Source organism: Stenotrophomonas rhizophila (genome assembly GCF_000661955.1).
GTDB classification, from domain to species: Bacteria; Pseudomonadota; Gammaproteobacteria; order Xanthomonadales; family Xanthomonadaceae; genus Stenotrophomonas; species Stenotrophomonas rhizophila.
The window spans coordinates 1256181-1313851 of sequence record NZ_CP007597.1 but is presented as its reverse complement, the minus strand read 5'-3'; the positions used below and the strand labels follow the sequence as shown (position 1 = coordinate 1313851).

The following is a 57671-nucleotide window of genomic DNA, read 5'->3' as shown; positions in this document are numbered from 1 at the left end:
TCGAGGCGGAACCGTCGGCGGCGATCACCAGATCGTACGGCCCATGCCACTGGCCACGCGCATCACGCACGCGCCCCTGCACGGCGTCCACCTCCACGATGGTGGTGTCGGCCTGCAGGTTGCCCGGATGCGCCCATGCCTGCGCCAACAGGGTGAACAACGCGCCGCGCTGCATGCCGACGCCGTGCAGGCGTGCATCCAGACCCGCATAGCCCATTTCCATCACAGTGCGCCCGCAGGGCGTGTCGCCATACAACCGGCGTACCGCTGCGCCGTGCGCAAGCACGTCCGGCAGCAGGCCCATCTGCCACAACACGTCCAGGCCAGTGGGCTGCAGCAGGAAACCGGCGCCCACCGGACCGGGCGCAGCGGCCCGTTCGAAGACGTGCACGTCGTGATGGTCGCGTGAAAGAAGAACGGCCAATGCCTGGCCGGCGGTGCCGTAACCGACAATGGCGATGGTGCGTCGTTGCGGGTGCATGCATGTCCTTATAGCGTGATGGGCATCACGTGGTGCGCGGAACGCGCGAACCTGAGCGCTGACGTGCGCCGCTGGCAAACCGGGTGGTACCCAAAAAAAACCCCGCCGAAGCGGGGTTTTTCAATGCGCAGCGCGAGAGTTACTCAGCCGGCACGATGTTCGAGGCTTGGGCGCCCTTCGGGCCCTGGGTCACGTCATAGGTGACCTTCTGGCCTTCCTGCAGACTGCGGAAGCCCTTGGAGTTGATCGCGGAGAAGTGCGCGAAGACGTCGGCGCTGCCGTCCTCCGGCGAGATAAAGCCAAATCCCTTGGCGTCGTTGAACCACTTGACGGTACCGTTCGGCATGGTGATGCGAGACCTTCTTCTATGAATGGGTGGTGTACGCTCAACCAGCGCACTGGCGGAGTATGCAAAGCTTGCTCCGCAATGACAATCACCCCCGCGCCAATTCGCCGATCAGTTCCGGCAATCCGGCCGATGCGGCATCCACGTTGGCCAGTACTTCGGCCATCGTGATTTCATCGCCATCGCCACAGCCGGCGGCCCAGTTGGCCACGATTGCCAGGCAGGCATAGTCCAACCCCAGCTCGCGTGCGAGGCTGGCCTCGGGCATGCCGGTCATGCCGACCAGATCGCACCCATCACGGCGCATCCGCGCAATTTCCGCGTTGGTTTCCAGCCGCGGACCCTGCGTGGCGCCGTAGCAGCCGCCGTCGTGCACACGCACGCCGGTGACTTTGGCCGCCGCCAGCACTTTGCTGCGCAGCAGCGTCGTGTAGGGGTGGCCAAAATCCACATGCAGCACCTCGCTGCCGGGTTCTTCACTCAGGGTCGAAATACGGCCCCAGGTGTAGTCGATCAGCTGGTCCGGGCAGGCCAGAACGCGCGGGCCGCACTGTTCAGTGATGCCGCCGACCGTATTGAGCGCCAACACACGCGTCGCCCCGATCTGCTGCAATGCGGCAAGGTTTGCGCGGTAATTGATCTTGTGCGGCGGCAGCGAATGCCCCTCGCCGTGCCGCGCCAGGAAGGCCACGCGCTGGCCCAGCAGCGTGCCGACCCGGATCGGGCCGGATGGCGTGCCGTAGCGCGTTTCCACTTGGTGGCTGCTGACGTCGTCGAGCTGGGCCAGTTTGTAGACGCCGGTGCCGCCAATGACGGCCAGTGCGATGTGTTCCATCATTCCTTCATCGCGTAGATGGCCGGCACGCAGCGCAGCGTTTCATTGACGTCCATGCCGAAGCCGAACACATAGCGGTCGGGCAGATCGATACCGGCGTAGTCGGCCTTGACGTCCGGCAGCGCGCGGTCGTGCTGCTTGACCGTCAGCGCGGCGATGCGCACGTCGGTGGCGCCCTGCTCCAGGCACCAGGTGCGCACGCCCTGCAGGGTGAAGCCTTCATCGAGGATGTCATCGACCAGCAGCACGCGGCGGCCGAACAGCGACGTGGCCGGCTTGTGCTTCCACACCAGCTCGCCGCCGGTGGTTTCGCCGCGGTAGCGGGTGGCATGCAGGTAATCGAACTGCACGTCCTGGCCGCGTGCGCCCAGTTCCAGCGCGAGCTGGCCGGCGAACGGCAGCGCGCCGTGCATGATCGACAGGAACAACGGCACTTCGCCCTTGTAATCGCGCGCGATGGCGTCGGCGATGGTGGCGATGGCCGTGTCGATGGTGGGACGGTCGACCAGCAGGTCGGCCTGGGCCAGGGCCTGGGAAATGGTGAGGTTGGGCATCAGACAGTTCTTCCAAGGGTGTCAAGCAAACGGGATTGGGTAGTGCCATGGCGGGCATCGGCCAGCAGGCCATCCCAGCCAAGCGCGCCGCGGCCGATCAGGCCGAGCAGCGCAGCAGTATTGAGGGTGCGCGGTTCCACCGCACGCAGCGATTCGTCGACCAGCTCGGGGTGGCAGACCAGCACCACGTCGCAGCCGGCATCCAGGTGCGCATCCACGCGCGCCTTGACCCCGCCGGCCGAGAACGACGCGGCCATGCCGATGTCGTCGGAGAACACCACGCCGCGGAAGCCCATCTGGTCGCGCAGGATCTGCTGGATCCAGCGCGGCGAGTAGCCGGCCGGCTCGGGTGCCACCTGCGGGTAGACCACGTGGGCCATCATCACCGCATCGGCACCGGCGTCGATGCCGGCCGCGAACGGAATCAGGTCCAGCGCGCGCAGTTCGTCCAGCGAGCGCGGATCGGAGGCGTCGTTGAAATGGGTGTCCTCACGCACCGTGCCGTGGCCGGGGAAGTGCTTGAGGGTGGCGGCCATGCCCACGCTGTGCATGCCGCGCACGTAGGCCGCGGTGAAGGCCGCCACCACCTGCGGGTCGGCGCTGAAGGCACGGTCGCCGATGGCGAGGTTGCCACGGCCCAGGTCCACCACCGGGGCAAAGCTCAGGTCCACGCCACTGGCGCGCACTTCGCTGGCCATCAGCCAGGCATGTTGTTCGGCCAGCGCCAGCGCGGCCTGCGGGTCCTGCCGGTAGAGGGCATCGAAGCCCTGCAACGGCGGCAACGCGCTGTAGCCCTCACGGAAACGCTGGACGCGACCGCCCTCCTGGTCCACGCAGATCAGCTGCGGGCGCGGCGCGGCGGCGCGGATCGCCGCCGACAGCTCGGTCACCTGCTCGCGCGAGGCGAAGTTGCGCTTGAACAGGATGACCCCGGCCACCGCATCGTGCTGCAGCCAGTCGCGTTCCTGGGCGGTAAGTTCGGTCCCGGCAACGCCGATCACGAGCATGGTCGATCTCCAATACGGGGCGCCATGATGGCGCACCGCCGCATTGTCGCAGAAGCCGCGTGTACTGGGCCACGACCTGCGCCGTGGCCGGCCTTCTTACGGGCAGCCGTCCACGTCGCACTGGCCACCCTGCGCCGCCGCAGGTGCCTCGGGCATGTCCGCGGCGATCTGGCGCAGGGCCTGGGCGAACGCCTCCGGCGGCTGCGCCCCCTGGATGGCATAGCGGTCATTGACCACGAAGGTGGGCACCGACTGGATGCCCAGCGCCTGGGCCTGGGAAAGCTGGGCCTGGATCTCTGGCAGCCCCTCGTCGCCGGCCAGCAGCGCGGTGACCCGCTCGGCGGGGATGCCACCGGCGGCCGCCGCGGCGATCAGGGTCTGCGTATCGGCCAGGTTGCGGCCCTCGACGAAATGGGCCCGGAACAGCGCCTCGCCCACCGCCGCCTGCACGCCTTCACGCCCGGCCAGCCACAGCAGCCGGTGCGCTGGCAGGGTGGTGACCCGCACCTGCCCCTGGTCGAAGTCCATCGGCAGGCCCTCGGCGCGCGCGGTGGTCTGGGTCTGGGACAGGATCTGCGCGGTGCGCTCGGCGCTGCCGAACTTGGCCACGTAGGCCTCGCGCAGCGGTACCGGGGTGGTGCCGGCGTCGGGGTCGAGCAGGAAAGGATGCCAGTGCACCTCGATGTCGGGCGCGTCATCGCCCAGCAGGGCCACGCCCTGCTGGAAACGATGCTTGCCGATCCAGCACCAGGGGCACACCACGTCGGACCAGATATCGATTTTCATCTGACCAGACTGTGGGCCGGGGGCGGCCAAAACAAGGGGCGTCGCATTTGCGTGGCACGCCTACGTACCCACCAACGGTGGGTACCTACCGGCCCCGTTCAACGGCTGACCAGCGCGCGTAGGGATGCGCGGCCAGGGCCAGGTTGTAGTAGCGCACCTGGTCGGTCACTTCGGTGCCGGCCCAGTCGGGCAGTTCGATGGCCTGGTCGGCGTGCTCCAGCTCCACCTCGGCCACCACCAGCCCGGCGTTGTCGCCCAGGAATTCGTCCACCTCCCAGACCAGACCGGCATGGCGCACCAGGTGGCGTCGCTTGTCGATCAGGCCGCCGACGCACAAGGCCAGCAGCGCGCGCGCGTCGTCGACCGGGATCGGGTAGTCGAACTCCTGCCGGGTATGACCGATCTCGCGCGATTTGAAGTTGAGGAAGGCCTGCTCGCCCTGGATGCGCACGCGCACCGAGGCCTTCTGCGCGCCGCTGTCGAGTGCGGCTGAGTCGTTGATGTAGCCCTGCGCCATCGGGATCACCGCGTGGGCGGCACTGCGCCAGCCATCACCGGTTACGAGGTATTTGCGTTCGATTTCAATGCCCATGCCCGCATTATGGCGCGCACCGCCTACACTGCGCGCCCTTTCCAAGGACCCGGTTCCCCCATGACCCGTCGCACCCGTTTTCTGCTCCTGTCCACCCTGCCCGCCCTGCTGCTGGCGCTGCCTGTCGCGCATGCCGCCGTCTCCGATCCCACCTTGGCGCAGGCCCAGGCCGCAATGGATCGCCTGTTCGATGAGGCCATCGCCGATCGCCCGGCCAACGACAGCAGCCGTCTGGTGGCCGAGGCCTTCCGTCCGCGCCTGCAGGCCGTGTCCGGCTGCCTGCCGGTAACCGACGCGGGCCCGCCCAGCGTGGACTGCATCGTCACCGCGCAGGATGGCGGGGACGCGGTGCACCGCCTGCTGCGCTTCAGCCAGGTGGACGGCAGCTGGGCGCTGCTGCACACACAGCAGCAGCGTCAGCGGCCGGCACCGGTGCCGCCCACGGCGCGCGTGCAGGTGCTGCTGCGCGAGGGGTTTGCTGCGCGGCTGGCCCGCGAGCAGGATGCGGGCGCGCGTGCGGATCTGACCTTGGCCATGAACAGTGCCGAGGTGTTGGACGTGCGCGACTGCGCGGTCGGCGACGATGCGCCGGTGATCGAGTGCACGGTCCGCGCCGGTGCCGGCAGCGAGCGCGGCGAGCAGACCATGGCGTTTGCCTGGCGGGACGGCCAGTGGGTCAACGCCCCACAGCCGTAAGCGGCCGCCCCGGTCGGGCGCCGATGCGATGCATCGGCCGCCCGGGCGGTGGCGCCGGCCTCAGCGCTTCTCGAAGACCGCGATGCTCTCCACGTGCGCGGTGTGCGGGAACATGTCCATCGCACCCGCACTGACCAGGGTGAAGCCCTGTTCGTTGACCAGGTAGCCGGCATCGCGCGCCAGCGAACCCGGGTGGCAGCTCACATAGACGATGCGCTTGAACTGCTTCAGCGGCAGCTGCTGCAGCACTTCGATCGCGCCCGAACGCGGCGGGTCCAGCAGCAGCTTGTCGAAGCCCTGGCGCATCCACGGGGCGTTGCGCTGGTCCTGGGTGAGATCCGCGGCATGGAACTGCGCGTTGGCCAGGCCATTGCGCTCGGCATTTTCCCTGGCCCGGGCGACCAGGCCCGCATCGCCTTCCACGCCCACCACGTCACGCACGGTACGCGCCAGCGGCAGGGTGAAGTTGCCCAGCCCGCAGAACAGGTCCAGCACGCGCTCGTCCGGACCGGCCTCCAGCAGCTCCAGCGCCAGCGCGATCATCTTCACGTTGAGCGAGGCATTGACCTGGATGAAGTCCAGCGGGCGGAAGGCCAGCTCCACGTCCCACGGCGCCAGCTTGAACGACAGCGGCACCTCGGCCGGCCACAACGGCTGTACCGACTCCACCCCGCCCGGCTGCAGCGAGATCGCAAAGCCATGTTCCTGCCCGAAGGCGGTCCAGGCGGCGCGGTCGGCCTCGGTCAGCGGCTGCATGTGGCGGATGGTCAGCATGATCGCCTCGTCACCGGCGATGAACTCGATCTGCGGAATGTCGCGCTTGCCGTCGAGGGTTTCGATGAACGTCGCCATCGCCCCGACCTTGCTGCCGATCTCCGGAATGACGGTCAGGCACTGGCTCAGGTCCGCCACGAAACGCGGGTCCTGCTCGCGGAAACCCACCAGGGTCTTGTCCTTCTTTTCCACCCGGCGCACCGAGAAGCGGCCTTTGCGGCGGTAGCCCCAGCTGTCGCCCACCAGCGGCGGCAACACCGTGCCGGGGGTGACGTGGCCGATCCGGGTCAGATTGTCCGTAAGGACCCGTTGCTTGGCCACGATCTGCTGCGACTCCTCCAGATGCTGCAGCACGCACCCGGCACAGACGCCGAAATGCGGGCAGCGCGGGGTGACCCGCTGCGGCGACGGCTGCAGCACCTCCAGGGTGCGCGCCTCGTCGAAATGGCGGTTGCGCGCGGTCGGTTCAGCGCTCACCACTTCGCCGGGCAGTGCGCCGGTGATGAAGGTGACCTTGGCACCCTCGCCTTCACGGCGGGCAACGCCGCGGCCATCATGGCTGAGGTCGAGGATGTCGGTCTGGAAAGGGGTACGGTCGAGGCGGGAGCGGGATCGGGCCACGTGGCAACAGGCTGCGGGCAAAAAGGGTGCGTATTGTCGCAGATACGTGGGTCGGGCTGCCGATGGGCCCGTTGGAAACGCTTGCAGAGCGCGTTGTCGTGTTTAATATGGGCATAGCTGACATGGAGGCAGCCCCAATGCAGATGACCCCTCGGGATCCAATGCCCCGATTCCTGCTCGTCGAGGACGACACCATCAGCCGCGGCTTTTTCAAGGCCGCGCTGGAGACCCTGCCGGCGCAGGTGGATACCGCCGATTCGCTGGCCACGGCCATGGACACCGGCCGCAGCGGCCAGTACGACCTGTGGCTGATCGACGTCAACCTGCCCGACGGCAATGGCACCCAGCTGCTGCATGCGCTGCGCCGTTCACGGCCGGACACGCCCGCGCTGGCGCATACCGCCGATGGCGACACCAGCATCCATGCGCGGCTGCGCGATGCCGGCTTCAGCGACACCCTGGTCAAGCCGCTTACCGGCGAACAGCTGCTCAAGGCCGTGCGCCGGGCGCTGGTCAACAGCCCCGGCACCGCCCCGCCCGCCGTGGGCGCGAGCCTGGATGGCGAGCGTGAAGACTGGGACGAGATCACCGCGCTGGCCGCCCTGAACGGGCAGCGTCACCATCTCATCGCGCTGCGCGAACTGTTCCTGGCCGAGCTGCCGAGCGTGCGCGATGCGGTGGCCCAGGCCTTGCTGAAGCAGGACCTGCGTGCCCTGCAGGGCCAGTTGCACCGGCTGCAGGCCAGTTGCGGCTTCGTCGGCGCAGCGCGGCTGGCACGCGCGGTACGCCAGCTGCACCAGGCCCCGGAGTCCAGCGGCGCGCACACCCAGTTCCAGGCGGCGGTGGAATCCCTGCTGCATTGAGGCCCCGTAGCGCCGGGCTCTGCCCGGCTGCCGGGAACATTGCCTCATTCGCGCACCTCGTAGCGCCGGGCTCTGCGCGGCCACCGGGAAAGTGCCTCATTCGCGCACCGCGTAGCGCCGGGCTCTGCCCGGCCACCGGGAAAGTGCCTCGTTCGCGCACCTCGTAGCGCCGGGCTCTGCCCGGCTGGCGGGGAAACTGATGGGGTCGCGCACCCAAAGCAGCCGGGTAGAACCCGGCTCTACTGCGGCTCCATACGCCCGGCGCTACCTGCGCCTGGCCAGGTCTTCCAGCATTTCCCACGACTTCAGCCCGCGCCCGCCCAGGTGGTGCAGCAGCACCGCGCGCATGGCCCGGCGCAGGCTGGCCAGGTCGTCGGGGTCGGGCTGGCGGTCGTCGGCCAGTGCCAGCAGGGCGCTGCCCGTGGCGGTGCCGCGGCGGGGGTCGGTGCCGCGTTCGCTGAGCAGCCGGCGCGGCCCCTCCTGCGGGTCCAGATCGTAGCGGGCGGCCGGGTCCACTGGCTCGCCGTCGCTGCCATGGGCCAGGTCGAACCCGAACCCCAGCGCTTCCAGCAGGTCGCGCTCGAACCGGCGCAACGTCCAGGCCAACGGCTCGCCGTCGCGCAGACGCTGGCGGACCAGGCCGTAATGGTCATACAACTCGGGCAGCGGATCCTGGCGCGGGGCCAGCCGCATCAGCAGCTCATTGATATAGAACCCGGCCAGCATCGCCTCGCCGCCCAGCCGCGGTGCGGCATCGAGGGCTTCGGCGCCGCGCAGCTGGGCCAGTTCACCGCGCTGCACGGCACTGAAACGGATCCATTGCAGCGGCTGCAGTGCCGCCCGCAAGGCCTGGCTGCGCGGGCTGCTGACACCCCGCGCCAACAGGCCGATACGGCCGTGCTGCTCGGTCAGCACCTCCACCAGCAGGCTGGTTTCGCGCCACGACCGGGCATGCAGCACGAAGGCGGGTTCGTCATCGATGCGCATGGCGCAGCCGTCAGCGACCCGGCTTACTCGTAGCCGAACGCCTTCAGCGCGGCTTCGTCGTCGGACCAGCCTTCACGCACGCGCACCCAGGTCTCCAGGAAGACCTTGGCGCCGAACAGGCGCTCCATCTGCATGCGCGACTTGGCGCCGATGTCCTTCAGGCGGGTGCCGCCCTTGCCGATCACGATGGCCTTCTGGCCTTCGCGCTCGACCCAGATCACCGCGCCGATGCGCAGCAGGTTGCCGTCTTCGACGAACCGCTCGATTTCCACCGTGGTGGCGTACGGCAGTTCTTCACCCAGCTGGCGCATAAGCTGCTCACGCACCAGTTCGCCAGCCAGGAAGCGCTGGCTGCGGTCGGTGATTTCGTCCTCGCCGAACATCGGCGGGGCTTCCGGCAGCAGCTTGAGCAGGTCGCGCACCAGCGCTTCCAGGCCGTTGCGCTTCTGCGCCGAAATCGGGTGGACGGCGGCAAAGGTGCGGCCCTCGGTGACCTGCTGCAGGAACGGCAGCAGCGCGGCCTTGTCCTTGAGCCGGTCGACCTTGTTGACCACCAGCACCACCGGAATGCCCGAGTCGCTGAGCACGTTGAAGGCCAGGGTGTCTTCCTCGTCCCAGCGGCCGGCTTCGATCACCAGCATGCCGGCGTCCACGCCCTCCAGCGAACCGCGCGCGGCGCGGTTCATGACGCGGTTCATGGCGCGCTTCTGCACGCGGTGCAGGCCGGGGGTGTCCACCAGCACCAGCTGCCCTTCCGGGTAGCTGGCAATGCCCAGCAACCGGTGCCGCGTGGTCTGCGGGCGGTTGGACACGATGCTGACCTTGGCGCCCACCAGGGCGTTGGTCAGGGTGGATTTGCCGACGTTGGGGCGGCCGATGACGGCCACGCTGCCGCAATGATGGGGAATTGCTTCGCTCACTTGGAATCCAGTTGCTCGAGGGCGGCCGCGGCCGCCTGTTGTTCGGCCAGCCGTCGCGAGGCACCTTCGCCTTCGGTGCTGACAGCGGGATCGGCTACGCCACAGCGTACCCGGAAGGTCTTGGCGTGATCGTCACCCGCTTCTGACACCAGCTCATACTGCGGCAGCGTCTTCTGGCGGGCCTGCAACCATTCCTGCAGGCGGGTCTTGGGATCTTTTTCGGGCTTGCCGGTGGCCGGCAGTGCCTCCATCGAGGCGCTGAACCACGGCAGCACCACGGTGCGGCAGGCCTCGAACCCGGCATCCAGGTAGATGGCGGCCACGACCGCCTCCAGGGCATCGGCCAGGATGGAGTCGCGGCGGTGGCCGCCGGTCTTCATCTCGCCCGGGCCCAGGATCAGCCGGTCGCCCAGTTCGAGGGTGCGGGCGATGACCGCCAGCGCACCTTCACGCACCAGTTCGGCACGGGCGCGGGTGAGCGCGCCTTCGTCGGCCTTGGGCCAGCGCTGGTACAGCGCCTGGGCCACCATCATGTTGACGATGCTGTCGCCGAGGAATTCCAGCCGCTCGTTGTTGGGCGTACCGGCACTGCGATGCGTCAGGGCCTGCTGGAGCAGGCCCGGATCTGCGAAGGGGTGGCCGATGCGGTCACCACGTTGGAAAGTCTTAGTCGACACCGGCGAGGGTCAGTTCCTGGTTCGAATCGAATTTGCCCACCACGTCGAGGTTGCCGATCAGTTCACGGCGCACTTCGTAGTTGACCTTCATGTTCCAGCCGCCGTCGATGCGATCGAACTTGACGTTGGCCGGCTTCACGTTTTCCGAGTAGTTGATGTACAGCCGCTTGAAGAACAGGTCCTGCACGCGGGCCGGCTCCATGTTGCCCACGCCCGGCTCCTTGGCCAGGCTCTTCATCGCCGAGCGCACCGAGTAGTACTCCTGGTACATCGGGAACAGCTTCATGCCCACATACAGGCCGAACGCCACCACGATCAGTACCGCCAGGAACGAGGTGAGGGTCATGCCGCGCTGCGTGTTCATCGTCTTCATTGCGTTCTCCCCAGATACGCGAGTGTGATGGATCAATTGATGCTCGAGCCGATCCGCGACGGCTCGAAGCCGTCCTTGCAGAACCACCCCGAGCAGTTCAGCCAGATCAGGAACGCCTTGCCGCGCAGGTTCTCTTCCGGGAGCAGGCCCCAGAAGCGACCATCATCGCTGTTGTCGCGGTTGTCGCCCATCACCAGGTACTTGCCGGCCGGCACCGTCCACTGGCCTGCGCCACGCGGGTAGTCGGTTTCCAGCACGGTGTGGGTGCGGCCCGGCAGGTGCTCGACCAGCAGCGAGCTGCCCTCGCCCTGGCCGCGATGGCCGGCGTACAGGCCCTTGTTGTCGTACTTGACCGGCTCGCCGTTGAGGATCAGCCCGTCACCTTCGAAGACGATCTGGTCACCGGGGATGCCGATCACGCGCTTGATGAAATTCTCGCCCTTGGCCGGATCGTTGTCCGAATGGCCCGGGAAGTGGAACACCACCACGTCGCCGCGCTTGGGTTCGCCCAGCGGGACGACCTTGGCATTGTTCAGCGGCAGGCGCAGGCCATAGGAGAACTTGTTGACCAGGATGAAATCGCCGATCAGCAGGTTGGGCATCATCGAGCTGGACGGGATCTTGTACGGCTCGGCGATGAAGCTGCGCACCACCAGCACGATCGCCAGCACCGGGAAGAACGCCCGGGCGTAGTCGACCGCGACCGGTTCGGAATCCAGCAGGCCGGCGCGCGCGGCACGGCGCTTGGCGAAATACAGCTTGTCGGCCAGCAGGATCAAACCCGAGGCCAGCGTCAGTACGACCAGGAGGATCTCAAACAATTTCATGCGGTGTCCTTGGGCAACGGGTGCAGCGGTGCGGGTGCAGCGGCTACGGGGCCATCCCTGCGCGCCCGGCGGCACCTGGCGGGTGCCGCGCGGTGGCCGGGCGACCTGCCGGCCTTACTTGTCCATCTGCAGCACGGCAAGGAAGGCTTCCTGCGGGATTTCCACGCGGCCAACCTGCTTCATGCGCTTCTTGCCTTCCTTCTGCTTTTCCAACAGCTTCTTCTTGCGCGAAACGTCGCCACCATAGCACTTGGCCAGCACGTTCTTGCGCATCGCCTTGACCGTGGTGCGGGAGATGATCTGCGAGCCGACGGCGGCCTGGATGGCCACGTCGAACTGCTGGCGCGGGATCAGTTCCTTCATCTTCTCGCAGAGCTCGCGGCCCCGGCGGTCGGCATGGCTGCGGTGCACGATCAGCGACAGGGCATCGACCTTGTCGCCGTTGATCAGCACGTCCACGCGGACGAACGGGCCGGCATCGAACCGCACGAAGTGGTAGTCCAGCGAGGCATAGCCGCGGCTGACCGACTTGAGCTTGTCGAAGAAGTCCAGCACCACTTCGGCCATCGGCAGCTCGTAGCTGATCTGTACCTGGCTGCCCAGGTAGTTGATGCCGATCTGGCTGCCGCGCTTTTCTTCGCACAGCTTGATGATGTTGCCGATGTACTCCTCGGGGGTGAGCACGTTGGCGCGGATGATCGGCTCGCGGATCTCATCGACCATGTTCACCGGCGGCAGCTTGGCCGGGTTGTCCATGTTGATGATCGTGCCGTCGGTCTTGAGCACTTCATAGACCACGGTCGGCGCGGTGCTGATCAGGTCCAGGTTGTACTCGCGCTCCAGGCGCTCCTGCACGATTTCCATGTGCAGCATGCCCAGGAAGCCGCAGCGGAAGCCGAAGCCCATGGCTTCGGAGCTTTCCGGCTCGAAGCGCAGCGCGGCATCGTTCAGGCGCAGCTTGTCCAGCGCTTCGCGCAGGTCCGGGTAGTCTTCGGCGTCGACCGGGAACAGGCCGGCGAACACGCGCGGCTGCATTTCCTGGAAGCCCGGCAGCGGCTTGGAGGCCGGGTCGGCGGCCAGGGTCAGGGTGTCGCCAACCGGCGCGCCGTGCACGTCCTTGATGCTGGCCGTGACCCAGCCCACTTCACCGGCCCGCAGCGCCGGCAGCACCTTGCGCTTGGGGGTGAACACGCCGACGTTGTCGACCTGGTGGGTACGGCCGGTGGACATCACCTGCAGCTTGTCGCCGGCCTTGATCTGGCCCTGCATCACGCGCACCAGCGAGACCACGCCCAGGTAGTTGTCGAACCACGAGTCGATGATCAGCGCCTGCAGCTTGTCGGTATCGCGCGGCACCGGCGGCGGAATGCGATGCACGATCGCCTCCAGCACGTCGACCACGTTCAGGCCGGTCTTGGCACTGACGGGCACCGCGTCGGTGGCGTCGATGCCGATGACGGCCTCGATTTCGGCCTTGGCGCGCTCGATGTCGGCGGTGGGCAGGTCGATCTTGTTGATCACCGGCACCACTTCCAGGCCCTGCTCGACAGCGGTGTAGCAGTTGGCCACCGACTGCGCTTCCACGCCCTGGGCCGCATCGACCACCAGCAGCGCGCCTTCGCAGGCGGCCAGCGAGCGGCTGACTTCATAGGAGAAGTCGACGTGCCCGGGGGTGTCGATGAAGTTCAAGTGGTAGGTCTGGCCGTCTTTTGCCACATAGGGCAAGGAGACCGACTGGGCCTTGATGGTGATGCCGCGCTCGCGCTCGATCGGGTTCGAGTCGAGCACCTGCGCCTCCATTTCGCGGGCCTGGAGGCCGCCGCAAAGTTGGATGATGCGATCGGCCAGCGTGGACTTGCCGTGGTCGACGTGGGCAATGATGGAGAAGTTGCGGATGAATCGCATCGAATCAGAAGACATAGGTGGCGGCGGCGCGTCGCGTCGTCAGGATGACTGCGGATTATCGCATGGCCGGCCCGGTCCCGCGTGCGGCCGCCCGCGATTGGCGTGATCGGCCCGCCAGAAACGACCGGGCCCGCCGAAGCGGGCCCGGAAACGTAGCGCTGGCGGGGGCTTTACTGCCCGGCCTTGATCGCCACGAAGGCGCTGTTGCCGGTGGCCCGGACCAGCAGCATGACCACATCGCCCTTCTTGTAGGTGGCCAGCGCCTTGTCCAGCCCGGCCACGCTGCCAACCGGGGTACGCCCGACCTGCAGCACCACCATGCCGGGCGAAACGCCGGCGTCACGCGCGGAGGCGCCATTGACGCGGGTCACCCGCACGCCCTCGCCCGCCCCCAGGCCCAGCTGCTTGCGCTGGGCGGCGGTCAGGTCGGCCACCTCCAGCCCCAGCAGGGCGTTGGAGCCGGTCTGCGGCGCGGCGGCCTCGGCGGTGGGCCGGGTCGTGCCGCGTTCGGCATCGTCGGCCAACTCGGTCAGGGTGGCGCTGATTTCACGCTCCTTGCCGTCCCGGACCACGCCCAGGCGGACCTTGCTGCCCGGCGGCAGCGCGCCGATCAGCGGCGGCAGGTCGCTGAAGGTATTGATCGGGCTGCCGTTCACCGAGCGGATCACGTCGCCCGGTTCCACCCCGGCCTTCAGCGCGGCACTGCCCGGCACCACTTCATTGACCAGGGCGCCGCGGCTGTCGGACAGGCCCAGGCCCTGCGCCTTGAGCCCGTCGATCGGCCCCACGGCGGCGCCCAGCTGCCCGCGGCTGACCCGGCCGGTCTTCTTGATCTGCTCGACCGCGCCCATCGCCAGGTCGATCGGGATCGCGAAGCTGATGCCCATGTAGCCGCCGGAGGCGGAGAAGATCTGCGAGTTGATGCCGACCACCTCACCGCGGGTATTGAGCAGCGGGCCGCCCGAATTGCCCTGGTTGATGGCCACGTCGGTCTGGATGAACGGCACGTAGCGCTGGTCGGCGCCGCCGGTGCTGCGGCCCACGGCGCTGACCACGCCGGCGGTGACCGAGTGGTCCAGGCCGAACGGCGAGCCGATCGCCACCACCCACTGGCCCGGCTTGAGCGTGTTGGAATCGCCCACGCGCACGGTCGGCAGGTTCTTGCCGTCGATCTTGAGCAGGGCCACGTCGTACTGCTGGTCGCTGCCGATCACCTTGGCGGTGAATTCGCGGCGGTCGCCCAGCTTGACCTTCACTTCGCTGGCGTCGGCGACCACGTGGTAGTTGGTCAGCACGTAGCCGTCGGCGGAGATGATGAAGCCCGAGCCCATGCCGCGGCCCTGGATGCGCGGGCTGTCGTCCTGGCCACCGGGGCCCTGCCCCGGCATCTGGAAGTCCGGGCCGAAGAAGCGCCGGAAGAATTCGGGCATCTCATCGTCGCCGCCCGGGCCCATGCCGCGGGCCTGGCGGTTGCTGCGCACGATGGTGGTTTCCACGTTGACCACGCCAGGGCCGACCTGTTCGACCAGGTTGGTGAAGTCCGGCAGGCCGCTGACCAGCTGCGGGGCGGGCGCGCGGGGCGCCGCGGCGGGGGCCGGGGCGGCGGGAGCGGCAGGGGCCGGCGCCTGGGCGCAGGCCATCAACGGCAGGGTCAGGGCCAGCAGGGTCATGGCCTGGCTACGCATGCGGGGAGTCATCGGACGTCAGCCTCCGGATCGGGACGTGGGGAAAAGCGGGGGCGTTCCGGCCACAAGGCTGGACGCAGGGTGTGCTGGAGCGGGTGCGACGACAGGGTCAGTCGCGATGCCGGCGCGGCGCGGGGGCGGCCGGGTCGACCTCCTGCAGGCGCGGCTCGAACGGGTAGAACGCGGCCTGCGGCTCCTGCGTGGAGAAGCTGGCGTTCAGCGCCCCGCCAGCCGCCGGGGCCAGGGTCGAGCGCGGCCACGGCTTGGCCTGCAGCGCGGCGACATCGCCGAACGGCAACGCACGGGCATTGGCGGCCGGCACCACCGGCACCGGCACGGCCTGGCTGGCCACGGCACGCTGCGGCTCGACGCTGCGTTCGCCGGCGCTGCGCGCGGCCTGCTGGGTACGGGTGGCACTGGCGCGGCGCACGGCGGCCACGTCCTGGCGACGGCTGGCGGCAGCGACGGCCGCAGCCGGCACGGCGGCCACGGCGACCGCCGCATCCACTGCCGCAGGCGAGACCGCCGGAGGGCTGGGCGGCAACTGGGCCTGGCTGGCAATGATGGTGGTGGCGGGCGCGTCGAGCGGCGTCTCGCTGGGCAGCTGTTCGCGGGTCATGAACATCGCCACGGCGGCGACCGAGGCGGCCAGCGCGGCGCCACCGCCCCAACGACGCCAGCCAGTGCGACGTTCGCGACTGCGTTCGACCGGGGTCACTGGGGCCAGCGGAGCCGGTTCGGCGGCGACCGCACCGCGTACTCGCGCGGCGAAGTCCACCGGGGCCGGTGCGCAGGCCTGGCCGCGCAGCACGTCGCCCAGCAACTGCCAGCGCTCGTGGCAACCGGCCAGCGCTTCATCGTGCTCCAGGCGGCGCAGCATGAAGCGCGCCTCGTCGGGCGACAGTGCGCCATCGACCAGCGCCGACAGCTGCTGGCGGTTGTGGATGTCGATCTTGTCCGGCGTGGTACCGGCGGTTCCAGGGATTGGCATGTGTTCGCTCATACGCGGCTCTTCTCGCGGGTGGCACTGCCGATATCCAGCAGCGGCCGAAGTTCAGTGTCGATCGCCTCGCGGGCGCGGAAGATCCGCGACCGCACGGTGCCGATCGGGCACCCCATCTTCTGCGCGATATCTTCGTAACTCAGCCCGTCCACCTCGCGCAGGGTGATGGCCGATCGCAGTTCTTCCGGCAATGCCGCCACCGCCTTCATCACCGTCTGCTCCAACTCCTGGCGCATCAACTCGCGCTCGGGGGTGTCGGTGTCGCGCAGGCGGGTGCCGCTGTCGAACTGCTCGGCGTCACCGATGTCGATGTCATCGGTGGGCGGGCGGCGGTTGTGGGCGGCAAGGTGGTTCTTGGCAGTATTCACGGCTATCCGGTGCAACCAGGTATAGAACTGGGCGTCGCCCCGGAAACTGCCGATCGCGCGGTACGCGCGGACGAACGTGTCCTGTGCGACGTCCTGACATTCACTCCAGTCGGCGATGTAGCGCCCGATCAGCGCCACGATCCGATGCTGGTACTTGCGCACCAGGACATCGAACGCCGCACTCTCGCCGCGCTGCACGCGCCGGACCAGCTCCAGGTCCAGCTCCTGTGGTGTTTCAACCTCGGCCATGTGGGGCCGCACTCCTGTCAGCCCGACCAACGTCGAGCAATGAGACTGCCAATCCCGGGAAAAGTTCAGCGACCGATCACACGACGCCGCACCAGCTTTTAACCACCGTTCCGTTAAGGTTCCCGCTCACGGCACTGAACCGGGCCCGCCCATCCCCCAGCTATTGGGATTTGACGGGGAGGAAACAACCTCTGGATCATAGCCCCCTTCTCCATACACAACCGGATGGAACGTTCCCATGCTCTCAGGCTTCGATGGGCTCCGCTTCGCACATTGGCACCCGCAGATCCGTGATGATGGTGTGGTGGTGCTCAGCCTCGACCGCCACGACAGCAGCGTCAACGCGATGTCCCAGGACGTGCTGCTGGAACTGGGCGACCTGATCGAACGCATCGCCATGGACCCGCCCAAGGCGGTGGTGATCCAGTCGATCAAGCCGGCCGGCTTCATTGCCGGCGCAGACTTGAAGGAGTTTCAGGAATTCGACCGCCGCGGCACCGTCAACGACGCCATCCGCCGCGGCCAGAGCACCTACCAGAAGCTGGCCGAGCTGCCCTGCCCGACCGTGGCCGCCATTCACGGCCATTGCCTGGGCGGCGGCACCGAGCTGGCGCTGGCCTGCCGCTACCGCGTGGCCTCCAATGATCCGTCCACCCGGATCGGCCTGCCGGAAACCCAGCTGGGCATCTTCCCCGGCTGGGGCGGCAGTTCGCGCCTGCCGCAACTGGTGGGTGCACCGGCGGCGATGGACATGATGCTGACCGGTCGCAATCTGTCGGCATCGGCCGCGCGCAGCATCGGTCTGGTCGACAAGGTCGTGGCCCCGGCGGTGCTGCTGGATACCGCGGTGGCACTGGGGCTGTCGGGCACCACCCGCCCGTTCAAGCAGCGCGCGACCGCCTGGGCCACCAACACCTGGCTGGCGCGCAAGCTGCTGGCCCCGCAGATGGCCAAGCAGGTGGCGCGCAAGGCCAAGAAGGACCACTACCCGGCGCCGTACGCGCTGATCAATACATGGGCGCGCACCGGCGGCAGCCCGATCCAGACCCGTCTGGACGCCGAACGCCGTGCGGTGGTGAAGCTGGCCGGCACCCCGACCGCGCGCAACCTGATCCGCATCTTCTTCCTGACCGAACGCCTGAAGGCGCTGGGTGGCAAGGACCATGGCATCAGCCACGTGCACGTGGTGGGCGCCGGCGTGATGGGCGGCGATATTGCGGCGTGGTCGGCCTACAAGGGCTTCAACGTGACGCTGCAGGACCGTGAGCAGCGTTTCATCGACCCGGCCATGGAGCGCGCGCAGGCGCTGTTCGCCAAGAAGGTGAAGGACGAGAGCAAGCGCCCGGCCGTGGCCGCACGGCTGAAGGCCGATCTGGCCGGTGAAGGCGTGGCGCTGGCCGATCTGGTGATCGAGGCGATCATCGAAGATGCCGACGCCAAGCGTTCGCTGTACCAGACGCTGGAGCCGAAGATGAAGGCCGGTGCGTTGCTGACCACCAACACGTCGTCGATTCCGTTGCTTGAGCTGCGCGACCACATCGAGCACCCGGCGCAGTTCGCCGGCCTGCACTATTTCAACCCGGTGGCGCAGATGCCGCTGGTGGAGATCATCCACCACGACGGCATGGCGCCGGAGACCGAGCGCCGGCTGGCGGCGTTCTGCAAGGCGTTGGGCAAGTTCCCGGTGCCGGTGGCCGGGACGCCGGGGTTCCTGGTCAACCGCGTGCTGTTCCCGTACATGCTGGAAGCGGCCACGGCGTATGCGGAAGGCATTCCGGGCCCGGTAATCGACAAGGCGGCGGTGAAGTTCGGTATGCCGATGGGCCCGATCGAACTGCTGGATACGGTGGGGCTGGACGTGGCCGCCGGCGTGGGCAAGGAGCTGGCGCCGTTCCTGGGCCTGCAGATTCCGGCGGCGCTGCAGACGGTGGAACCGGGCAAGCGCGGCAAGAAGGATGGCCAGGGTATCTACACGTGGCAAAACGGGCGGGCGCAGAAGCCGGACGTGCCGGCCAATGCAGAGGTGCCTGCGGATCTGGAAGACCGTCTGATTCTGCCGCTGCTCAACGAGGCGGTGGCGTGCCTGCACGACGGGGTGGTGGCCGATGCGGATCTGCTGGATGCGGGGGTGATTTTCGGGACCGGGTTTGCACCGTTCCGCGGCGGTCCGATCCAGTACATCCGGGCGACTGGTGCGGACGCGCTGGTGGAACGTTTGAAGGTGCTGCAGCAGCGGCACGGGGAGCGCTTCGCGCCGCGCCCGGGTTGGGATGCGGCGGTGTTGCGTGAGCCGTTGATGTAAGCCGGGCTGCCGCCCGGCACCTGCCGATGCAACGGCAACTGCAAGTGCAACTGCAACTGCAACTGCAACTGCAACTGCAACGGCCAGAGCGCAAGCGGAGAGCGTAAAGCGGCTCTGGACTGGATCGGGGCTGGCGGGGTGGGTCAGGTGGCGGGGGACGCCGTGAACCCATCCCTGGGGGCTTGGTCGCGCCATCCATGGCGCTCACACCCCCGCCACCTGACCCACCCCGCCTTCGATAGTTGGCCGGTGACGGCATAAACGCCGACGCGTATCGCCGGGCTCTGCCCGGCTGCTGTCGCCGCGACGAAATGCTGCCGGGCATCGTCCGGCGCTACTTGGGCTGTTGGCGCAACACCCTGTTGCCCGAATGGGGCATGCAGGGGGTGTGTCTGCATGCGATCCTGCTGGTCTGTCCACGCCAGCGAGAAAGCCCGCATGACGACGATCATTGCGCCCCGTGTCCACGATATCGGCGGTCTGCAGGTGCGCCGCGCCGTGCCTACCCTGCAGGCGCGCAGCGTCGGTCCGTTCGTGTTCGTGGACCAGATGGGTCCGGCGGTGCTTGCGCCGGGGACGGGTATCGATGTGCGTCCGCATCCACACATCGGGTTGGCCACCGTGACGTTCCTGTGGTCCGGTGCGATCGGTCACCGCGATACGTTGGGGTCGGATCAGGTGATCCGCCCCGGTGACGTCAACTGGATGACCGCCGGGCGCGGCATCGCGCATTCCGAACGTACCCCGCCGCCCGAGCGCGAGCACGATCACCCCATCCACGGCATGCAGACCTGGGTGGCGCTGCCGAAGAGCTTCGAGGAAACCGATCCCGGGTTCTTCCACCACGCGGCGGCCACCCTGCCGCAGCAGCGCCGTGACGGTGCCTGGCTGCGCGTCATCGCCGGGCGGGCCTATGGCGAAGAGTCGCCGGTGAAGGTGTTCGCGGACACGTTGAATGTGGCGATCGATCTGGATCCGGGTGCGGAAATCGACCTGGATACCGGCCATGTCGAGCGCGCCCTGTACATCCTCGAAGGCGAGGCGCAGCTGGACGGCGTGGATCTGCCGGCGCAGCACCTGGTGATTCCGGAACTCAATGCGCGCGGCCGCCTGCGCGCGAAGACGCCGGTCAAGGCGATGCTGCTCGGCGGCGAGCCGCTGGATGGGCCGCGCCACCTGTGGTGGAACTTCGTGTCCAGCTCCACCGAGCGCATCGAGCAGGCCAAGCACGATTGGGACGCCGGGCGTTTCGGCACCATTCCCGGCGACGACAAGGAATTCATTCCGCTGCCCACCTACTGAGGCAATGCCGTTCGTCGGCGCCTTGACGCGGCGTTCACCCCGATGAACCGCGATTCAGCTACGGTCTGCCTGCCCGTCCCGGGCGTCTGGTGGAGAACGATCGATGAGCATGGGCAAACGTCTGGCCGCGGAGTTTCTCGGCACGTTCTGGTTGGTTCTGGGGGGCTGCGGCAGCGCGGTGCTGGCGGCCAAGTTCGGCGGTGATGGCAATCCGCTTGGCATCGGTTTCGTGGGCGTGGCGCTGGCCTTCGGGCTGACCGTGCTCACCGGCGCCTATGCGTTCGGCCACGTCTCTGGTGCGCACTTCAATCCTGCCGTCAGCCTGGGGCTGTGGGCCGGCGGCCGGTTCCCGGCGCGCGACCTGCTGCCCTACATCGTGGCCCAGGTGCTGGGCGGGATCCTGGCCGGTTTCATCCTGCTGCAGATCGCTTCGGGCGCCCCCGGCTTCGCCATCGACGGCAGCCAGGCGGGCGCATTCGCCAGCAATGGTTACGGCGCCCTGTCGCCGGGTGGCTACAGCGTGGCCGCTGCGTTCCTGTGCGAAGTGGTGCTCACCGCCTTCTTCCTGGTGGTCATCATGGGCTCCACCCACGGCAACGCCCCGGCCGGTTTTGCGCCGATCGCCATCGGGCTGGCGCTCACCCTGATCCACCTGATCAGCATTCCGGTGACCAATACCTCGGTGAATCCGGCGCGCTCCACGGCGGTGGCGGTGTTTGCCGGCAGCGGCGCGCTCAGCCAGCTGTGGCTGTTCTGGCTGGCCCCGCTGCTGGGCGGCCTGATCGGCGGCATCGCCTACAAGTGGATCGGCACCGAGCCGCGCTGAGCCTCGGCGGCCGGGCCGATACGGTCCTGGCCGCCTGATTCAACGCGTCGTGGTCTGCAGATGGGACCATCTGAAACAGTTATTTGTAGATCCAGTCACATTCCGTTAAGGTCCGAATCACCACGCCGTCACCTGGCAGGCGAGGTACTCCGGGACGCGCATGGGGAAATGCGCACGGACGGCCTGGGTTGTCTGCGGCCCCCGGAACCCCTCTGCCAGCACGACGCGCGGCCACTTCGACCTTTGGGGGAAGCCATGAACATCCTGCGCGCTGCCGTGTGCCTGAGCCTGTTGTTGTTGTCTGCTGCGGCCGTCTCGGCCCAGTCCTCGAACGTGTGCCCGTCCCTGCCCGCCGACAGCGGCCTGCAATGGCAGGAGCAGGCGCAGGCCGATTTCGTCCTGTGCAAGGCCAGCACCGGTGATGGCCGCGAAGTGCTCAGCCTGATGCTGACCGCACGCGACCCGAACCTGCCGCTGACCCGGCCGCTGCGCCAGGAAAAGGGGGTGTTCGCCGGTGAATCGCTGTACTGGTACCAGCCCGACCTGGGCGGCCAGCAGCCGCCGGGCTACGAAACGCGCCGCATCACCGTGGTGAAGTTCGACAAGAACCGCTACGCGCAGATCGCGCTGTATGCCGGCGATGCCAAGGAGCTGGGCGCGTTGCAGTCGCTCACCCAGGGCATGAACCTCACGCCCGCGGCGGTCGCCGCAGGGCGCTGAGATGGCCGGGAATGTGCATGGCGCACATCCCGGTAGTGCCGGCCGCTGGCCGGCTGCGCCCCTGCCTCCAGGCTCCATCGGGTTGCCGGCCAGCGGCCGGCACTACCCGTGCTCCCCCAGCGTGATGCGGTTGCCGGCCAGCGGCCGGCACTACCTGTGCTTTTGCAGCGTGATGCGGTTGCCGGCCAGCGGCCGGCACCGCCCGTGTTTCCGCAGCGTCATGGGGGTGCCGACCGTTGGCCGGCACCCCCGGTCAGAAGCGGCCTTCCTGGAAATCGACGAAGGCCTGCATCAGCTCCTGGCGGGTGTTCATCACGAACGGCCCGTGGCGCATCACCGGCTCGCGCAGCGGTCGCCCTGCCACCAGGATCAGGCGTGCACCCTCGGCGCCGGCCTGCAGCTGCAGCAGTTCGCCGCCGCCCAGCACCGCCAGTTCCTGGCGCGCCACCGGACGTGCATCCTCGCCCTGCCCCACCGTCAGCCCGCCTTCGAACACGTACGCGAACGCGTTGTGCCCTTCCGGCAAGGTGTAGTCCCAGCGCGCGTTGGCGTCCAGGGTGATGTCCAGGTACACCGGGTCGGTGGCCGGCTGCACGATCGGGCCGATGACCTCGCCCACCTGGCCGGCAATCACCTTCACCTGCACGCCGTCGCCGGGCGCGGTGACGGGAATGCGCTCGGGCGCGAATTCCTGGTACTTCGGGTCGGTCATCTTGTCGCGCGCGGGCAGGTTCACCCACAGCTGGAAGCCGCGCATCTGGCCCGATTCCTGCTCGGGCATCTCCGAATGCACCAGCCCACGGCCGGCGGTCATCCACTGCACGCTGCCCGGGGTAAGCAGGCCTTCGTTGCCGTGGTTGTCCTTGTGCCGCATGCGCCCGTCGAGCATGTAGGTGACGGTTTCGAAGCCGCGGTGCGGATGGCTGGGGAAGCCGGCGATGTAGTCCTCGGCGCGGTCGGTGCCGAATTCATCCAGCAACAGGAACGGGTCCAGGTCGGGCAGCGAGGGGCCGCCGATCACCCGGGTCAGGCGCACGCCGGCGCCATCGGAGGTGGCCATGCCACGGATCGTGCGCTGTACGCGCACCGGGGTTGGGCTGCTCATCTCGACTCCAGCAAAGGGAAACCAGCCAACAAGATGGGCGCCCGGGTGGCAGCCGCCAATCGCCACGCCCGCAACCGATTGTTCCAGCGGTGGCGTTCGCACCCCGTGCAGGCGCGCGCGTCCACCGGGCCGTTGTCCGTATCGGCACGCACGCCACGTTGCGACCTACGACCAAAGTACTAGCGGCAAGCACCTGCGTTTGCATTGACCCCATCGGTGCCAAGGCAGACTCTTACGACGATCTCCAGGGAGACGCAATCTCATGAAAGGTTTTTCCAAGCTGGGCTGGGCCGCGCTCGCGCTGCTCGGCGCGTTCTGTCTGGGCGTGGTCGCACTGCGCCGTGGCGAACACATCAATGCGCTGTGGATCGTCGTCGCCGCGGTGTCGATCTACCTGATCGCCTACCGCTTCTACAGCCTGTTCATCGCCGACAAGGTGATGCAGCTCGACCCGACCCGGGCCACCCCGGCGGTGCTCAACAACGACGGCCTGGACTACGTGCCCACCAACAAGCACGTGCTGTTCGGCCACCACTTCGCCGCGATCGCCGGTGCGGGACCGCTGGTGGGCCCGGTGCTGGCCGCGCAGATGGGCTACCTGCCCGGCCTGCTCTGGCTGGTGGTCGGCGTGGTACTGGCCGGCGCGGTGCAGGACTTCATGGTGCTGTTCATCTCCAGCCGCCGCAACGGCCGCTCGCTGGGTGACCTGGTGCGCGAGGAGATGGGCCAGGTGCCCGGGACCATCGCGCTGTTCGGCGCCTTCCTGATCATGATCATCATCCTGGCGGTGCTGGCGATGGTGGTGGTCAAGGCGTTGGCCGAAAGCCCGTGGGGCATGTTCACGGTGATCGCCACCATGCCCATCGCGATCTTGATGGGCGTGTACATGCGCTACATCCGCCCCGGCAAGATCGGGGAGATTTCGGTCGTCGGCCTGTTCCTGCTGTTGGCGGCCATCTGGTACGGCGGCAAGGTGGCCGCCGATCCCGTCTGGGGCCCGGCCTTCACCTTCACCGGCATCGAAATCACCTGGATGCTGATCGGCTACGGCTTCGTGGCCTCGGTGCTGCCGGTGTGGCTGCTGCTGGCACCGCGCGACTACCTGTCCACCTTCCTCAAGATCGGCACCATCGTGGCGCTGGCGATCGGCATCCTGATCGTCATGCCGGAACTGAAGATGCCGGCGCTGACCCAGTTCGCGGCCAGCGGTGACGGCCCGGTCTGGAAGGGCGGCATGTTCCCGTTCCTGTTCATCACCATCGCCTGCGGCGCGGTGTCCGGTTTCCATGCGCTGATCGCCTCGGGCACCACGCCGAAGCTGTTGGCCAATGAGCGCCACATGCGCTACATCGGCTACGGCGGCATGCTGATGGAATCGTTCGTGGCGGTGATGGCGCTGGTAGCGGCCTCGATCATCGACCCGGGCGTCTACTTCGCGATGAACAGCCCGGCGGCGGTGATCGGTGCCGATGCCGCCTCGGCCGCGCACTTCATCAGCACGACCTGGGGCTTTGCGATTACCCCCGAGCAGCTGGAAGCCACCGCACTGGCCATCGGCGAGCCGACCATCCTGCACCGTGCCGGTGGTGCACCCACGCTGGCGGTGGGCATCGCGCAGATCCTCCACCAGGCGATTCCCAGTGGCAGCAACGCGATGATGGCGTTCTGGTACCACTTCGCGATCCTGTTCGAAGCGCTGTTCATCCTGACCGCGGTGGATGCCGGTACCCGTGCCGGTCGCTTCATGCTGCAGGACCTGCTGGGCAACTTCATCCCGGCGCTGAAGAAGACCGAATCGTGGACGGCCAACATCATCGCCACGGCCGGTTGCGTGGCGCTGTGGGGCTACCTGCTGTACACCGGCGTGAAGGATCCCTTCGGCGGCATCCAGACCCTGTGGCCGCTGTTCGGCATCTCCAACCAGATGCTGGCCGGCATTGCGCTGATGCTGGGCACGGTGGTGCTGTTCAAGATGAAGCGCGAGCGCTTTGCCTGGGTGACCGGCGTGCCGGCGGTGTGGCTGCTGATCTGCACCACGTATGCGGGCCTGATCAAGATCTTCGACAAGAACCCGGCCCAGGGCTTCCTGGCCCAGGCGCACAAGTTCCAGGACGCAATCGCCACCGGCACCATCACCGCGCCGGCCAAGAGCCTGGACCAGATGCACCAGATCGTGGTCAACGCCTACGTCAACACCAGCCTGACCGTGTTGTTCCTGTTCGTGGTGTTCTCGATCCTGTTCTATGCGATCAAGACCATCGTGCAGGCGCGCCGCAACCCGCAGCGCACGGACAAGGAAACCCCGTACGTGGCGCTGCAGCCGCACCAGATGGCGGACCTGTGATGAGTACTGAACTGGTTCCCGTTGGGCAGTACCAGGCGCACCGCCGGTTGTGGCGGCGCCTGGTGCAGACCGCACGCCTGTGCTGCGGCATCCCCGACTACGACAACTACGTGCGCCACGTGCTCGACAACCATCCCGACCGCGTGCCGATGGACTACAAGACCTTCTTCCGCGAGCGCCAGGAGGCGCGCTACGGCGGCAGGAACGGGGGCCGCTGCTGCTGAGCGGCGACATCGGTGGAGTACCGGAACGGCGGCGCGAAAGCGCCGCCGTTTTTTCATGGCGGGAGCCGGTTGTCGGCCGGTTCGCATGAACCACATACGGTTCGGCTGGTTCCCGTGAACCTCACCGGGTTTGGTCGGCACCCGTGAACCTCACCGGGTTCGACCGGTTCCCGTGAACCGCACCTCGTTCCGGCGGCGCCCGTGAACCTTACCTGGTAGTGCCGGCCGCTGGCCGGCTCCTCATGAACCCACGGTTTCACCTGGAGCCGGCCAGCGGCCGGCACTACCTCTCCGTCGATATTGCGAGGAGCCGGCCAGCGGCCGGCACTACCTTTGCGTCGATATTGCGAGGAGCCGGCCAGCGGCCGGCACTACCTTTGCGTCGATATTGCGAGGAGCCGGCCAGCGGCCGGCACTACCCGTTATTCGGTCAGGGTTACCGGGGTCAGCGTGACCTTGGCGTTGTTGGCCGCGCCCATGCGGTCGGTGTAGGCCTGCCCGCGCTGCAGCAGGTAGAAGCTGTCCAGGTAGTCGGTGTCGTTGGCGAACCAGGTGGTCGGCATCGCCTTGAGGATGGCGCCGGCGATGTCGGCGATCACCGCGTACTCCGGTGCGAACGCACCCAGTGCCGCCTTGACGCCATCGGTCAATGCCACCAGCAGGTCCTGGTAGTTGGTGTCGCCGTCATCTTCGAACAACTGCACATTGGCCGCGTCGAAGCGATAGTTGCCCCAGATGACCAGCGGTTGGCCGGGCGTGTAGTCGGTGGTGTCGTGGTCCAGGTACGGCAGGGTCAGCGTGGCCATCTCCGGTTCGGCCGCGCCGATCTGCAGGCCCGACACCACCGCGAACACCTCCGCGCCGCCCAGCGCCCACGGCTCCTGGTCGTCGGCCAGGCGGATGCGGTCCAACCGGGTCAGGTCGAGCGAGGCGCTGCCGTTGGCGGCCAACCGGATGCGGTCCGGCGATTGCAGGCCGCGCGCCTGCAGCCCCGCATTGACCACCGCCATGCCCTCTTCCACCGCCGTGCGCGTATCCACGTCGACGATCAATACCGGGAAGGCCGGGGCGGTGCGCGCGTCCAGCGTGTGGCGACGCCCCTGCGGGTCGTAGGCGGTCAGCGTGGTCCAGTGACGGTCATTGCCGCGTGGCAACACCGCCACCCATAGCTGCGCGGCGGGCACGTCGGTCAGCCGGGTACCAGCGGGGACGTAGGCGCGCAGTTGCAGCAGGTCCGCGCCCGCGGTGGGCAACCCTTTCTGCTGGCGCAGCTGGCGATCCTGGGCAGCCAGCGTGCGCGAGGCCTGGGTGCGCGCCTGCGGGTCGAAGCGCGCCATCACCCGGGCCAGCGGCACGCCGTCGGGGCGCGTGGCGAGGGCGCCGGTCACCGCCGTGGCGAAGCCCGGCTGGGCGATCAGCGCGGCCACATCACGGGCACTGGCATCGGTAATGGCCTGCACATCGGCGCGCTCGATGCGCGCGGTCTGGGCAACGGCGGTGGCGCTGGCCAACAACAGCAGCGCGGTGACACAGCATCGGAACAGTCCCTGCGGTTTCATGCAACGTCCTGGCTGGACGCCGATTGCCATCGGCGGAGATTCCCACCCGTGATGCCCCCTGCCACGGGGTGGCGCATAACGCCGCACGTTACGGGGCAATCGCCGCTGCGTCTGATACCCGTTCCACACTCTGCACGTCGAAGGGTAGAGCCGGCCGCTGGCCGGCTCCAGGCCAATGTCAATTCCCCGGTAGTGCCGGCCGCTGGCCGGCTCCAGGTGACACCATGGGTTGATGTGGAGCCGGCCAGCGGCCGGCACTACCAGTGGCTGCGTGGAGCCGGCCAGCGGCCGGCACTACCGGGTTGGCGGGTCAGGCCCCGGCCATCCATTTGAGGATCAGGCCGGTGACATAGGCCAGGCCGGTGCCGGTGGCGTAGCCCACCGTGCCCAGCAGCACGCCCACCGGAGCCAGCGAGGGATGGAACGCAGCAGCCACCACCGGGGCCGATGCAGCGGCGCCGATGTTGCCCTGCGAACCGATCGCAAAGAAGAACAACGGCGCGCGCAGCAGCTTGGCGGCAATCCACAGCACCAGGATGTGGGTGAGCATCCAGATCGCGCCCAGCGCGAACAGCCACGGGCGATCCAGCAGCGACAACAGGTCCATCTGCATGCCGATGCAGGCGATCAGGAAGTACAGGAACAGCGTGCCCAGGCGCGATGCACCGGCCGACTCCAGCCGCCGCGCGCGGGTGAAGCTCAAGCCCAGGCCCAAGGCGGTGGACAACAGCACCACCCACACGAACGCGCTGTCCAGGCTGAACTGGCTGGCCCAGCTGACGTTGGCCTTGAACCACCCGCTCAGCGGTGCGGCGATGGCATGCGCCAGGCCCACCCCACCCAGTGCCACGCCCACGATCACCATCAGGTCGGTGAGGCTGGGAATGCGGGCGTTCTGCGCTTCATAGGCGGAAATACGCGCCTTCATTTCATCGATGGCCGAGGTATCGGCCCCGTTGCGCGTGTCGATCTGCTGGGCGCGGTTGGCCAGGAACAGCAGCACCGCCATCCACAGGCTGGCACAGGCCACATCCACCACGGCGAACTGGCCGAAGGTGGTGGCGTCGGTGCCGAACACTTCGCGCATTGCGACCATGTTGGCCCCGCCGCCGATCCAGCTGCCGGCCAGTGCGGCCATGCCCTTCCAGGTATCGCCTGCGACGGTTGCCGGATGGATCCAGGACATTGCCTGGAACGACACGATCGCGCCAAGGATGATCCCCAACGTACCCGCGCAGAACATCACCAGCAGCTTCGGGCCCAGCTTGAGGATGCCCTTGAGGTCGATCGACAGGGTCAGCAGCACCAGCGCGGCCGGCAGCAGCACGTCGCGCGCCACCGGGTTGTAGAGCGAGGTGTTGTGGCCGTCGATGAGGCCGGCGGTGTTGTAGATGGCCGGGATGAAGTAGCACAGCAGCAACGCCGGCACCCAGGCGAAGATCTTTTTCAGGCGGGGCGTCGGGCCACTGGCCGCCCAGAAAATCACGGCGAGCGTGGCGGCAATCAGGCCAAGCCCGACGATATCGTTGGTGATCAGGGCCGTACTGGTTTCGGTCGGCATCTTGCCATCCTCTGTCGATCGAAGAAAAAAAAAGCGCCGCATAACGCGGCGCCCTTCCAGAGGTTAACATCATCTTCACGCTGCGCCACCCTGCAGTGCAGCGTTCGCCAGGTCGATTACGTCATCGCGTCGCGCAGTGCCTGCGGAAGCGACGCACCCAGATCCAGAATCACCCGGGTGCCGCGTGGCGCACAGGGCTCCAGCTGCAAGGCCCAGCCCAGGTGGTCGCAGAGTTTGGCGATCAGCTCCAGCCCGATGCCACTCTGCTCATTGCGATCGCCACGCGCCATCCGCGCGTGCACGGCGGCGATTTCTTCCGGGCTCATGCCATGGCCGGGGTCCTGCAGGGTGACTACGGCGGTACTCGACAGCTGGATATGGATGGTGCCGCGGCCGCTGTTCTCGATCGCATTGCGCAGCAGGTTGCCGATGGCGGCCTGCACCACGCCCAGTGGCGCAATGATCTCCACCGGCGCCAGTCCGTCCACCTCGATGCGCAGGTCCTTGTCACCCATCAGGTGGCGATGGTCCTCGATGATGTCTGGCACCAGCTGGTCCAGCGCGATGCGTTCGCCCAGTGCGATCAGGCGCGCCGGGTCGCGCGCGAGCACCAGCAGCAGCTGGATCAACTGTTCCACGCCCTGCGCGGTGCGATGCACGCGCTGCATCTGCACGCGGGCACGTTCGGGCAGGGCCGGCTGCCCCAGCGCCAGTTCGGCCGCACCGGTAATCACCGCGATCGGCGTGCGCAGTTCATGGCTGGCGGTTGTGATGAAGGCCCGCTCACGCTCGACGAACTGCTCGTTGCGGGTGAGGTAATCATTGACTGCGTCGGCGATCACATACAGCTCCGAGCTGCCGCGCGGGTCCACGATCACCCGCTGTCCCGGCACCCCGGGTTTGAGGTGGTCGATGCGCTTGGCCAGAGAACTGAGTGGACGAACGAGTCGGCTGACGCCGAACGAGGCCATCAGCACCGTCACGATGATCATTACCACCCCGGCCAGCATCACCCACCGCGTGGCGAACTCCTCCAGTTCGTGGAAGTCGTTGATGTCCAGCGCCAGCGCCAGCCGGCCAAGGTTATCGGTCTCACGCACCATCACCGCACTGGACCGGCCGTTGATCACGATGCCGTCGTGCAGCCCGGGATGCAGCGTGCGCAGAGGTTGCGGGACGGCGTCACTGCCGTCGATGGTGAAAAGTCGAAGCGTATCGGAGTCCTGCCAGCGGTAATGCGGCTCGTGCTCGATGTGGTTGACGATGCTGTCCAGCTCGGAGTTGAGCAACGCGCGCCAGGCCGAATGCTCGGCATGTTCATGCACGTAGTTGCCCACGCTGAACACCGCGATGGAAATCAGTGCCAGGTACGCCAGCAGCCACCACACCAGCCGGCGGTGCAGTGGCGCAGGCTTATGCGGCTTCATTGCTGGATCCCGAACCGATCAGGCCCAGCCGGTAACCGACCCGCGGCAAGGTGTGGATCAACTTCTGCGCGGAGGCGCCGTCCACACTGCGACGCAGCTCGTAGACATGCGAACGCAGCAGGTCGCCATCGGGTGGTTCATCGCCCCACAGGGCGAACTCCAGCTGCTGGCGGGTCACCGCTGCGGGACTGGCGCGCATCAGCACTTCCAGCAGCTTGCGGCAGGCCGGATACAGGTGCAGCACCCTGCCGTCGCGATAAGCCTCCAGCGTGGCCAGATCCAGCTTGAGATCAGCCACTTCCAGTACTTTGCGCGGGTTGCGCCCATGCGCACGCACCATCAGCGCCTCCAGGCGCACTTCCAGCTCAGGCAGCGCAAAGGGCTTGGTCAGGTAGTCGTCGGCACCGGCACGGAAGCCGGCGATCTTGTCCGGCAGCTCATCGCGCGCGGTCAGCATGATCACCGGCACTTCCGACCCATGCTCGGCGCGTAGGCGGCGCAGCACTTCCGGGCCTTCCATGCGCGGCAGCATCCAGTCCAGGATCACCGCGTCGTAGGCGTGGCTGGCGGCCAGATGCAGGCCGGTGATGCCGTCCGGGGCGACGTCCAGCACGTGGCCACGCGACTCGAAGTAGTCGAACAGGTTGGCGACCAGTTGGCGGTTGTCTTCAATGACCAGGAGCCGCATGGCAGACTCTCGTGAACGGATCGGCGCATGGTAGCCCGATCCATGTCGGAATCCGGTCGCAATGACCCGGCTTCGACGCTTTTCCTACGCTGTCGGGGCGACAGTGATCGTTTTGCTGAAGGATCCTCGCATGTCCGACGCGTTGTTGCTGCGCAATCGCTGGCGGATTCTGGTCTGCGTGGGCATCGTGTTGGCCCTGCTGGCCGGCATGGGCCTGCGCCAACCCTCCCCGCCGGACGAACCCCGATTCGTGCTGGCCGCCCGCGCGATGGTGGACAGCGGCAACTGGCTGCTGCCCCATCGCGGCGGCGAGCTGTACGCCGAGAAGCCGCCCGTGTTCATGTGGATGCAGGCGGCCAGCCACACGGTGTTCGGCGGCTGGGACCTGGCCTTCCTGGTGCCCTCGCTGTTGGCCGGCCTGCTGACCCTGTGGCTGACCTGGGACCTGGCACGACGGCTATGGAACCGGCGGGTGGCATGGTGGGCGGTGCTTGCCTTGTTCAGCTGCCTGCAGTTCGGCCTGATGGCCAAGCGCGCCCAGATCGACATGGTGCTGGTGGCGATGACCACGCTGGCGATGTGGGGCCTGCTGCGCCACCTGCTGGAGCGGCGCAACCTGGGCGCGCTCTGGCTGGCCGGGTTTGCCGCCGGGCTGGGCACAGTGACCAAGGGCGTGGGCTTTCTGCCGTTGCTGGTGCTGCTGCCGTGGGCGCTGTGGCGCTGGCGCAACCGCGATCAGGCGCGCCCTGTGGGTGCGGCAAGCGCACGCAGCCTGTGGTGGCTGCTGCCGGCCTTCCTGCTCGGTACCGCCGTATGGCTGGGGCCGCTGGGCATCGCGCTGTTGAACGATCCCGAGCCCAGCCTGCAGGCCTACGCGCGCGAACTGCTGTTCAAGCAGACCGGCACCCGCTATGCCAATGCCTGGCACCACGTGCAACCGGCTTGGTACTACCTGCAGGTGATGGTCACGTTGTGGCTGCCGGGCAGCCTGCTGCTGCCCGCGCTGCTGCCGGCCTGGTGGCGGCGGCTCAAGCGCCTGGACGGCCGCTACTGGCTGCTGCTGGGCTGGTCGCTGCTTGTGCTGGTGTTCTTCAGTGCCAGCCCCGGCAAACGCGAGGTCTACATCTTCCCGATGCTGCCGCTGCTGTGCGTGGCTGCCGCGCCGTTGCTGCCGGGCCTGCTGCGCAAGGCCGGGGCGCGCTGGCTGCTGCTGGCCTATGTGGCCCTGCTTGCATTGGCCGCACTGTACATCGGCACGCAGTTGCTCAGTGGCAGTGCGTGGGCGCACGCGCAGCTGGCACGGCGCGAAATGCCCGACAGCCTGCTGCCCGTACTCGGCAGCTGGATGCTCGGCTTCGGGGTGGTGCTGGCCGCTCTGGTCGCGTCGCTGCGGCAACGACGCGCCGGGGCATTGGCTGTGCTTACCGCATTCCTTCTGTGGAATCTGTACGGCTGGGGCCTGATGCCCGCGCTGGACCCCTACAGTTCGGCATCGGCATTGATGCAGCGGGTTGGCCAGCGGATCGGTCCGCAGGCCGAGCTGGGCATGCTCGCCTGGCGTGAGCAGAACCTGTTGCAGGCCGATCGCAAGGTCACCGAGTTTGGCTTCAAGCGGCCGTGGGACGAACAATGGCAGGATGCCGGCCCGTGGCTCGCGCAGGCACCGCGGGCACGCTGGCTGCTGGTGCTGGACCAGGCCATGAGCCCGTGTGTGGACCGCTCGCAGGTGATCGATATCGGCAGCAGCAACCGCAACCGCTGGCAGCTGCTGCCCGGCACCGCGTGGCGCACCGATTGTCATTCGCATCTGCAAGGCGCGGCGGCTTCTGAAGACGAGCAGGACTGAACGAATGTCCCACGTGGCCCCGATTTAACCCGGGGCCAACACGGATCCGACCGCTTTCCGACAGCGCGCTGACGACCATGGCTGCGACCCCAACCCGCCGCCTCATCGCCCATGCCCTCAGCGCCCGCTGCAACCGTTGACCTTGTTCCGGTCGTCACCACGTCGAACCCGCGCTTCCTGCGCGGGCATTTGTGGCTGCCCCTGGTGGCGACCCTGGCCGCCAGCACGCTGCTGATGAGCTTCGGCGGGGACCAGTGGCTGGCTGACCAGTTCTATCGGCTGGAGGGCCATCACTGGGCGCTGCAGAACGCCTGGGTCACCAGCCATCTGGTGCACAAGGCAGGCAAGTGGGCGAGTACGGCCGCCGCGCTGGTGGTGATCGTGCTGTGCACGCATGCCTGGCGCAGCGAGCGCGCTGCCGCGTGGCGCTGGCCGCTGCTGTACTTGGTGCTGGCGGTGGCGCTGGGTACCGGCCTGGTCTCGGCGCTCAAGTCGGTGACCAACATGGATTGCCCGTGGGATCTGGCCCGGTACGGCGGTGCGCGCGAGTACATCGGCCTGCTCGCTTCACGGCCACATGACATGGCTCGTGGCATCTGTTTTCCTGCCGGCCACTCAAGCGCGGGATACGCATGGGTCAGCCTGTACTTCTTCGCCCTGATGGTGCGTCCGGCGTGGCGCTGGCGTGGGCTGGTAGTCGGACTGGTGGCAGGTGGGGTGTTCGGCCTGGCCCAGCAGCTGCGTGGCGCGCATTTCCTGTCCCATGATCTGTGGACGCTGGCGACCTGCTGGCTGGTGTCGCTGCTGCTGTACCTGGCGGTGCAACCGCTGCTGAAACGATCGCGCGTGCCTCATAACGCATTGCCACAGGGAGAGCTGGCATGAGTGCGTCCGTACTCCGCACGGGACGGTTCACCGGGCTGGCACGCTGGCGCAGCTGGCGCCCACAGCTGTCGACCGAAGCGCTGATCGTACTGACCAGCGTGTTCTTCGCGCTGGCCTGCAATGGCCTGTTCTGGCACAGCGCCATGGCCACCCACCCGGGCAGCCTGCGCTTTGCCACCTCGCTGCTGCTGTTCCTGGTGGGTGCGCACTGCCTGCTGATGGGCCTGCTGGTGTGGCGGTGGAACGCCAAGGTCGTCGTCGGGGTACTGCTGCTATGTACCGCGATGGCCGCGCACTACATGGGCAGTTACCACATCTACCTGGATGCGGACATGCTGCGCAACGTGCTGGCCACCGACCACAAGGAAAGCCGTGAGCTGATGACCTCGGCGCTGATTGCGCCGCTGGTGTTGCTGGCGTTGCTGCCGATGCTGGTGCTGTGGCGGGTACAGCTGGTCAAGCGCAGCTGGGGCAAGGCGCTGCTGTGGCGCGCCGGCTTCCTGCTGCTCTCGCTGCTGGTGGCACTGGGCGGGGCGATGCTGTCGTTCCAGGAAATGTCGGCGCTGATGCGCAACCAGCGCGAGGTGCGCTACCTGGCTACCCCCGGCAATGTCCTGCTGGGCCTGCCCAAGGCGCTGCGCGGCGACAATCCGATCCAGCGCGCCCCCAAGCTGCCGATCGGCACCGACGCCACCGCCACGCCGCGCGCCGCAGGCAGCCGGCCGCGCTTGCTGGTGATCGTGATGGGCGAAACCGCACGCGCGCAGAACTGGGGTCTGAATGGCTATGCCAGGCAGACCACACCGGAACTGGCGCAGGCCGGGGTGATCAACTTCCCGGACATGCATTCGTGCGGCACCAGCACCGAAGTATCGCTGCCGTGCCTGTTCTCGCCGTACGGTCGCCATGACTACGACGAGAAAAAGATCCGCGCGCACCAGTCGTTGCTGCACGTGCTGGACCGCGCCGGCATCAGCACGCTGTGGCGTGACAACCAGTCCGGCTGCAAGGGGGTCTGCGAAGGCCTGCCGATGCAGGCACTGGACGATGCCAAGCACCCGCAGCTGTGCGCCAACGGACGCTGCATGGACGAGATCCTGATCGACGACCTGGCCGCGCAGGTACGCGCCAAACCCGGCGACCGGGTGGTGGTACTGCACCAGCTGGGCAACCACGGGCCGAGCTATTTCGAACGCTACCCGGCCCGCTTCCGCCACTTCACGCCCACCTGCGACACCGCCGACCTGGGCAAGTGCAGCCGCGAGCAGATCACCAACAGCTACGACAACGCACTGCTGTATACCGACCACCTGCTGTCGCGCACGATCGGCACCCTGAAAGGAATGGACGACTACGACACGGCGATGATCTACCTCTCCGACCACGGTGAATCACTGGGCGAAAAGGGCCTGTTCCTGCACGGCGTGCCGTATGCGATCGCACCGCAGGAACAGACGCGGGTACCGATGACGATGTGGTTCTCCCCATCCTTCGCCGCCAACCGCGGGCTCAACCTCGCCTGCGTGCGCCAGCGCGCGGGCAAGTACACCGACCACGACAACGTCTTCCCGTCGGTCCTGGGGCTGATGCAGGTCAAGACCACGATCTACGAACGCGACCGCGATCTGTTTGCAGGATGCGAGGCTTAGTTTCCTGCTGGCCACTCTCCCCTCTCCGCTTCTGCTTCGCCGGATAGCAAAGACACACGCAGCCAACGTCGGCCATGACCCAAGCGCAATGCTGGTCGATGCCGTTGCCGTTGCCATACGGACCAGCCCTGTGTGAACGGGTCGGTGTGGGTGGGTTGGCGGGACCGTTGGGCGCCATGGGTCCGGCGCATGTGCCGGACGGGTTGGGCAGGACGCCCAACCCCGGTCTTGCCGTTTGTGCAGGACTGCACAAACGCGCAAGGCGCCCACGAGCCTCCAGGGATGGATTCACGGCGTGTCCCGCCAACCCACCCACGCCGACCCGCTTCCGGAGCGTCGCAGCCAACTGCTTTTAAAGGACGAACGGAGCGGACGTTGCTGCCCTGCCCCTTGCGGTGTGACGGACGCTTCACTAGCCTTCGCCGGTCTGTCACCACCCAAGGATGTCCCCGTGAACCACCGCCCGCTCCTGCTGGCCCTGGCTGTCAGTGCTGCCGCACTGACGCTGGCGGCCTGCCAGAAGGAAACGACCCCGGCCGATGCCCCCGCCGCGGCTGCTGCCACCCCGACCGAAACCGCGGACCAGTTCATCGCCCGCGTCAACGCCGAGTACAAGGCCATGTACCCGGAAATGACCTCGGCACAGTGGCTCTCCTCGACCTACATCAACGAGGATTCCGAGCGCGTGGCGGCCAAGGCCAACGAACGCTGGCTCACCGTCCTCAACGGCTGGATCACCCAGGCCGGCACCTATGACGGCAAGCCCATGAGCGAGGATACCAAGCGCCAGATCCACCTCCTCAAACTCATGACCTCCATGCCCGCCCCGCGCGACCCGGCCAAGCTCTCCGAGCTCACCCGCATCGCCAGCCGCATGGAAGGCGCCTACGGCTCGGGCAAGTACTGCACCGATGACGCCAACCCCGCCACCTGCCGCCAGCTTGGCGACCTCGAACAGGTCCTGGCCCGCAGCCGCGACTACGACAAGCAGCTTGACGCCTGGCAGGGCTGGCACGCCACCACCAAACCCATGCGCGCCGACTACCAGCGCTTCGTCGGCCTGGTCAACGAAGGTGCCAAGGAAATGGGCTTCGCCGACGCCGGCCAGATGTGGCGCAGCGGCTACGACATGCCCCCCGAGCAGATCGGCCCGGAAACCGACCGCCTGTGGGAACAGGTCAAGCCCATGTACGAACAGCTCCACTGCTACGCCCGTACCAAGCTGGATGACACCTACGGCAAGGACAAGGCCGAAACCGAGGGTGGCCTGATCGCCGCCCACCTGCTCGGCAACATGTGGCAGCAGGACTGGTCCAACCTCTGGGACCAGCTGGAACCGTATCCCGGCGCCGGCAGCCTGGACATCACCGCCGCACTGGAAAAGCAGTACCAGACCAACCTCAGCGGCGCGCTGGCCAAGGCCGGCGGCAACAACGCCACCATCGAAGCGCAGTTCAAGGCGCAGCGCGAGGCCGAACTGCGTACCGCCAAGCAGATGACTGAACGTGCGCAGGACTTCTACGTCTCGCTCGGCATGCCCGCGCTGCCCAAGTCGTACTGGGACAAGACCCAGTTCATCAAGCCCCTGGACCGCGACGTGGTCTGCCACGCCAGCGCCTGGGACATGAACATGGACGGCGACGTGCGCACCAAGATGTGCATCAAGCCCACCGAAGAAAACTTCACCACCATCTACCACGAGCTGGGCCACATCTATTACGACCTGGCCTACAACCCGCTGCCGCCGCTGTTCCAGGGCGGTGCCAACGATGGCTTCCATGAAGCGATCGGCGACACCATCGTGCTGGCCATGACCCCGCAGTACCTCAACTCCATCGGCCTGGTCGACAAGCCGCAGGAAAGCCGCGAGGCCACCATCAACGCGCAGATGCGCATGGCCCTCAGCGGCGTGTCGTTCCTGCCGTTCGGCCTGATGATCGACCGCTGGCGCTGGGGCGTGTTCGATGGCTCCATCACCCCGGACCACTACAACCAGGCGTGGTGGGACCTGAAGGCCAAGTACCAGGGCGTGGCCCCGGTGGGTGCACGCGGTGAGGAGTTCTTCGATCCGGGCGCCAAGTACCACGTGCCGGGCAACACCCCGTACACCCGCTACTTCCTGGCGCGCATCCTGCAGTTCCAGTTCTACAAGGGCCTGTGCGATGCCTCCGGCTACAAGGGCCCGCTGCACCAGTGCAGCTTCTACGGCAACAAGGAAGCCGGGCAGAAGTTCTGGGCGATGCTGAGCAAGGGCGCCAGCCAGCCGTGGCAGGCCACGCTGCGCGAGATCACCGGCGGCGACAAGCTCGATGCCGGCCCGATGATCGAGTACTTCACCCCGGTCAACGACTGGCTCAAGCAGCAGAACCAGGGCCAGATGTGCGGCTGGAAGGCACCGGCGGCCACCGCCGCGGCCACCCCGGCCGCGACCGCACCGGCGGCACGCTGACCGTGCGCTGGGGCCGGCTCCGGTCGGCTCCATCGCCCCATGAAAAAACCGGCCGAAAGGCCGGTTTTTTCATGTCTGTCGCGGGTGGCTTTTGCCGGATCTGATGACATCCGAACCGACTGCAGCCACGCATGGCGTGGCTCTACCCTCCCCGGCACTCAGGAGTGCGTCGGGGTCTTCAGGCTGGCGGCGAGTTCGGCCTTGAATTGCTCGAAATCCTTGCCGTCGGCCTTGGCCTCGGCATGCGCGGCGTCCTTCAGTGCATCCGAATACACCAGGCGCACCGGCGTGCCCTGGCGTTCGTGCAGTTCGGCGGCCTGCATGATCAGCGCCAGCACGCGGGCGGCACTGGGGGTCTGGCCGGCGATACGGCCGTCCATGCCCAGCACCCATTCGCCATCGCGACGCACCACGCCAGCCAACAGCGTGCGCTGCTGGTCGCGCAGTTCCGCATGCGGTTCGACCGGCGGGGCGGCGGCCTGCTCACGGTTGGCGGCCTGGGTTTCACGGCGCCGGCGGATGTCGCGGCGCAGTTTGGAGGTGGTCGACATCAGGAACGTCCGGACTGCATCAAAGCGCCAAGGATACCGCACGTGCCCCGCCAGGCCGGCCGCTGGCCACCGCCACCCCTCAGTCCAGCACCTTGCCGTGGCGCCAGTACCCCATGAAGGTGATGGCCCGTTTGTCGATCCCGCAGTCCTTCACCAGGTGCCGGCGGATCGCCATCACCGCGCCGGCTTCACCGGCGACCCACGCGTACAGCCCGCCGCCCGGCGCACTGGCCTGCTCCCACAGGATGTCCTGGTCGATGTCGATCTCGGCCAGGTCCTGCTCGGCCGCGCGCAGCCCCAACGGCCCGACCCGCGCCTGCACCGCCTGCTGCAGCAGCTGCCCGTGGGCGGCGCCCTCGCGGGCCAGCCAGAACAGCTGCGCCCCCACCGGGGCCGCCAGCGGCAGCACGTCGGCGTCGTGGGCCACTTCCAGGAAGGCCTGCACCTGCGGCGGATGCGGCCAGCGGGCGAGGTCTTCCAGGATGCCGGCCACCGCCGGCAGCGCGGTCTCATCGGCCACCAGCAGCACCCGCTGCACGTCGGCCGGCGGCTTCCACTCGAATCCCTGGCTGCTGTCGGCCACCTGTGCATCCGGGGCCAGCAGGCCGATGCGGTCGCCGATGCGGGCATGGGTGGCCCAACGCGAGGCCGGGCCGGTCTCCCCGTGCAGGACGAAATCGACGTCGACCTCGCCGGCCTCCGGGCGCAACGCGCGGATGGTGTAGGTCCGCATCGGGGCGCGTTCGCCCTCAGGCAGGGCGCGGTAGCGCGCGTACCAGTCCTCGCCCTGCGGCACCTGCGGCGCGTCCTGGCCGGGCAACGGGAAGAACACCTTGATGCGCTGGTCCGGCCCGTCGGTCTTCATGTTGGCCACGTCGGGCGCGGCGAACACCATGCGGGTCAGCGACGGGGAAAGGACGGTGCGCTGCTTGAGCGCGACGTCGAACAGGCGGTAGGTCTGCTGTGCAGCCATGCAATCACCCTGGAGTGCGGCGGACACGGACGGCCCGCAGGGGAATGTGTTGGCTGTCGTGGTGCACGAACTGGCTGGCGAGCACACAGAATACGCCGCCACCGCACGTTGGCAATGGCGGCGGCACCACGGTTGCGCACGACGCAACCGTGGCGTGCGCGCGGCTTATTCGATGGGCGTCAACAGCGCGCGGCGCTGCTCGCAGTGGCGTTCCCAATACCAGAAACTGGCGCCCACGGCGAAGAAGCCCGCATAGCCCAGCGCAAGATGCAGCGGCTTGGCACTGAGCAGCGGCGAGACCACGCCGGCCACCACGGTGTTGATCATCAGCTGGATGAACATCTGCATCGACGACGCCAGCCCGCGCTGGTGCGGGTACATGTCCAGCACCGCCAACGCCAGGATCGGGAAGATCAGCGCCATGCCCACGCCCCCCAGGAAGATCGGCAGCACCGCCCACGGCAGCATGATCTGCGGCACGGCCAGCACGTAGCCCAGGTTGAGCACCGCCGACACCGCGCACAGGCCGAAGCCGATGCCGATCTGGCGCGGCGCGGTCAGGCGCCCGGCCATGCGCCCGGACAGGAAGGAGCCCATCGTCATGCCGCCGATGGTGGGGATGAACAGCCACGCGAAGCCGCCCTCGCCCAGCTTGAGGTGCTGCATGACAAACACCGGTGCCGAGGCGATGTACAGGAAGATGCCGGAGAAGTTGAACGCGCCGGCCGCCGCCAGCCGCAACAGGCGCGGGTTGGAGCCCATGCGCAGGTAGCTGCGCAGCAGTTCGCGCATCGACAACGGCGTGCGTGCCTCCACCGGGTGGGTTTCAGGCAGCCACTTGCCGGTGGCCAGCAGCAGCACCACCCCGAACAGCACCAGGAACCAGAAAATCAGCGGCCAGTCGCCCCCGCCCAGCAGGATCCAGCCGCCGATGATCGGCGCGATCGCCGGGGCCACGCCGAAGATCATCGACACCTGGCTCATCAGGCGCTGCGCGTCGGCCCCGTGGTACAGGTCGCGGATCACGGCGCGGCCGACGATCACCCCGACCCCGGCGGTGACGCCCTGCAGCGCGCGGAACACCAGCAGCGTGGTCATGTCACGTGACAGCGCGCAGCCGATCGAGGCGCCGATGAACAGCACCAGCCCGCCGATGATCACCCGCTTGCGCCCGAACGCATCGGACAGCGGGCCGTGCGCCAGGCTCATCAGGCCGTAGAACAGCAGGTACACGCTGATGGTCTGCTGCACCGCGACCTGGTCCACCTGCATGCGCTCCCCCAGCAGCAGGAAGGCCGGGAAAATGGTGTCGATCGAGAACGGACCGAACATCGCCAGGCCTGCAAGCAGCAGGGCCAGGCGGCGGGTCGAGGGCGAGGCGGGCGTCATGCGGTCTTCCGTCTGGGCCATGCGCGAATGCACGGCGGGCGCCAGCCCGGAACGGGCGGCGCCAGATGAATACGAGGATCCGGCCATGATAGGCCTTTGCCGGCCCCCGCACCATGCCAACGGGTGCCATTCGGAGGCGTCTGGAGGCCCCATTCATCCCGGGTGGGGCCGCAGTCGGCAAGGCCGCTGGGCTATAATCGCCGGGCTACATGGTGGGAGAAGCGGCGCTTTGTTTTGAAGCACCCGCTGCCGAAGGCGCAACGCCCGTAATCGCTCAGGCCCGATACCACCCGCATCAAAACTCTGGAGAGACCGGCCAGTGCCGGCGCCGAAGGGGCACGAAGCACGCAGATGCGCGCTTTTAAACTCTCAGGCAAAAGGACAGAGGGGCACCCAGGAAGACCGCAAGGTCCGGTGGTTCGCGCGCGTCTGCGATGCACCCCGACCCGGCAGCCTTCCGAACGTGCGTGCCCACTCTTCGAGATGCCAGCCATGTCCCAGAACACCCCTTCCCTGCGCGAGCTTGAACACAGCCACGCGTTCGTCGAACGCCACATTGGCCCCAACGACGCCGAAATCGCGCAGATGCTCGACGTGGTCGGCCACGCCTCGCTGGACGCGCTCACCGATGCGATCGTGCCCGCCGGGATCAAGTCGCCGGCGGCGCTGGCGTTGCCCGAGTCGCTGACCGAAGTGCAGGCGCTGGCCAAGATCCGCGCCATCGCCGACAAGAACCAGGTGTTCCGCACCTTCATCGGCCAGGGCTACTACGGCACGCTCACCCCGAACGTGATCCTGCGCAACGTGCTGGAAAACCCGGCGTGGTACACCGCCTACACCCCGTACCAGGCCGAGATCTCGCAGGGCCGCATGGAAGCGCTGATCAACTTCCAGACCCTGTGCGCCGACCTGACCGGCATGGAAATCGCCAACGCCTCGCTGCTGGACGAAGCCACCGCCGCGGCCGAAGCGATGACCCTGGCCAAGCGTTCGGCCAAGAGCAAGTCCGACACCTTCTTCGTGCACGACGCGGTGCACCCGCAGACGCTGGAACTGCTGCGCACGCGCGCCGAGCCGATGGGCATCGTGCTGCGCGTGGGCACCCCGGCAGAAGCCATGGAAGCCGAAGCCTACGGCGTGCTGCTGCAGTACCCGGACACCTTCGGCCATGTGGGTGACTACAAGGCGCTGGCCGATGCCGTGCACGCGCGCGGCGGCCTGGTTGCCGTGGCCACCGACCTGCTGGCGCTGACCCTGATCGCCGCGCCCGGCGAATGGGGCGCGGACATCGTGGTCGGCAACTCGCAGCGTTTCGGCGTGCCGTTCGGTTTCGGCGGCCCGCATGCCGCGTTCATGGCCTGCCGCGACGCCTACAAGCGCTCGATGCCGGGCCGCCTGATCGGCGTGTCGGTCGACGCCCAGGGCAACGCGGCCTACCGCCTCACCCTGCAGACCCGCGAGCAGCACATCCGCCGCGAGAAGGCCACCTCCAACATCTGCACCGCACAGGTGCTGCTGGCGGTGATGGCGTCGATGTACGCGGTGTACCACGGCCCGGACGGCCTGACCCGGATCGCCCGCCGCACCCACCGCCTGGCCGCGATCCTGGCCAATGCGCTGCGCGCTGCCGGCGTCAACGTGGGCGAGCACTTCTTCGACACCCTGCACGTCAAGGACATCGACGCCAAGGCGATCCACGCCAAGGCCGCGGCGGCGCGCATCAACCTGCGCGCGATCGACAGCGATGCGGTCGGCATCAGCCTGGATGAAACCACCACCCGCGACGACATCGTGGCCCTGGGCCAGCTGTTCGGCGCCAAGGTGGATGTGGATGCGCTGGACGCCAGCACCGCCGACGCGCTGCCGGCCGGCCTGGTGCGCACCAGCGCGTTCCTGACCCACCCGGTGTTCAACACCCACCACAGCGAGCACGAACTGCTGCGTTACCTGCGCTCGCTGGCGGACAAGGACCTGGCCATGGATCGCACCATGATCCCGCTGGGCAGCTGCACCATGAAGCTCAACGCCACCGCCGAGATGATTCCGGTGACCTGGCCGGAGTTCGCCAATATCCACCCGCTGGCCCCGGCCGACCAGGCCACCGGCTACAAGGAACTGATCGAGAGCCTGGAAGCGATGCTGGTGGAATGCACCGGCTACGACGCGGTGAGCCTGCAGCCCAACTCGGGCGCGCAGGGCGAATACGCCGGCCTGCTGGCGATCCGCGCCTACCACCGCTCGCGCGGCGACGACCACCGTGACGTGTGCCTGATCCCGGATTCGGCGCACGGCACCAACCCGGCGTCGGCGCAGATGTGCGGCATGAAGGTGGTGGTGACCAAGACCGACGCCAACGGCAACGTCGACGTTGACGACATCCGCGTCAACGCAGAGAAGTACAGCGACCGCCTGGCCGCGATCATGATGACCTACCCGTCCACGCACGGCGTGTTCGAGGAAGAGGTGGTGGAGATCTGCGAGATCATCCACAAGCACGGCGGCCAGGTGTACACCGACGGTGCCAACATGAACGCCCTGGTGGGCGTGGCCAAGCCCGGCAAGTGGGGCTCGGACGTGTCGCACCTGAACCTGCACAAGACCTTCTGCATTCCGCACGGCGGCGGCGGCCCGGGCGTGGGCCCGTGCGCGGTCAAGTCGCACCTGGCGCCGTTCCTGCCGGGCAAGCTGGGTGACAACGGCCCGGTGGGCATGGTCAGCGCGGCCAGCTTCGGCAGCGCCTCGATCCTGCCGATCAGCTGGATGTACATCACGCTGATGGGCACCGCCGGCCTGCGCAAGGCCACCCAGGTGGCCCTGCTCAACGCCAACTACATCGCCACCCGCCTGGCCCCGCACTTCAAGACCCTGTACACCGGCCGCAACGGGCTGGTGGCACACGAGTGCATCCTGGACGTGCGCCCGCTGGAGAAGACCTCCGGCATCGCCGCCGAGGACGTGGCCAAGCGTCTGATCGACTTCGGCTTCCACGCCCCGACCCTGAGCTTCCCGGTCGCCGGCACGCTGATGGTGGAGCCGACCGAAAGCGAATCGCTGCACGAGCTGGACCGCTTCATCAACGCGATGATCCAGATCCGCGAGGAAATCGCCGCGATCGAAGACGGCCGCCTGGACCGCGAGGACAACCCGCTCAAGCACGCCCCGCACACCGCCACCGCGGTGTCGGCCAGCGAGTGGGCGCACGCCTACCCGCGTGAGCTGGCGGCCTTCCCGCTGGCCAGCCTGCGCCAGCAGAAGTACTGGCCGCCGGTGGCGCGCGTGGACAACGTGTACGGCGACAAGAACGTGATGTGTGCGTGCATCCCGGTGGATGCCTACAAGGAAGACGAGGGCGTGGAGGTCTAAGCCTCCCTGCCCTGCCGCAACAGGAAACGGCCCGCGCAAGCGGGCCGTTTCTGTTTGCGGGATGCCCCGTCGCACGTGATGCCGGTAACGCCGGTCCCTGGCCGGCTGCCATTTCCCCCGGTAGTGCCGGCCGCTGGCCGGCTCCCATTTACCCCGGTAGTGCCGGCCGCTGGCCGGCTCCCACGGATGCCGATCGGCATGGTGCAGAGCCGGCCAGCGGCCGGCACTACCGGGTTTCGATCGGTGAGGTGTTGTGCCGGCCAGCGGCCGGCAGTAGCGTCAATCCGCCCTGCGGCTGGCGCGTACGCGGCGGGCGACTTCACTGCTGATGGCGATCACCGCGGTGAGCGCGGCCCTGCCGCGACAGGAAACGGCCCGCGCAAGCGGGCCGTTTCTGTTTGCGGGATGCCCCGTCGCACGTGATGCCGGTAACACCGGTCCCTGACCAGCTGCCATTTACCCCGGTAGTGCCGGCCGCTGGCCGGCTCCCACGGATGCCGATCGGCATGGTGCAGAGCCGGCCAGCGGCCGGCACTACCGGGTTTCGATCGGTGAGGTGATGAGCCGGCCAGCGGCCGGCACTACCGGGTTTTGATCGGTGGGGTGATGAGCCGGCCAGCGGCCGGCACTACCGGGTTTCGATCGGTGGTGTGTTGTGCCGGCCAGCGGCCGGCAGTAGCGTCAATCCGCCCTGCGGCTGGCGCGTACGCGGCGGGTGACTTCGCTGCTGATGGCGATCACCGCGGTCAGCGCGGCCATCGACAGGAACTGCAGGCGGGTGTGCGACTCGGACAGCAGCAGGCCGAAGATCAGCGCCAGCACGCCCAGGCCGATTACGGTGAGGTACGGGTAACCGGCCATGCGGAACGGCAGGCGGGTGCCGTCGCGGTTGGCGCGGTGGCGCAGGATCAGCTGCGACAGCAGCGAGATCGTCCACACCAGCAGGCAGGTCGAGCCGACGATGTTGAGCAGCACCGGCAGCACCTTGTCCGGGAACAGCAGTTCCATCACCGTGGCCGCAAAGCCGAACAGCACGCTGGCCAGCACCGCGATGATCGGCACCTGGCGCGTGTCGGTCCAGCCCAGCACGGCCGGGGCCTCCTGGCGCTGGGCCAGCGAGTACATCATGCGCGAGGCGCCGTAGAGGTTGGCATTGAGCGCCGACAGCAGCGCGATCACCGCGATCAGGGTAATCGCCGTGGCCGCGCCGGGAATGTTGGCCACCTGCAGCACCGCCGCGAAGGGCGACTTCAGCGCTTCGCTGGTCCACGGCACCACGGCGATGATCACGCTGAGCGAGCCGATGTAGAACACCAGGATGCGCCAGGCCACGGTGCGGATGGCGCGCGCGATGCTGCGCTCGGGGTCTTCGGTTTCGGCCGCGGCCACCGCCACGATCTCGGTGCCGCCAAAGGCGAACACCACCACCAGCAGCGCCGCGCCCACACCGGCCAAGCCCTTGGGCGCGAACCCGCCGTGCGCGGTGAAGTTGGACAGGCCCGGCGAGGCCACGTCCGGCAGCCAGCCCATCAACAGCGCCACGCCGATCAGGATGAAGGCGATGATCGCCACCACCTTGAGGATGGCGAACCAGAATTCGAACTCGCCGAAGTTCTTCACCCCGAGCAGGTTGATCGCGGTGAAGAACAGCATGAAGGCCAATGCGGCCATCGGTACCGGCACCGCCGGCCAGACCGTGGCCAGCAGCCCGGCCGCGCCCACCGCTTCGGCGGCGATCACGATCACCAGCTGTACCCACCACAGCCAGCCCACGGTGGCCCCGGCGGTGGCACCCATGGCGTCGGCCGCGTACACCGAGAACGCGCCACTGGTCGGCTTGGCGGCCGCCATCTCGCCCAGGGCGTTCATCACGATGATCACCAGCGCGCCGGCGACCAGGTAGGACAGCAGCACCGCCGGCCCGGCCGCCTGCACGCCCACGCCCGAGCCCAGGAACAGGCCCGCGCCGATCGCGCTGCCCAGTCCCATCATGATCAGCTGGCGGGGCTTGAGCGCGTGGCCCAGGCGGGGAGCGGCTGGCGTCGGAGTCGGGGATGCGGGCATCGGAATCGCTTGGCGGGCAACAGGTGCAACACGATACCTGTTCGGCCGGGCTGCGGCATAGGCCACAGGGCCCAGCCCGGCCTAGCGGTCGCGCTCGCCGATCTGCGCGCGGTAGCCGCGCGGGGACACCCCCACCTCGGCCTTGAACTTGCGGGTGAACGCGCTCTGGTCGGTGAAGCCGCAGGCCTGGCCGATGCTGGCGATGCTGTCGCCGCCGTGCAGCAGGTGCACCGCCATCTGGATGCGCAGGCGGGTGAGCACCTGCTGCGGGGTCATCTGGAACACCTTGCGGAAGGTGCGCTCCAGCTTGGACAGCGAAAACCCGGTGATGTCCAACAGGGTCTGCATGCGCACGTTCTCGGCGTAATGCGCGTTCAGGTGCGCCAGCGCCAGCCGCAGCTGCTCGTACTGGGTACCCAGGCTGTCCTTCTGGCCGAGGTCGCGCGAAATGCCGATCAGTCCCTTGACCTGCCCGTCCACCAGCAGCGGCCGCTTGCAGGTCAGGCACCAGCCCGGCTCGCGGTTGGCGAACAGGTGCAGCTCCATCAGGTTCTCGATCACCCGCCCGGCCAGCACCTGTTCGTCCTGGCTGGCGTAATCGGCCCCCAGCCCGGTGGGATAGATCTCCGCCGCGGTACGGCCGATCACCTCCTTGCGCGACTTCAGGCCCAGCCGGCGCAGCATGGTCTGGTTGATGTGCGTATAGCGCCCGTCGCGGTCCTTCATGAAGAACAGCACGTCGGGGATCGCATCAAACAGGGCTTCGATGTCGGCAGGTTCTACGCGCATGCGGCAACAGGTGGCGGAAGATTCGGGCCAAGGATACCCGTCCGGCTGCGCGCCACCCAGCGCCAGGGCGCGGCATGTGAAGCGCGGGTGGATGCGCGCCGGGCTTTTCGCACCCGCGATTAACGCCGGCCACGCCAGTGTGGGGGTTGCCTTCCCGCCAGCCCGGAGCCGCCACATGGCCGCCAGCAAGCCCCGCACCAAACCCGCCCCTCCTGCCGACAGCCGTGGCCAAGGGGACGAACTGCACCAGCACGCCGGTGGCACCCACCCGCCGCTGACCACCAACCAGGGCATTGCGGTTGCCGACAACCAGAACTCGCTGCGCGATACCCCGCGCGGGCCGACGTTGCTGGAAGACTTCATCCTGCGCGAGAAGATCACCCACTTCGACCATGAGCGCATCCCCGAGCGCATCGTGCATGCACGCGGCAGCGCGGCGCACGGCTATTTCGAGCTGACCCGTTCGCTGGAAGAATTCACCCGCGCGCGCGTGCTGACCGAAGTGGGCGTGCGTACCCCGGTGTTCACCCGCTTCTCCACCGTGGCCGGTGGCGCCGGTTCGGTGGATACCCCACGCGACGTTCGCGGCTTCGCGGTGAAGTTCTACACCCGCGAAGGCAACTGGGACCTGGTCGGCAACAACATCCCGGTCTTCTTCATCCAGGACGCGATCAAGTTCCCCGACCTGATCCACGCGGTAAAGATGGAACCGGACCGCGCCTTCCCGCAGGCAGCCAGTGCGCATGACACCTTCTGGGACTTCGTATCGCTGATGCCCGAATCGATGCACATGATCATGTGGGCGATGAGCGACCGCACCATCCCGCGCTCGCTGCGCACCATCGAAGGCTTCGGCATCCACAGCTTCCGCCTGCTCAACGAGGCCGGCGAATCCACCTTCGTCAAATTCCACTGGCGCCCCAAGCTGGGCATCCAGTCCACCGTGTGGGACGAGGCGGTGAAACTGCAGAGCGCCGACAACGACTTCCATCGCCGTGACCTGTTCGAGGCGATCACCGCCGGCGACTTCCCCGAGTGGGAACTGGCCGTACAGCTGTTTACCGAAGAAGAGGCCGAGGCGTTCCCGTTCGATCATCTGGACTCGACCAAGATCATCCCCGAATCGCTGGTGCCGCTGACCGTGGTCGGGCGCATGGTGCTGGACCGCTGGCCGGACAATTTCTTCGCCGAAACCGAACAGGTGGCTTACTGCCCGGCCAATGTGCCGCCGGGCATCGACTTCAGCAACGACCCGCTGCTGCAGGGCCGCTTGTTCTCCTACCTGGATACCCAGCTCAGCCGCCTGGGCGGGCCGAACTTCCATCAGATTCCGGTCAATGCGCCCAAGTGCCCGTTCGCCAACCACCAGCGCGACGGCCACATGCAGATGCAGGTGCCCAAGGGGCGCGTTGCCTACGACCCCAGTTCGCTGCAGGACGACACTCCGCGCGAAACTCCCGAGGGCTTCCCGAGCCATGCCACGGCGCCCGATGACGGGGTGAAGGGCCGCGTGCGCGCGGCCAGCTTCGCCGATCACTACAGCCAGGCGCGGATGTTCTTCCGCAGCCTGGAAGCGCCCGAACAGGCCCACCTGGCCTCGGCACTGGTGTTCGAGCTGTCGAAAGTGGAAACAGCGAAGGTGCGCGAGCGCACGGTGAGCCACCTGCGCAACATTGATGACGCGCTGGCCAAACGCGTGGCGGCGGGCCTGGCGATGCCTGCCCTGCCCGATCCCGCGCCGACCGCCACCCCGGCGCAGGATCTCCCCAAGGCGCCGGAAGTGCGCGTGATCGGCCGCACCAAGGACCTGCTCAAAGGCCGCTGCATCGGCATCCTGTTCGACGAAGGCTCCGACGCCGGATTGATCAACAACCTGCGCAAAGCCGCCGACAAGGCCGGTGCCAGCGTGAAGCTGGTTGCGCCGAAGTTGGGCGGCGGCAAGCTCAGCGACGGCAAGACCCTGGCGGCCGATGGCCAGCTGGCCGGTACGCCGTCGGTGGTGTTCGACGCGGTTGCCGTGGTGCTCAGCAACGAGGCGGCCAAACGCCTGCTCAAGGAATCGGCGGCCATCGATTTCGTCGCCAACGCGTGGGTCCACCTGAAGGCGATCGCGGCCGACGAGGGTGCGCAGGCGCTGCTCAAGGCGGCCCGCGTGGGTAACGATGCGGGCGTGGTGGAAGCCGAAGATGCGAAGGCTTTCCTCACTGCTGCGGCAACCCGCCAGTGGGCGCGTGAACCCAAGGTCCGCATGCTGGCCTGACCTCATCCACCGCGTACAGGAGATCTCCGATGCCCCGGGGTGACAAATCCACCTACACCGACAAGCAGAAGCGTCAAGCCGCGCACATCGAAGAAAGCGAGAAGGATCAGGGCCGCAGCGAAGCCGCGGCCGAACGGATTGCCTGGGCCACCGTCAACAAGCAGGATGGCGGTGGCCGGAAGGATGGCGCGGCGAAGAAGGCGGTGAAGAAAGCGACGGAAAAGACGAAATCTGCGCGCACGGCCGCGGCGCGAACACCTGCAAAGAAGGCGGCGCGCTGAATCGCCCAACGGATGCGGCAGCGTCGGACTGCCGCATCCCTACCGGAGCCGGGTCCTACGTAGCAGCGATACAGCTCAGCGTGGCTCGGCGGCTGGCGTGCGCGCAGGCGTGGCCTTCACCGGGCGCGGCAGCGCCACCGACTGCATGCGTTTGATCGCCGAGATCGGCACCGCTTCGGCACGCTTCTGCTGCGGCCACCACAGGAACACGAACCCGGTGCTGCTGCCGAGCAGGCGCGCGGTACCGGGCAACGCGGCGGTATCGCCTGCCAGATGCACGGTGACAGCGCTGCCCTGCCCGCTTTCGCGGATGTTCTCGGCCTTGTCCAGGGAGTAGATGGCCGCTCCCAGCGCCATGAAGAACGCCACCGCCATGCACACACCCGTGAGTGGCCGCATGCCGGACATGTCCCAACTGGTCAGCGCCGAACGCGAAAACAGCACCCGCCAGCCCCAGTGCCGCGCCCGCAGTGCGTCCACCCGGGCCGGGTTGCGTCGGCGCAGCGTGTCCGGCCAACCGACCAGGATCGCCAGCAGGGCGCCGCCCGCCAGGATCGCCGCGTACGCCGGATCGCGCAGGCCGGCGACCAGGAAATCGCTCACCTGCAGGTAGTCCAGGATCGACAGCTGGAAGCCCCGGTAGAAAAAGTAACTGGACCACAGCCCCAGCAGCGACAGCAGCACATACCCGGCGCTGACGATCAACGCCGGCTCCTGCCGCAGCAGTCGCCACACCACCATCACCACCGAATCCTCGTTGCCCTGCACCACCGGCAGCACCGACCAGTCGGTGGGCGGCGCGCTTCCCGCAGCAGGCACCGGGTCGGTGGTGAGATGTGCGATGGCCGGCACATCGCCGTGGATGTCGCCTGAATAGGTGAAACGTAAGTAGTCTCAAGATCGAGCCAGGCGGGCCTGTACGCCGAGGGCGTCACCACCAACGGTGGTGACCTACCGTGTTGGGGCGGAGCGCCAAAAAAGAAGGCCCTGCGCAAGCAGGGCCTTTTCATTGCCACCCCGGCGTCAACGCTGCCGGGCAGCGCGACGCGCGGGTGCACGGAAAACTACGCCGCGCGGCGGGCAGCCACAGTCCGGGTTCCCTGCTCCAGCTTGAACACCGCCACCGATTCACTCAGCGCGTGCGCCTGTTCTTCCAGCGCGCGGCTGGCCGCGGTGGCTTCTTCCACCAGCGCCGCGTTCTGCTGCGTCACCTGGTCCATCTGAACCACCACCTGGTTCACCTGCTCAATGCCGGCGGCCTGTTCCTTGGTGGCCGCGGCGATGTCGCTCATCAGCTGGTTGGTACGCGAGCTGGCCTGGGTCAACCGGGCAATCGCCGCTTCGGATTCCACGGTCACGCTCAACCCGGTCTTGACCTTGTCGCTGGCCTCGCCGATCAGGTCCTTGATCTCCTTGGCCGCCGTACCGGCACGCTGCGCGAGCGTGCGCACTTCGCTGGCAACCACCGCAAAACCACGCCCGTTCTCACCGGCACGCGCGGCCTCGACGGCAGCATTGAGCGCCAGGATGTTGGTCTGGAAGGCGATGCCGTCGATCACCGAGGAAATCTCGGAGATGCGCGCGGAGGATTTGTCGATCTCGCTCATCACCGTGGCCATCTGCGCGATCGCCTGCTCGGTGGCGCGCACGGCGACGCCGGACGCATGCGCCTCCTGGTCGGCCTGGCTGGCGAGTTCTGCGTTCTGGCGCACGGTCGAGGTCAGCTCTTCCATCGAGGCAGCCGCCTCTTCCAGGTTGGCAGCCTGCTGCTCGGTGCGGCGCGACAGGTCGTTGTGGCCGGCGGCCAGTTCCTGCGCGGCGTCGTTGATGCTGCCGGCGGCGCCCTGGATCTGCTGCACGATACCGGTCAGCTGTGCCGCGGTGACGTTGGCATCGTCGCGCATCTGTGCGAACACGCCTTCGTAATGGCCTTCCATGCGCGAGGTGAGGTCACCGGTGGAAATGGCGCGCAGCACCTGCGACAGATCGGCGATGCTCGACTGCGAGCTGGCCATCATGCCGTTGAGGTTGGCCACCATGGCGCGGAACTGGAACTGGAACGCGGCTTCATCGCCCCGCACCGAGAAGTCACCGGCGCGCGCGGCGCTGGCCAGCGTGTCGATCTGCTGGTTGATCGCCATCAGGCTGCTCTTGACCGTGGCCATGGTGCGGGTCAGCAGTGCCTTCTCGCCCGGGTAGCTGTCCAGGTCGCGGCTGAGGTCGCCGATGGCGTAGTCCTGCATCACATCGACCATGTGCGACTGCACGGCCACGTGCGAGCCCACCAGTTCGTTGGTGGCACGCAGCATGTGCCCGTAATCGCCCGGCAACGCCGCAGCGTCCATCCGGTAGCTGATCGCACCGGCTTCGTGCTGCTGCGCCATCTGCAACTGCGCGGTGATGGCGGCCTGCACGTTCTGGCGCACGCTGCCCATGGCGTTGCCCAGCAGGGTGAGCTCGTCGCGGCCGCCCAGGCGGAAGTCCTGGTCCAGCTCGCCACGGGCCATGCGGTCGGCCAGGCCCACCGCGCGGGCCAACGGCCCGGTCAGGCTGCGCCCGATCAGGATCGAGGCGGCAATGCCGACCAGCAGCGCGATGCCACCGAGCACCAGCAGCTGCAACAGCGTGCGCTCGCCCAGGCGGATCGCCTCGGCCGCGGCCTCGCGGCTTTCCTTCTCTTCATAGGCCACGCCATTGGCCAGCGCCTTGTTCCAGCCATTGGCCGCGTCCTGCACCGGGCCCAGGGTCAGGGCGACGGCGCCGGGGAAATCGCCTTGCTCCATCAGCTCGCTGGTCTGCTTGTTGAGCGGACGTGCGGTGGCGCGCCTGGCCGCGATCTGCTCGCCGATCGCCTTGCCTTCGGCATCGGTGGGCAGCGCCTGGTAGGCGGTCCAGCTGGCCTCGTAGCGCTTGACCAGTGCGGCAATGCGCGCCTCGTCGGCCTCGCGCTCCTGCCCCTGGCGGATCAGCATTTCACGGCGCACCACCATCATCTGGTTGTTCGCATCGAGCATTTCCGACAGCAGCCGCACCTTGGCGACGCCAACTTCGACCACCTGCTGCATCGCGTGCTTCTGCACCGCGCTGCCGGTGGCGCCGGTGGCCACCACGGCCGCCACCAGCAACAACAACAGGCCAAAGCCCATACCAAGACGCCAGACGACTCTGACGTTACGCAAAAAATCCATGGGGACATCCAAGAACGTGGGGGGTGAGGGGGTATCGGCCCACGCCCGGACGTTCTTGATCACACTTTCTTAACGGAATGGCTCCCATTCACCTTGGAGTGGACGGCCTGGGGTCATCCAGTTGCTCCCACGCGATACGCACGGCGTCGCACGCCTGGATCAGGTCCACCACCAACCGTTCGCTTACATCCAGTTCGCCTTCGTACTCGGCAATGTTGCGTTGCTGGTGGCACTTGTCCAGCACCCGCCACACCTCGGGCCCCGCACCCAGGGTATGCGGCAGTGTCTGAAAAACGATATAGCGGTGCGACGGACGAAAACCCTGCCGCCGCAGTGCAGCCAGGCAGAGCGCGTGGGCCGCGTTGTACGCCAGGTCGAAGCGGCCCTCCAGGGACAGCGTTGTGTTGCGCGCATCCTGCAGGCGGGCCAGGCCTGACCGTCGCAACCCCTCGATTTCGCGTGTATCCGGGAGCTCGACGCTCAGCGGTTTACCCGGTCCGGCCAGATTCTGCAGCGCTGAGTTCATCGTCTCCTCCAATGATCCAGATCTTGGGCTGTGCCAAGACCCGCATCAAGAAGGAATTTTCATCGTGAATACGCTTGGATAATTCAGCGGTTGAATAGAGCGTCGGATTCACCGGACGGCCGAGATGCGCGTCGACGCTGTCCAGGGCCTGCATGACATCGGCATAACCCAGCGTGTCGGACACGATAAGCAGATCGATATCGCTACGCGCCGTATCGCTACGTTTGGCGACCGAGCCATATACAAAGGCCGCCTTGACCTGTTCCCGAACGGGAGCCAGCGCCTCTTGCAGCGGGCCGGCGAGGCCCACCGTCTTCTGCACGATCGCCACCAGCTCGTCGTGGAGCGGTGAATCCGCATTGGCCTGATAGCGCTTCTGATTGCCCGAGCGCCTGAGCGTGACCAAACCTGCGGCGGCCAACTTGGCCAGTTCGCGCTGCACTGCACCGGACCCGGCGCCGATCGCCGAGATCAATTCGGCAACGCCGAACTCGCGCCGCGGTTGACCAAATATCAGGCCGAGTACGCGCTGCTGTGTCTGCGTAAACAGTGCATCGGCCAGACCCATCGGGCGGTCGGCTACGCGGGCGGCTGGATTGGATCTAATACCCATATTGGGTACATTAATACCCAGATTGGGTATATGCAAGCAGGACAGCGCCTGTGGCAGGGACAGAACCGAAAAAGCCCCGCTTTCGCGGGGCTCCTTCGTGTATCTGCCTGGTGCGATGGCGGTGCCGAGCAGGGCTCGGCACTACCGGGTGGCTCAGGCGAACGGGTCCTGCAGGACCATGGTGTGGTCGCGGTCCGGGCCGGTGGAAACGATGCTGACCGGGCAGCCGGCCAGCTCTTCCAGCGCACGCAGGTAGGCGCGGGCGGCCGGCGGCAGGTCGTCCCAGTTGGTGATGCCGTGGGTGTTCTCGGTCCAGCCCGGGAACTCCAGGTACACCGGGGTGCACTCTTCCCAGCCCTGCGCGTCCAGCGGGGCGTATTCGGTGCGCTTGCCGCGGTATTCGTAGGCGATGCAGACCTTCAGCTTTTCCATGCCGTCCAGCACGTCCAGCTTGGTGATGCACAGGCCGCTGATGCCGTTGATGGCCACGGCGCGCTTGAGCGCGACGATGTCCATCCAGCCGCAGCGACGCGGGCGGCCGGTCGAGGCACCGTACTCGGCACCGCGGTCGCGGATGCCCTGGCCGACTTCATCGTCCAGCTCGGTCGGGAACGGACCACCGCCGACGCGGGTGGCGTAGGCCTTGGCGATACCCAGCACGTAGTCGATCGCGTCCGCGCCCACGCCGGCACCGGCCAGCGCGCCGCCCACGGTGGTGTTGGAGCTGGTGACGTACGGGTAGGTGCCGTGGTCGATGTCCAGCAGTGCGCCCTGGGCGCCTTCGAACAGCACGCGCTTACCCTGCTTGCGCAGGTCGTGCAGGATGCCGGCAACGTCGGACTTCATCGGCTCGACGTACTCGCCGAAGGCCAGTGCTTCGTCGTAGGTCTTCTGGAAGTCGACCGCGTCGGTCTTGAGGTAATTGGTCAGCACGAAGTTGTGGTAATCCAGCGCGGTGCGCAGGAGTTCTTCCAGCTGGGCCGGGTAATGCAGGTCGGCGATGCGGATACCGCGACGTGCCACCTTATCTTCATACGCCGGGCCGATGCCACGGCCGGTGGTGCCGATCGCCTTGCCGCCGGCAGCGCGTTCGCGCGCCTGGTCCAGGGCGATGTGGTACGGCATGATCAGCGGCGCGGCCGGGGAGATCTTCAGGCGCGAACGCACTTCGACGCCGGAGGTTTCCAGCTCGGCGATTTCCTTCTGCAGCGCAGCCGGGGAGATCACCACGCCGTTGCCGATCAGGCACAGCGCGTCGGCACGCAGGATGCCCGACGGGATCAGGTGCAGCACGGTCTTCTTGCCATTGATGACAAGCGTGTGGCCGGCATTGTGGCCGCCCTGGAAACGTACTACGGCACCGATTTCCTCGGTGAGCAGATCGACGATCTTGCCCTTGCCTTCATCGCCCCACTGGGCACCAAGCACTACGACAGACTGACCCATGACGGGCTCCTCATATGTTGCGGCCATCGGGGCCGCGGACGGGTAAACCGTGGCGGGGCTGGCCAGCGCGGTGATGGCGGCTCCAAACGGGGAGCGGCCGGCGATGGAAGGCCCAGACACGGAAAAAGCCGAACGGGGAGGCCCGTCCGGCTTTTTTGCATTATCCGGGTTTCCTTGGGCAGGTGCCACCCCGGTGGAGGCGGGCGTTGGCAACCGGTCAGGAGGGGGGCACCGTGGCGCCGGCCCCTGCCCGGCCGCTGATGCGATCCGGTAGTGCCGGCCGCTGGCCGGCTCCTCAGCCAAGGTCGGGAGCCGGCCAGCGGCCGGCACTACCGGGTCTGGTCGGGAGCCGGCCAGCGGCCGGCACTACCTAGTGTTTCAGCCACCACAGCGTGGTCAGCCCGGCCAGCAGGATCACCCCGCCCCAGGTGCGCAGTGTGGCGCTGCGCAGCATCAGCAGGTGTTCGGCCATGCGCTTCCAGGCCAGCGGGGCGGCGAACAGGAACAGGCCTTCGAGCACGGCCACCAGGCACAGGGCCGAGAACAACTCTTTCATGACATCTCCACCAACAAAACGGGGACCCGGTCTGCACCGGGTCCCCGTGGGTTACCTGCCGCCTGCGGCCTCAGCGATCGCTCTTGAGGTACTGCAGGAACGGGTCGTTCTTGTCGAGCACGATCACGCCGTTGCCGTCGGCCATCGACCCACGATAGGCCTCCAGGCTGCGGTAGAAGGCGTAGAACGACGGGTCGGCCGAGCCGGCCTTGCCGTAGATGCGCGCGGCTTCGGCATCGCCGACACCGCGCAGCTGCTGCGCATCGCGCTCGGCTTCGGCCACGATCACCGTGCTGTCGCGGTCGGCCTGGGCACGGATGGTCAGCGACTGCTCCTCACCCTCTGCACGCAGCTTGGCCGCTTCCTGCTTGCGCTGGGCGCGCATGCGCTCGTACACATCGTTGATCACCTGGCTGTCGGTGGGCAGGTCGATCTGCTTGATGCGCAGGTCGATGATCTGCATGCCGAGGCCCTTCACCGCTTCGTTGATGCCGGTCAACTGCCCGGCAATCAGCTCGCTGCGGTCGCCGGACACCAGCTGCTGCAGCGAGCGCGAGTTGATCTGGTTACGCAGCGAGTCGGTGATGATCGGGGCCAGGCGCGCGTCGGCCACGCTGGCATCGCCACCGGTGGCACGGTAGTAATCGCGCACGTTGGAGATGTACCCGATGGCGAAGAAGTCGACGCTGACGTCCTTCTGCTCGGCGGTGAAGTAACGCGCCGGGGCAGTGGCGAGCACCTGGAAACGGCGGTCGAACACCCGCACCGTTTCCACCAGCGGCACCTTGAAGTGCAGGCCCGGCTTGATGTCGGCACGGACCACCTTGCCCAGGTTGAGCACCATCGCGGTCTGGTCTTCACGGACCACGTACACCGAGCCCAACAGGCCCAGCAGGGCGGCCACGGCCAACCCGATCCAAAGGGAACTCTTCATCGGCTGACTCCTTCACGACCGGTGGGGCGGGTGGTCGGGCGTTCGGTGTTGCGCACGCCATCCACCGGCGTGCTGGCCGGCAGCGACGGCAGCATCACTTCCGGGGTCACGGCCGGTGCGGCCGGTGCGGCAGCGCCGCGGGTGTCGCCGGGCATCGGCACGTAGATCAGCTGGCGGCCATCGCCCCCGATTATCTTGCGGTTCTGGCCGAGCACCTGCTGCACGGTTTCCAGCCACAGGCGCTTGCGGGTGACTTCCGGGGCGTCCTTGTACTGGGCCTGCAGCAGGGTGAAGCGTTCGGCGTCACCCTCGGCCTTGGCCACGGCGGCCTGCTTGTAACCTTCGGCCGTGGTGCGGGCACGCGAGGCCTGGCCGCGCGCTTCCGGCACGACTTTGGCCGCGTAGGCCTGGGCTTCGTTGATCAGGCGTTCCTTGACCTGCTGGGCGCCGTTGACCTCGTCGAAGGCCGGCTTGACCTCTTCGGGCGGGCGCGCATCGGGCAGGGTCAGGCCGGTGACGGCCAGGCCGGTGCGGTAGGCCTTCAGTGCGGCCTGCAGGCGTTCCTGGGCAACCAGCGCCAGCGGGCCGCGGTTGTTGAGGACGGCGTTGAGGTCGGCACGGCCCACCTGCTCGCGGACCGCGCTCTGCGCGGACTGCTCCAGCACCTGGTCGGCGGCCACCGTGCCAAACAGGTACAGGCGCGGGTCGTCGATGCGGTACTGCACGTTGACCGAGACGTTGACGATGTTCTCGTCACGGGTCAGCACCGGCACCTGGCTGCTGAACGTCTTGATCTGGGTGGCATTGACCTTGGTCACCGATTCGATCGGCCAGGGCAGCTTGAAGTTGGGGCCGGGCTGCAGGATCCGCGAGAACTGGCCGAAGCGCAGGACCACGCCGCGCTGCTGTTCGCCGATCAGCTGGAAGCTGGAGAACAGCAGCAGCAGAACCACCGCGACCGCCACCCAACGCAGGATGTTGCCATCGAAGAGATCCTTGAGCGGGCCGGGAAAACCGCCCCAACCGCTGCCATTGCCGCCACCGCGCGGGCCAAACGGCCCTCGTCGGTTCTCGTCGGGACCTTGTCCGCCCTTGTTGCCGCCGGGTGTATTCCAGGCCATGCACGCTCCATCAGTGAAAGGTTGCCTGCGGGCCATTCCGCACCGTCAACCATGAATCCTGTTCGATTCTACTAGATGGGGCGGATCGGCAGGATTGGAAGGGGCAAGGGGCCAACGGGATCGATTCATGCGTTGCCCAGCCGGGGGTCCCGGCCCGCGCAGGCAGCAGGTAAGGTGTCGT

49 protein-coding genes, 1 pseudogene and 1 riboswitch (1 of these 51 only partly in view) are annotated in these 57671 nt (G+C 67.5%); of the genes and pseudogenes, 15 read left to right on the top strand and 35 right to left on the bottom strand.

The window, feature by feature from the left end; all coding sequences use genetic code 11:
- The 7 genes from DX03_RS05490 to DX03_RS05460 all read right to left on the bottom strand — a co-directional run.
- A protein-coding gene (locus tag DX03_RS05490; protein WP_038687011.1) for an FAD-dependent oxidoreductase crosses the window boundary here: on the bottom strand, positions 1–481 show its 5' portion. It extends 803 nt beyond the left edge of the window; 481 of the gene's 1284 nt are visible here — the first part of the coding sequence; it begins with the start codon at positions 479–481; the stop codon falls past the left edge of the window.
- Between the two features lie 139 nt (positions 482–620).
- Positions 621–827, bottom strand: a complete 207-nt coding sequence (gene cspE, locus DX03_RS05485; RefSeq protein ID WP_019183439.1) for a transcription antiterminator/RNA stability regulator CspE — start codon at positions 825–827, stop codon at positions 621–623.
- Positions 828–915: 88 nt separating this feature from the next.
- Positions 916–1662 carry an S-methyl-5'-thioinosine phosphorylase gene (locus DX03_RS05480; protein WP_038691933.1) on the bottom strand — a complete coding sequence of 249 codons (747 nt, stop codon included), beginning with the start codon at positions 1660–1662 and terminating at the stop codon, positions 916–918.
- Positions 1662–2216 carry a hypoxanthine-guanine phosphoribosyltransferase gene (locus DX03_RS05475; protein WP_038687008.1) on the bottom strand — a complete coding sequence of 185 codons (555 nt, stop codon included), beginning with the start codon at positions 2214–2216 and terminating at the stop codon, positions 1662–1664. The genes DX03_RS05480 and DX03_RS05475 overlap by 1 nt, the downstream gene beginning before the upstream one ends.
- Positions 2216–3223 (bottom strand): beta-N-acetylhexosaminidase, encoded by a 1008-nt coding sequence (gene nagZ / locus DX03_RS05470; RefSeq protein WP_038687006.1) that lies wholly within the window; start codon positions 3221–3223, stop codon positions 2216–2218. The genes DX03_RS05475 and nagZ overlap by 1 nt, the downstream gene beginning before the upstream one ends.
- Before the next feature lie 96 nt (positions 3224–3319).
- Positions 3320–4009, bottom strand: a complete 690-nt coding sequence (locus DX03_RS05465) for a DsbA family oxidoreductase (protein WP_038687004.1) — start codon at positions 4007–4009, stop codon at positions 3320–3322.
- An 85-nt stretch (positions 4010–4094) separates the two neighbouring features.
- Positions 4095–4601, bottom strand: a complete 507-nt coding sequence (locus DX03_RS05460) for a CYTH domain-containing protein (protein ID WP_038687002.1) — start codon at positions 4599–4601, stop codon at positions 4095–4097.
- A 60-nt stretch (positions 4602–4661) separates the two neighbouring features.
- Here DX03_RS05460 and DX03_RS21100 point away from each other — a divergent pair, with 60 nt between their 5' ends.
- Positions 4662–5297: a hypothetical protein gene (locus tag DX03_RS21100; protein ID WP_038687000.1), complete on the top strand. Its 636-nt coding sequence runs from the start codon at positions 4662–4664 to the stop codon at positions 5295–5297.
- Positions 5298–5357: 60 nt separating this feature from the next.
- Here DX03_RS21100 and rlmD read toward each other — a convergent pair whose 3' ends face one another.
- A complete protein-coding gene (gene rlmD, locus DX03_RS05450; protein ID WP_038686999.1) occupies positions 5358–6692 on the bottom strand; it encodes a 23S rRNA (uracil(1939)-C(5))-methyltransferase RlmD in 1335 nt (444 codons plus the stop codon).
- Between the two features lie 137 nt (positions 6693–6829).
- On the opposite strand from rlmD, the gene DX03_RS05445 reads away from it, so the two are divergent.
- A complete protein-coding gene (locus DX03_RS05445) occupies positions 6830–7555 on the top strand; it encodes a response regulator (protein ID WP_038686997.1) in 726 nt (241 codons plus the stop codon).
- 264 nt (positions 7556–7819) lie between these two features.
- Here DX03_RS05445 and recO read toward each other — a convergent pair whose 3' ends face one another.
- The 9 genes from recO to rpoE form a co-directional block, all read right to left on the bottom strand.
- The gene (recO, locus tag DX03_RS05440) at positions 7820–8542 is read right to left on the bottom strand and encodes a DNA repair protein RecO (protein ID WP_038686995.1); all 723 of its coding nucleotides are present in this window, start codon (positions 8540–8542) and stop codon (positions 7820–7822) included.
- Positions 8543–8565: 23 nt separating this feature from the next.
- Positions 8566–9462, bottom strand: a complete 897-nt coding sequence (era, locus tag DX03_RS05435) for a GTPase Era (protein ID WP_038686993.1) — start codon at positions 9460–9462, stop codon at positions 8566–8568.
- Positions 9459–10139, bottom strand: a complete 681-nt coding sequence (gene rnc, locus DX03_RS05430; protein ID WP_038686991.1) for a ribonuclease III — start codon at positions 10137–10139, stop codon at positions 9459–9461. The genes era and rnc overlap by 4 nt, the downstream gene beginning before the upstream one ends.
- The gene (locus DX03_RS05425) at positions 10129–10512 is read right to left on the bottom strand and encodes a DUF4845 domain-containing protein (protein WP_038686989.1); all 384 of its coding nucleotides are present in this window, start codon (positions 10510–10512) and stop codon (positions 10129–10131) included. Before DX03_RS05425 ends, rnc begins: the two co-directional genes overlap by 11 nt.
- Before the next feature lie 32 nt (positions 10513–10544).
- A complete protein-coding gene (gene lepB / locus DX03_RS05420; protein WP_038686987.1) occupies positions 10545–11339 on the bottom strand; it encodes a signal peptidase I in 795 nt (264 codons plus the stop codon).
- Between the two features lie 114 nt (positions 11340–11453).
- Positions 11454–13244, bottom strand: a complete 1791-nt coding sequence (gene lepA / locus DX03_RS05415) for a translation elongation factor 4 (RefSeq protein ID WP_038686985.1) — start codon at positions 13242–13244, stop codon at positions 11454–11456.
- A 170-nt stretch (positions 13245–13414) separates the two neighbouring features.
- Positions 13415–14941 carry a DegQ family serine endoprotease gene (locus DX03_RS05410; protein ID WP_038686983.1) on the bottom strand — a complete coding sequence of 509 codons (1527 nt, stop codon included), beginning with the start codon at positions 14939–14941 and terminating at the stop codon, positions 13415–13417.
- A gap of 97 nt (positions 14942–15038) precedes the next feature.
- On the bottom strand, positions 15039–15920 hold the full coding sequence (locus DX03_RS05405) for a sigma-E factor negative regulatory protein (RefSeq protein WP_081797313.1): 882 nt from the start codon (positions 15918–15920) through the stop codon (positions 15039–15041).
- An 8-nt stretch (positions 15921–15928) separates the two neighbouring features.
- Entirely contained in the window at positions 15929–16549 is a 621-nt protein-coding gene (gene rpoE / locus DX03_RS05400) for an RNA polymerase sigma factor RpoE (protein ID WP_038686981.1), read from the bottom strand.
- A 238-nt stretch (positions 16550–16787) separates the two neighbouring features.
- On the opposite strand from rpoE, the gene DX03_RS05395 reads away from it, so the two are divergent.
- The 4 genes from DX03_RS05395 to DX03_RS05380 all read left to right on the top strand — a co-directional run bounded on the left by DX03_RS05395 (position 16788) and on the right by DX03_RS05380 (position 21699).
- Complete coding sequence (locus DX03_RS05395) at positions 16788–18851, top strand: 3-hydroxyacyl-CoA dehydrogenase NAD-binding domain-containing protein (protein WP_038686979.1); 2064 nt, start codon at positions 16788–16790, stop codon at positions 18849–18851.
- A 438-nt stretch (positions 18852–19289) separates the two neighbouring features.
- Complete coding sequence (locus DX03_RS05390) at positions 19290–20153, top strand: pirin family protein (protein WP_038686977.1); 864 nt, start codon at positions 19290–19292, stop codon at positions 20151–20153.
- A gap of 103 nt (positions 20154–20256) precedes the next feature.
- The gene (aqpZ, locus tag DX03_RS05385) at positions 20257–20979 is read left to right on the top strand and encodes an aquaporin Z (protein ID WP_081797161.1); all 723 of its coding nucleotides are present in this window, start codon (positions 20257–20259) and stop codon (positions 20977–20979) included.
- Positions 20980–21234: 255 nt separating this feature from the next.
- On the top strand, positions 21235–21699 hold the full coding sequence (locus DX03_RS05380; RefSeq protein WP_038686975.1) for a hypothetical protein: 465 nt from the start codon (positions 21235–21237) through the stop codon (positions 21697–21699).
- A gap of 253 nt (positions 21700–21952) precedes the next feature.
- Here DX03_RS05380 and DX03_RS05375 read toward each other — a convergent pair whose 3' ends face one another.
- Positions 21953–22804, bottom strand: a complete 852-nt coding sequence (locus tag DX03_RS05375) for a pirin family protein (protein WP_038686973.1) — start codon at positions 22802–22804, stop codon at positions 21953–21955.
- A 262-nt stretch (positions 22805–23066) separates the two neighbouring features.
- On the opposite strand from DX03_RS05375, the gene DX03_RS05370 reads away from it, so the two are divergent.
- Together DX03_RS05370 and DX03_RS05365 are read left to right on the top strand one after the other, a co-directional pair.
- A complete protein-coding gene (locus DX03_RS05370) occupies positions 23067–25148 on the top strand; it encodes a carbon starvation CstA family protein (RefSeq protein ID WP_038686970.1) in 2082 nt (693 codons plus the stop codon).
- Positions 25148–25372, top strand: coding sequence for a YbdD/YjiX family protein (locus DX03_RS05365; RefSeq protein WP_038686969.1), 225 nt, complete (start codon positions 25148–25150; stop codon positions 25370–25372). Before DX03_RS05370 ends, DX03_RS05365 begins: the two co-directional genes overlap by 1 nt.
- Positions 25373–25794: 422 nt before the next feature.
- Here DX03_RS05365 and DX03_RS05360 read toward each other — a convergent pair whose 3' ends face one another.
- The 4 genes from DX03_RS05360 to DX03_RS05345 form a co-directional block, all read right to left on the bottom strand.
- Positions 25795–26931, bottom strand: coding sequence for a DUF3103 family protein (locus tag DX03_RS05360; protein ID WP_051598747.1), 1137 nt, complete (start codon positions 26929–26931; stop codon positions 25795–25797).
- Between the two features lie 310 nt (positions 26932–27241).
- A complete protein-coding gene (locus DX03_RS05355) occupies positions 27242–28492 on the bottom strand; it encodes a DUF819 family protein (protein WP_038686967.1) in 1251 nt (416 codons plus the stop codon).
- Between the two features lie 116 nt (positions 28493–28608).
- The gene (locus DX03_RS05350; RefSeq protein WP_038686965.1) at positions 28609–29919 is read right to left on the bottom strand and encodes a sensor histidine kinase; all 1311 of its coding nucleotides are present in this window, start codon (positions 29917–29919) and stop codon (positions 28609–28611) included.
- Positions 29906–30607, bottom strand: a complete 702-nt coding sequence (locus DX03_RS05345; protein ID WP_038686963.1) for a response regulator transcription factor — start codon at positions 30605–30607, stop codon at positions 29906–29908. The genes DX03_RS05350 and DX03_RS05345 overlap by 14 nt, the downstream gene beginning before the upstream one ends.
- Before the next feature lie 130 nt (positions 30608–30737).
- Between DX03_RS05345 and DX03_RS05340 the strand changes: the two genes are divergently transcribed.
- The 4 genes from DX03_RS05340 to DX03_RS05325 all read left to right on the top strand — a co-directional run bounded on the left by DX03_RS05340 (position 30738) and on the right by DX03_RS05325 (position 37436).
- On the top strand, positions 30738–32453 hold the full coding sequence (locus DX03_RS05340; protein WP_038686962.1) for an ArnT family glycosyltransferase: 1716 nt from the start codon (positions 30738–30740) through the stop codon (positions 32451–32453).
- Between the two features lie 111 nt (positions 32454–32564).
- The gene (locus DX03_RS05335) at positions 32565–33338 is read left to right on the top strand and encodes a phosphatase PAP2 family protein (protein ID WP_038686960.1); all 774 of its coding nucleotides are present in this window, start codon (positions 32565–32567) and stop codon (positions 33336–33338) included.
- The gene (locus DX03_RS05330) at positions 33335–34987 is read left to right on the top strand and encodes a phosphoethanolamine transferase (RefSeq protein ID WP_038686958.1); all 1653 of its coding nucleotides are present in this window, start codon (positions 33335–33337) and stop codon (positions 34985–34987) included. Before DX03_RS05335 ends, DX03_RS05330 begins: the two co-directional genes overlap by 4 nt.
- Positions 34988–35438: 451 nt before the next feature.
- Positions 35439–37436, top strand: a complete 1998-nt coding sequence (locus tag DX03_RS05325) for a M2 family metallopeptidase (RefSeq protein ID WP_038686956.1) — start codon at positions 35439–35441, stop codon at positions 37434–37436.
- Positions 37437–37594: 158 nt separating this feature from the next.
- Here DX03_RS05325 and DX03_RS05320 read toward each other — a convergent pair whose 3' ends face one another.
- From DX03_RS05320 to DX03_RS05310, 3 genes are all read right to left on the bottom strand, one after another.
- Positions 37595–37987, bottom strand: a complete 393-nt coding sequence (locus DX03_RS05320; RefSeq protein WP_038686954.1) for a hypothetical protein — start codon at positions 37985–37987, stop codon at positions 37595–37597.
- 79 nt (positions 37988–38066) lie between these two features.
- The gene (locus DX03_RS05315; RefSeq protein ID WP_038686953.1) at positions 38067–38960 is read right to left on the bottom strand and encodes a siderophore-interacting protein; all 894 of its coding nucleotides are present in this window, start codon (positions 38958–38960) and stop codon (positions 38067–38069) included.
- Between the two features lie 165 nt (positions 38961–39125).
- A complete protein-coding gene (locus tag DX03_RS05310) occupies positions 39126–40349 on the bottom strand; it encodes a multidrug effflux MFS transporter (protein ID WP_038691925.1) in 1224 nt (407 codons plus the stop codon).
- 293 nt (positions 40350–40642) lie between these two features.
- Positions 40643–40744, top strand: a riboswitch (glycine riboswitch).
- 88 nt (positions 40745–40832) lie between these two features.
- Here DX03_RS05310 and gcvP point away from each other — a divergent pair.
- A complete protein-coding gene (gene gcvP / locus DX03_RS05305; RefSeq protein WP_185753469.1) occupies positions 40833–43712 on the top strand; it encodes an aminomethyl-transferring glycine dehydrogenase in 2880 nt (959 codons plus the stop codon).
- A 681-nt stretch (positions 43713–44393) separates the two neighbouring features.
- Here the strand turns inward: gcvP and DX03_RS05300 are convergent.
- Positions 44394–45776 carry an amino acid permease gene (locus DX03_RS05300; protein WP_038686949.1) on the bottom strand — a complete coding sequence of 461 codons (1383 nt, stop codon included), beginning with the start codon at positions 45774–45776 and terminating at the stop codon, positions 44394–44396.
- A gap of 81 nt (positions 45777–45857) precedes the next feature.
- Positions 45858–46565: an AraC family transcriptional regulator gene (locus DX03_RS05295; protein ID WP_038686947.1), complete on the bottom strand. Its 708-nt coding sequence runs from the start codon at positions 46563–46565 to the stop codon at positions 45858–45860.
- Positions 46566–46740: 175 nt separating this feature from the next.
- On the opposite strand from DX03_RS05295, the gene DX03_RS05290 reads away from it, so the two are divergent.
- Together DX03_RS05290 and DX03_RS20380 are read left to right on the top strand one after the other, a co-directional pair.
- On the top strand, positions 46741–48825 hold the full coding sequence (locus tag DX03_RS05290; protein ID WP_038686945.1) for a catalase: 2085 nt from the start codon (positions 46741–46743) through the stop codon (positions 48823–48825).
- A 29-nt stretch (positions 48826–48854) separates the two neighbouring features.
- A pseudogene (locus DX03_RS20380) lies at positions 48855–49100 on the top strand (HupB); the annotation flags it as partial.
- Between the two features lie 81 nt (positions 49101–49181).
- Here DX03_RS20380 and DX03_RS05280 read toward each other — a convergent pair.
- The 8 genes from DX03_RS05280 to hflK all read right to left on the bottom strand — a co-directional run bounded on the left by DX03_RS05280 (position 49182) and on the right by hflK (position 57490).
- Positions 49182–49958, bottom strand: coding sequence for a hypothetical protein (locus tag DX03_RS05280; RefSeq protein ID WP_244880185.1), 777 nt, complete (start codon positions 49956–49958; stop codon positions 49182–49184).
- Positions 49959–50170: 212 nt separating this feature from the next.
- A complete protein-coding gene (locus tag DX03_RS05275) occupies positions 50171–52294 on the bottom strand; it encodes a methyl-accepting chemotaxis protein (RefSeq protein WP_038686943.1) in 2124 nt (707 codons plus the stop codon).
- 88 nt (positions 52295–52382) lie between these two features.
- Positions 52383–52820 carry a hypothetical protein gene (locus tag DX03_RS05270; protein WP_038686941.1) on the bottom strand — a complete coding sequence of 146 codons (438 nt, stop codon included), beginning with the start codon at positions 52818–52820 and terminating at the stop codon, positions 52383–52385.
- Complete coding sequence (locus DX03_RS05265) at positions 52783–53388, bottom strand: helix-turn-helix domain-containing protein (RefSeq protein ID WP_244880184.1); 606 nt, start codon at positions 53386–53388, stop codon at positions 52783–52785. The genes DX03_RS05270 and DX03_RS05265 overlap by 38 nt, the downstream gene beginning before the upstream one ends.
- A gap of 198 nt (positions 53389–53586) precedes the next feature.
- Positions 53587–54879, bottom strand: coding sequence for an adenylosuccinate synthase (locus DX03_RS05260; protein WP_038686937.1), 1293 nt, complete (start codon positions 54877–54879; stop codon positions 53587–53589).
- Positions 54880–55249: 370 nt separating this feature from the next.
- On the bottom strand, positions 55250–55435 hold the full coding sequence (locus DX03_RS05255) for a DUF2065 domain-containing protein (RefSeq protein WP_038686935.1): 186 nt from the start codon (positions 55433–55435) through the stop codon (positions 55250–55252).
- A 70-nt stretch (positions 55436–55505) separates the two neighbouring features.
- Complete coding sequence (gene hflC, locus DX03_RS05250; protein WP_038686933.1) at positions 55506–56369, bottom strand: protease modulator HflC; 864 nt, start codon at positions 56367–56369, stop codon at positions 55506–55508.
- A complete protein-coding gene (gene hflK / locus DX03_RS05245) occupies positions 56366–57490 on the bottom strand; it encodes an FtsH protease activity modulator HflK (RefSeq protein WP_038686932.1) in 1125 nt (374 codons plus the stop codon). The genes hflC and hflK overlap by 4 nt, the downstream gene beginning before the upstream one ends.
- Between the last annotated feature and the right edge of the window lie 181 nt (positions 57491–57671).

Bases quoted from the DNA above. Each gene is read 5' to 3' on its own strand.
- cspE (WP_019183439.1), bottom strand. From the start codon at position 827: ATGCCGAACGGTACCGTCAAGTGGTTCAACGACGCCAAGGGATTTGGC.
- DX03_RS05480 (WP_038691933.1), bottom strand. From the start codon at position 1,662: ATGGAACACATCGCACTGGCCGTCATTGGCGGCACCGGCGTCTACAAA.
- DX03_RS05475 (WP_038687008.1), bottom strand. From the start codon at position 2,216: ATGCCCAACCTCACCATTTCCCAGGCCCTGGCCCAGGCCGACCTGCTG.
- nagZ (WP_038687006.1), bottom strand. From the start codon at position 3,223: ATGCTCGTGATCGGCGTTGCCGGGACCGAACTTACCGCCCAGGAACGC.
- DX03_RS05465 (WP_038687004.1), bottom strand. From the start codon at position 4,009: ATGAAAATCGATATCTGGTCCGACGTGGTGTGCCCCTGGTGCTGGATC.
- DX03_RS05460 (WP_038687002.1), bottom strand. From the start codon at position 4,601: ATGGGCATTGAAATCGAACGCAAATACCTCGTAACCGGTGATGGCTGG.
- DX03_RS21100 (WP_038687000.1), top strand. From the start codon at position 4,662: ATGACCCGTCGCACCCGTTTTCTGCTCCTGTCCACCCTGCCCGCCCTG.
- DX03_RS05445 (WP_038686997.1), top strand. From the start codon at position 6,830: ATGCAGATGACCCCTCGGGATCCAATGCCCCGATTCCTGCTCGTCGAG.
- recO (WP_038686995.1), bottom strand. From the start codon at position 8,542: ATGCGCATCGATGACGAACCCGCCTTCGTGCTGCATGCCCGGTCGTGG.
- DX03_RS05425 (WP_038686989.1), bottom strand. From the start codon at position 10,512: ATGAAGACGATGAACACGCAGCGCGGCATGACCCTCACCTCGTTCCTG.
- lepB (WP_038686987.1), bottom strand. From the start codon at position 11,339: ATGAAATTGTTTGAGATCCTCCTGGTCGTACTGACGCTGGCCTCGGGT.
- lepA (WP_038686985.1), bottom strand. From the start codon at position 13,244: ATGCGATTCATCCGCAACTTCTCCATCATTGCCCACGTCGACCACGGC.
- DX03_RS05410 (WP_038686983.1), bottom strand. From the start codon at position 14,941: ATGACTCCCCGCATGCGTAGCCAGGCCATGACCCTGCTGGCCCTGACC.
- DX03_RS05405 (WP_081797313.1), bottom strand. From the start codon at position 15,920: ATGCCAATCCCTGGAACCGCCGGTACCACGCCGGACAAGATCGACATC.
- rpoE (WP_038686981.1), bottom strand. From the start codon at position 16,549: ATGGCCGAGGTTGAAACACCACAGGAGCTGGACCTGGAGCTGGTCCGG.
- DX03_RS05395 (WP_038686979.1), top strand. From the start codon at position 16,788: ATGCTCTCAGGCTTCGATGGGCTCCGCTTCGCACATTGGCACCCGCAG.
- DX03_RS05390 (WP_038686977.1), top strand. From the start codon at position 19,290: ATGACGACGATCATTGCGCCCCGTGTCCACGATATCGGCGGTCTGCAG.
- aqpZ (WP_081797161.1), top strand. From the start codon at position 20,257: ATGAGCATGGGCAAACGTCTGGCCGCGGAGTTTCTCGGCACGTTCTGG.
- DX03_RS05380 (WP_038686975.1), top strand. From the start codon at position 21,235: ATGAACATCCTGCGCGCTGCCGTGTGCCTGAGCCTGTTGTTGTTGTCT.
- DX03_RS05375 (WP_038686973.1), bottom strand. From the start codon at position 22,804: ATGAGCAGCCCAACCCCGGTGCGCGTACAGCGCACGATCCGTGGCATG.
- DX03_RS05370 (WP_038686970.1), top strand. From the start codon at position 23,067: ATGAAAGGTTTTTCCAAGCTGGGCTGGGCCGCGCTCGCGCTGCTCGGC.
- DX03_RS05365 (WP_038686969.1), top strand. From the start codon at position 25,148: ATGAGTACTGAACTGGTTCCCGTTGGGCAGTACCAGGCGCACCGCCGG.
- DX03_RS05360 (WP_051598747.1), bottom strand. From the start codon at position 26,931: ATGAAACCGCAGGGACTGTTCCGATGCTGTGTCACCGCGCTGCTGTTG.
- DX03_RS05355 (WP_038686967.1), bottom strand. From the start codon at position 28,492: ATGCCGACCGAAACCAGTACGGCCCTGATCACCAACGATATCGTCGGG.
- DX03_RS05350 (WP_038686965.1), bottom strand. From the start codon at position 29,919: ATGAAGCCGCATAAGCCTGCGCCACTGCACCGCCGGCTGGTGTGGTGG.
- DX03_RS05345 (WP_038686963.1), bottom strand. From the start codon at position 30,607: ATGCGGCTCCTGGTCATTGAAGACAACCGCCAACTGGTCGCCAACCTG.
- DX03_RS05340 (WP_038686962.1), top strand. From the start codon at position 30,738: ATGTCCGACGCGTTGTTGCTGCGCAATCGCTGGCGGATTCTGGTCTGC.
- DX03_RS05335 (WP_038686960.1), top strand. From the start codon at position 32,565: ATGCCCTCAGCGCCCGCTGCAACCGTTGACCTTGTTCCGGTCGTCACC.
- DX03_RS05330 (WP_038686958.1), top strand. From the start codon at position 33,335: ATGAGTGCGTCCGTACTCCGCACGGGACGGTTCACCGGGCTGGCACGC.
- DX03_RS05320 (WP_038686954.1), bottom strand. From the start codon at position 37,987: ATGTCGACCACCTCCAAACTGCGCCGCGACATCCGCCGGCGCCGTGAA.
- DX03_RS05315 (WP_038686953.1), bottom strand. From the start codon at position 38,960: ATGGCTGCACAGCAGACCTACCGCCTGTTCGACGTCGCGCTCAAGCAG.
- DX03_RS05310 (WP_038691925.1), bottom strand. From the start codon at position 40,349: ATGACGCCCGCCTCGCCCTCGACCCGCCGCCTGGCCCTGCTGCTTGCA.
- gcvP (WP_185753469.1), top strand. From the start codon at position 40,833: ATGCCAGCCATGTCCCAGAACACCCCTTCCCTGCGCGAGCTTGAACAC.
- DX03_RS05300 (WP_038686949.1), bottom strand. From the start codon at position 45,776: ATGCCCGCATCCCCGACTCCGACGCCAGCCGCTCCCCGCCTGGGCCAC.
- DX03_RS05295 (WP_038686947.1), bottom strand. From the start codon at position 46,565: ATGCGCGTAGAACCTGCCGACATCGAAGCCCTGTTTGATGCGATCCCC.
- DX03_RS05290 (WP_038686945.1), top strand. From the start codon at position 46,741: ATGGCCGCCAGCAAGCCCCGCACCAAACCCGCCCCTCCTGCCGACAGC.
- DX03_RS05275 (WP_038686943.1), bottom strand. From the start codon at position 52,294: ATGGATTTTTTGCGTAACGTCAGAGTCGTCTGGCGTCTTGGTATGGGC.
- DX03_RS05270 (WP_038686941.1), bottom strand. From the start codon at position 52,820: ATGAACTCAGCGCTGCAGAATCTGGCCGGACCGGGTAAACCGCTGAGC.
- DX03_RS05265 (WP_244880184.1), bottom strand. From the start codon at position 53,388: ATGGGTCTGGCCGATGCACTGTTTACGCAGACACAGCAGCGCGTACTC.
- DX03_RS05260 (WP_038686937.1), bottom strand. From the start codon at position 54,879: ATGGGTCAGTCTGTCGTAGTGCTTGGTGCCCAGTGGGGCGATGAAGGC.
- DX03_RS05255 (WP_038686935.1), bottom strand. From the start codon at position 55,435: ATGAAAGAGTTGTTCTCGGCCCTGTGCCTGGTGGCCGTGCTCGAAGGC.
- hflC (WP_038686933.1), bottom strand. From the start codon at position 56,369: ATGAAGAGTTCCCTTTGGATCGGGTTGGCCGTGGCCGCCCTGCTGGGC.
- hflK (WP_038686932.1), bottom strand. From the start codon at position 57,490: ATGGCCTGGAATACACCCGGCGGCAACAAGGGCGGACAAGGTCCCGAC.